Source organism: Pseudodesulfovibrio senegalensis, assembly GCF_008830225.1.
Lineage (GTDB): Bacteria > Desulfobacterota > Desulfovibrionia > Desulfovibrionales > Desulfovibrionaceae > Pseudodesulfovibrio > Pseudodesulfovibrio senegalensis.
On sequence record NZ_WAIE01000001.1, the window covers coordinates 1,252,440 to 1,310,110 of the forward strand.

The 57,671-nt window shown below is 54.1% G+C and carries 56 protein-coding genes (2 of these 56 cut by a window edge); 18 read left to right on the forward strand and 38 right to left on the reverse strand.

From position 1 onward, the window contains the following. The 9 genes from prfB to F8A88_RS05960 form a co-directional block, all read right to left on the reverse strand. Positions 1-486, reverse strand: a protein-coding gene (prfB, locus tag F8A88_RS05920; protein WP_194163271.1) for a peptide chain release factor 2 whose coding sequence is annotated in 2 segments (ribosomal slippage) — positions 1-410 and positions 412-486 — 1,116 coding nt in all (it extends 631 nt beyond the left edge of the window). Because the reading frame shifts where the segments join, the coding sequence is not laid out codon by codon here. An 18-nt stretch (positions 487-504) separates the two neighbouring features. Continuing rightward, the gene (lnt, locus tag F8A88_RS05925) at positions 505-2,031 is read right to left on the reverse strand and encodes an apolipoprotein N-acyltransferase (RefSeq protein WP_151150142.1); all 1,527 of its coding nucleotides are present in this window, start codon (positions 2,029-2,031) and stop codon (positions 505-507) included. Positions 2,032-2,033: 2 nt separating this feature from the next. After that, positions 2,034-2,873 carry a hemolysin family protein gene (locus tag F8A88_RS05930; RefSeq protein ID WP_151150143.1) on the reverse strand — a complete coding sequence of 280 codons (840 nt, stop codon included), beginning with the start codon at positions 2,871-2,873 and terminating at the stop codon, positions 2,034-2,036. A gap of 127 nt (positions 2,874-3,000) precedes the next feature. Beyond that, on the reverse strand, positions 3,001-4,884 hold the full coding sequence (gene mnmG / locus F8A88_RS05935; protein ID WP_151150144.1) for a tRNA uridine-5-carboxymethylaminomethyl(34) synthesis enzyme MnmG: 1,884 nt from the start codon (positions 4,882-4,884) through the stop codon (positions 3,001-3,003). Positions 4,885-4,886: 2 nt separating this feature from the next. Beyond that, the gene (locus F8A88_RS05940; RefSeq protein WP_151150145.1) at positions 4,887-6,116 is read right to left on the reverse strand and encodes a M20 family metallo-hydrolase; all 1,230 of its coding nucleotides are present in this window, start codon (positions 6,114-6,116) and stop codon (positions 4,887-4,889) included. Between the two features lie 104 nt (positions 6,117-6,220). Beyond that, complete coding sequence (locus F8A88_RS05945) at positions 6,221-6,505, reverse strand: PxxKW family cysteine-rich protein (RefSeq protein WP_151150146.1); 285 nt, start codon at positions 6,503-6,505, stop codon at positions 6,221-6,223. A gap of 130 nt (positions 6,506-6,635) precedes the next feature. After that, positions 6,636-7,964, reverse strand: a complete 1,329-nt coding sequence (locus F8A88_RS05950; RefSeq protein WP_151150147.1) for an amidohydrolase family protein — start codon at positions 7,962-7,964, stop codon at positions 6,636-6,638. Continuing rightward, on the reverse strand, positions 7,957-8,718 hold the full coding sequence (gene mtnP, locus F8A88_RS05955; protein WP_151150148.1) for an S-methyl-5'-thioadenosine phosphorylase: 762 nt from the start codon (positions 8,716-8,718) through the stop codon (positions 7,957-7,959). The genes F8A88_RS05950 and mtnP overlap by 8 nt, the downstream gene beginning before the upstream one ends. Positions 8,719-8,729: 11 nt before the next feature. Then, positions 8,730-9,242, reverse strand: a complete 513-nt coding sequence (locus F8A88_RS05960; protein ID WP_151150149.1) for an adenine phosphoribosyltransferase — start codon at positions 9,240-9,242, stop codon at positions 8,730-8,732. A 137-nt stretch (positions 9,243-9,379) separates the two neighbouring features. On the opposite strand from F8A88_RS05960, the gene rsmA reads away from it, so the two are divergent. The 8 genes from rsmA to cbiB all read left to right on the forward strand — a co-directional run bounded on the left by rsmA (position 9,380) and on the right by cbiB (position 18,529). Further along, the gene (gene rsmA / locus F8A88_RS05965; protein ID WP_151150150.1) at positions 9,380-10,162 is read left to right on the forward strand and encodes a 16S rRNA (adenine(1518)-N(6)/adenine(1519)-N(6))-dimethyltransferase RsmA; all 783 of its coding nucleotides are present in this window, start codon (positions 9,380-9,382) and stop codon (positions 10,160-10,162) included. 248 nt (positions 10,163-10,410) lie between these two features. Then, on the forward strand, positions 10,411-10,683 hold the full coding sequence (locus F8A88_RS05970; RefSeq protein ID WP_151150151.1) for an HU family DNA-binding protein: 273 nt from the start codon (positions 10,411-10,413) through the stop codon (positions 10,681-10,683). 365 nt (positions 10,684-11,048) lie between these two features. Beyond that, a complete protein-coding gene (rpsU, locus tag F8A88_RS05975) occupies positions 11,049-11,249 on the forward strand; it encodes a 30S ribosomal protein S21 (protein ID WP_151150282.1) in 201 nt (66 codons plus the stop codon). Position 11,250: 1 nt separating this feature from the next. Continuing rightward, positions 11,251-11,697 carry a GatB/YqeY domain-containing protein gene (locus F8A88_RS05980; RefSeq protein ID WP_151150152.1) on the forward strand — a complete coding sequence of 149 codons (447 nt, stop codon included), beginning with the start codon at positions 11,251-11,253 and terminating at the stop codon, positions 11,695-11,697. A gap of 28 nt (positions 11,698-11,725) precedes the next feature. Then, a complete protein-coding gene (locus tag F8A88_RS05985; RefSeq protein WP_151150153.1) occupies positions 11,726-14,017 on the forward strand; it encodes an endonuclease MutS2 in 2,292 nt (763 codons plus the stop codon). 25 nt (positions 14,018-14,042) lie between these two features. After that, on the forward strand, positions 14,043-15,791 hold the full coding sequence (gene dnaG, locus F8A88_RS05990; RefSeq protein WP_151150154.1) for a DNA primase: 1,749 nt from the start codon (positions 14,043-14,045) through the stop codon (positions 15,789-15,791). Further along, on the forward strand, positions 15,778-17,541 hold the full coding sequence (gene rpoD / locus F8A88_RS05995; protein ID WP_151150155.1) for an RNA polymerase sigma factor RpoD: 1,764 nt from the start codon (positions 15,778-15,780) through the stop codon (positions 17,539-17,541). The genes dnaG and rpoD overlap by 14 nt, the downstream gene beginning before the upstream one ends. Before the next feature lie 43 nt (positions 17,542-17,584). Continuing rightward, positions 17,585-18,529: an adenosylcobinamide-phosphate synthase CbiB gene (cbiB, locus tag F8A88_RS06000; RefSeq protein ID WP_151150156.1), complete on the forward strand. Its 945-nt coding sequence runs from the start codon at positions 17,585-17,587 to the stop codon at positions 18,527-18,529. 31 nt (positions 18,530-18,560) lie between these two features. Here cbiB and proC read toward each other — a convergent pair whose 3' ends face one another. From proC to F8A88_RS16065, 16 genes are all read right to left on the reverse strand, one after another. After that, positions 18,561-19,364 carry a pyrroline-5-carboxylate reductase gene (proC, locus tag F8A88_RS06005; protein ID WP_151150157.1) on the reverse strand — a complete coding sequence of 268 codons (804 nt, stop codon included), beginning with the start codon at positions 19,362-19,364 and terminating at the stop codon, positions 18,561-18,563. Next, on the reverse strand, positions 19,364-19,786 hold the full coding sequence (gene ndk, locus F8A88_RS06010) for a nucleoside-diphosphate kinase (RefSeq protein WP_151150158.1): 423 nt from the start codon (positions 19,784-19,786) through the stop codon (positions 19,364-19,366). Before ndk ends, proC begins: the two co-directional genes overlap by 1 nt. 63 nt (positions 19,787-19,849) lie before the next feature. After that, positions 19,850-20,653 (reverse strand): ABC transporter ATP-binding protein, encoded by an 804-nt coding sequence (locus tag F8A88_RS06015; RefSeq protein ID WP_151150159.1) that lies wholly within the window; start codon positions 20,651-20,653, stop codon positions 19,850-19,852. Beyond that, positions 20,650-21,552 (reverse strand): ABC transporter permease, encoded by a 903-nt coding sequence (locus tag F8A88_RS06020; RefSeq protein ID WP_151150160.1) that lies wholly within the window; start codon positions 21,550-21,552, stop codon positions 20,650-20,652. The genes F8A88_RS06015 and F8A88_RS06020 overlap by 4 nt, the downstream gene beginning before the upstream one ends. Before the next feature lie 93 nt (positions 21,553-21,645). Beyond that, on the reverse strand, positions 21,646-22,596 hold the full coding sequence (locus F8A88_RS06025) for an ABC transporter substrate-binding protein (protein WP_151150161.1): 951 nt from the start codon (positions 22,594-22,596) through the stop codon (positions 21,646-21,648). Between the two features lie 128 nt (positions 22,597-22,724). After that, complete coding sequence (gene fliM, locus F8A88_RS06030) at positions 22,725-23,702, reverse strand: flagellar motor switch protein FliM (RefSeq protein WP_151150162.1); 978 nt, start codon at positions 23,700-23,702, stop codon at positions 22,725-22,727. A gap of 312 nt (positions 23,703-24,014) precedes the next feature. Beyond that, positions 24,015-25,298 carry a divergent polysaccharide deacetylase family protein gene (locus tag F8A88_RS06035; protein ID WP_151150163.1) on the reverse strand — a complete coding sequence of 428 codons (1,284 nt, stop codon included), beginning with the start codon at positions 25,296-25,298 and terminating at the stop codon, positions 24,015-24,017. 3 nt (positions 25,299-25,301) lie between these two features. Next, entirely contained in the window at positions 25,302-26,588 is a 1,287-nt protein-coding gene (locus tag F8A88_RS06040) for a S41 family peptidase (RefSeq protein WP_151150164.1), read from the reverse strand. Between the two features lie 45 nt (positions 26,589-26,633). Continuing rightward, positions 26,634-27,794 (reverse strand): murein hydrolase activator EnvC family protein, encoded by a 1,161-nt coding sequence (locus tag F8A88_RS06045; protein WP_241667357.1) that lies wholly within the window; start codon positions 27,792-27,794, stop codon positions 26,634-26,636. Beyond that, positions 27,755-28,408: an endonuclease III domain-containing protein gene (locus F8A88_RS06050; protein ID WP_241667358.1), complete on the reverse strand. Its 654-nt coding sequence runs from the start codon at positions 28,406-28,408 to the stop codon at positions 27,755-27,757. Before F8A88_RS06050 ends, F8A88_RS06045 begins: the two co-directional genes overlap by 40 nt. A 4-nt stretch (positions 28,409-28,412) precedes the next feature. Continuing rightward, on the reverse strand, positions 28,413-29,279 hold the full coding sequence (gene prmA / locus F8A88_RS06055; RefSeq protein WP_151150165.1) for a 50S ribosomal protein L11 methyltransferase: 867 nt from the start codon (positions 29,277-29,279) through the stop codon (positions 28,413-28,415). A 73-nt stretch (positions 29,280-29,352) separates the two neighbouring features. Next, positions 29,353-29,574: a hypothetical protein gene (locus tag F8A88_RS06060; RefSeq protein WP_151150166.1), complete on the reverse strand. Its 222-nt coding sequence runs from the start codon at positions 29,572-29,574 to the stop codon at positions 29,353-29,355. Positions 29,575-29,684: 110 nt separating this feature from the next. Beyond that, the gene (locus F8A88_RS06065) at positions 29,685-30,884 is read right to left on the reverse strand and encodes an aspartate aminotransferase family protein (protein ID WP_151150167.1); all 1,200 of its coding nucleotides are present in this window, start codon (positions 30,882-30,884) and stop codon (positions 29,685-29,687) included. 13 nt (positions 30,885-30,897) lie between these two features. After that, entirely contained in the window at positions 30,898-31,362 is a 465-nt protein-coding gene (gene dut / locus F8A88_RS06070) for a dUTP diphosphatase (RefSeq protein ID WP_151150168.1), read from the reverse strand. 124 nt (positions 31,363-31,486) lie between these two features. Continuing rightward, positions 31,487-33,106 (reverse strand): sodium:solute symporter family protein, encoded by a 1,620-nt coding sequence (locus F8A88_RS06075; RefSeq protein WP_151150169.1) that lies wholly within the window; start codon positions 33,104-33,106, stop codon positions 31,487-31,489. Beyond that, positions 33,106-33,270 carry a symporter small accessory protein gene (locus tag F8A88_RS16065; RefSeq protein WP_338325281.1) on the reverse strand — a complete coding sequence of 55 codons (165 nt, stop codon included), beginning with the start codon at positions 33,268-33,270 and terminating at the stop codon, positions 33,106-33,108. The genes F8A88_RS06075 and F8A88_RS16065 overlap by 1 nt, the downstream gene beginning before the upstream one ends. A gap of 599 nt (positions 33,271-33,869) precedes the next feature. Here F8A88_RS16065 and F8A88_RS06080 point away from each other — a divergent pair. The 8 genes from F8A88_RS06080 (at position 33,870) to secF (ending at position 42,264) form a co-directional block, all read left to right on the forward strand. Beyond that, positions 33,870-35,396: a glutamate synthase-related protein gene (locus tag F8A88_RS06080; protein WP_151150170.1), complete on the forward strand. Its 1,527-nt coding sequence runs from the start codon at positions 33,870-33,872 to the stop codon at positions 35,394-35,396. Positions 35,397-35,406: 10 nt separating this feature from the next. Then, positions 35,407-35,853, forward strand: coding sequence for a 4Fe-4S dicluster domain-containing protein (locus tag F8A88_RS06085; protein ID WP_151150171.1), 447 nt, complete (start codon positions 35,407-35,409; stop codon positions 35,851-35,853). A 24-nt stretch (positions 35,854-35,877) separates the two neighbouring features. After that, positions 35,878-37,155, forward strand: a complete 1,278-nt coding sequence (locus tag F8A88_RS06090) for an NAD(P)/FAD-dependent oxidoreductase (RefSeq protein ID WP_151150172.1) — start codon at positions 35,878-35,880, stop codon at positions 37,153-37,155. A gap of 25 nt (positions 37,156-37,180) precedes the next feature. Beyond that, positions 37,181-38,275 carry a class II glutamine amidotransferase gene (locus tag F8A88_RS06095; protein ID WP_151150173.1) on the forward strand — a complete coding sequence of 365 codons (1,095 nt, stop codon included), beginning with the start codon at positions 37,181-37,183 and terminating at the stop codon, positions 38,273-38,275. 5 nt (positions 38,276-38,280) lie between these two features. After that, positions 38,281-39,045, forward strand: a complete 765-nt coding sequence (locus F8A88_RS06100; protein ID WP_151150174.1) for a GltB/FmdC/FwdC-like GXGXG domain-containing protein — start codon at positions 38,281-38,283, stop codon at positions 39,043-39,045. A 41-nt stretch (positions 39,046-39,086) separates the two neighbouring features. Further along, positions 39,087-39,446, forward strand: coding sequence for a preprotein translocase subunit YajC (gene yajC, locus F8A88_RS06105; RefSeq protein WP_151150175.1), 360 nt, complete (start codon positions 39,087-39,089; stop codon positions 39,444-39,446). A gap of 136 nt (positions 39,447-39,582) precedes the next feature. Further along, positions 39,583-41,178, forward strand: a complete 1,596-nt coding sequence (gene secD / locus F8A88_RS06110) for a protein translocase subunit SecD (RefSeq protein WP_151150176.1) — start codon at positions 39,583-39,585, stop codon at positions 41,176-41,178. A gap of 12 nt (positions 41,179-41,190) precedes the next feature. Next, positions 41,191-42,264, forward strand: coding sequence for a protein translocase subunit SecF (gene secF, locus F8A88_RS06115; RefSeq protein ID WP_151150177.1), 1,074 nt, complete (start codon positions 41,191-41,193; stop codon positions 42,262-42,264). A 188-nt stretch (positions 42,265-42,452) separates the two neighbouring features. Here secF and F8A88_RS06120 read toward each other — a convergent pair whose 3' ends face one another. The 6 genes from F8A88_RS06120 to F8A88_RS06145 form a co-directional block, all read right to left on the reverse strand. Beyond that, positions 42,453-43,124 carry an adenylate kinase gene (locus F8A88_RS06120; protein WP_151150178.1) on the reverse strand — a complete coding sequence of 224 codons (672 nt, stop codon included), beginning with the start codon at positions 43,122-43,124 and terminating at the stop codon, positions 42,453-42,455. Positions 43,125-43,187: 63 nt separating this feature from the next. Continuing rightward, positions 43,188-44,093, reverse strand: coding sequence for a tRNA lysidine(34) synthetase TilS (tilS, locus tag F8A88_RS06125; protein WP_241667359.1), 906 nt, complete (start codon positions 44,091-44,093; stop codon positions 43,188-43,190). 116 nt (positions 44,094-44,209) lie between these two features. Beyond that, a complete protein-coding gene (locus tag F8A88_RS06130; RefSeq protein ID WP_151150180.1) occupies positions 44,210-44,557 on the reverse strand; it encodes a hypothetical protein in 348 nt (115 codons plus the stop codon). Then, entirely contained in the window at positions 44,557-45,933 is a 1,377-nt protein-coding gene (gene hemA, locus F8A88_RS06135) for a glutamyl-tRNA reductase (protein ID WP_151150181.1), read from the reverse strand. The genes F8A88_RS06130 and hemA overlap by 1 nt, the downstream gene beginning before the upstream one ends. Next, the gene (locus F8A88_RS06140; RefSeq protein ID WP_151150182.1) at positions 45,930-46,745 is read right to left on the reverse strand and encodes a cytochrome C assembly family protein; all 816 of its coding nucleotides are present in this window, start codon (positions 46,743-46,745) and stop codon (positions 45,930-45,932) included. The genes hemA and F8A88_RS06140 overlap by 4 nt, the downstream gene beginning before the upstream one ends. Beyond that, on the reverse strand, positions 46,732-47,412 hold the full coding sequence (locus F8A88_RS06145) for a precorrin-2 dehydrogenase/sirohydrochlorin ferrochelatase family protein (protein WP_151150183.1): 681 nt from the start codon (positions 47,410-47,412) through the stop codon (positions 46,732-46,734). The genes F8A88_RS06140 and F8A88_RS06145 overlap by 14 nt, the downstream gene beginning before the upstream one ends. A gap of 110 nt (positions 47,413-47,522) precedes the next feature. On the opposite strand from F8A88_RS06145, the gene F8A88_RS06150 reads away from it, so the two are divergent. Both F8A88_RS06150 and F8A88_RS06155 read left to right on the forward strand, forming a co-directional pair. After that, the gene (locus tag F8A88_RS06150; protein WP_151150184.1) at positions 47,523-48,773 is read left to right on the forward strand and encodes a glycosyltransferase family 9 protein; all 1,251 of its coding nucleotides are present in this window, start codon (positions 47,523-47,525) and stop codon (positions 48,771-48,773) included. Positions 48,774-48,841: 68 nt separating this feature from the next. Beyond that, a complete protein-coding gene (locus F8A88_RS06155; protein WP_151150185.1) occupies positions 48,842-50,116 on the forward strand; it encodes a CgeB family protein in 1,275 nt (424 codons plus the stop codon). 21 nt (positions 50,117-50,137) lie between these two features. On the opposite strand, the gene F8A88_RS06160 is transcribed toward F8A88_RS06155, so the two are convergent. The 7 genes in view from F8A88_RS06160 to F8A88_RS06190 are tightly spaced (at most 53 nt apart) and all read right to left on the reverse strand, a layout consistent with a single transcriptional unit that may run on beyond the window. Then, a complete protein-coding gene (locus F8A88_RS06160; RefSeq protein ID WP_151150186.1) occupies positions 50,138-51,364 on the reverse strand; it encodes a replication-associated recombination protein A in 1,227 nt (408 codons plus the stop codon). Continuing rightward, complete coding sequence (locus F8A88_RS06165) at positions 51,361-52,110, reverse strand: RsmE family RNA methyltransferase (protein ID WP_151150187.1); 750 nt, start codon at positions 52,108-52,110, stop codon at positions 51,361-51,363. Before F8A88_RS06165 ends, F8A88_RS06160 begins: the two co-directional genes overlap by 4 nt. A gap of 53 nt (positions 52,111-52,163) precedes the next feature. Further along, positions 52,164-53,399, reverse strand: coding sequence for a diaminopimelate decarboxylase (gene lysA, locus F8A88_RS06170; RefSeq protein ID WP_151150188.1), 1,236 nt, complete (start codon positions 53,397-53,399; stop codon positions 52,164-52,166). A 29-nt stretch (positions 53,400-53,428) separates the two neighbouring features. Further along, entirely contained in the window at positions 53,429-53,866 is a 438-nt protein-coding gene (locus tag F8A88_RS06175; RefSeq protein ID WP_151150189.1) for a hypothetical protein, read from the reverse strand. Positions 53,867-53,874: 8 nt separating this feature from the next. Beyond that, complete coding sequence (mutS, locus tag F8A88_RS06180; protein ID WP_151150285.1) at positions 53,875-56,469, reverse strand: DNA mismatch repair protein MutS; 2,595 nt, start codon at positions 56,467-56,469, stop codon at positions 53,875-53,877. 45 nt (positions 56,470-56,514) lie between these two features. Continuing rightward, entirely contained in the window at positions 56,515-57,660 is a 1,146-nt protein-coding gene (locus tag F8A88_RS06185; protein WP_241667361.1) for a tetratricopeptide repeat protein, read from the reverse strand. A 10-nt stretch (positions 57,661-57,670) separates the two neighbouring features. Beyond that, position 57,671, reverse strand: a 1-nt sliver of a protein-coding gene (locus F8A88_RS06190) for a DUF1049 domain-containing protein (protein ID WP_151150191.1). Its footprint extends 368 nt past the window's final position; a 1-nt sliver of its 369-nt coding sequence is all that appears in the window; its start codon lies beyond the right edge, outside the window; the stop codon is cut by the window's right edge — 1 of its three bases falls inside, at position 57,671.

Sequence of the window (57,671 nt, forward strand, 5' to 3'; positions counted from 1 at the left end):
GTGAACCCCTTGCGTTCCGCCCAACGCGTATACATGCGCAACAACATCTCGGCCCAATCCTGCGAATCCACGCCACCGGCACCCGGATGAATTTCCAGGATGGCCGGATTCTTGTCCATCGGGTCCGCAAACAAGGTAGCCAATTCAGTCGCCTGAAGCTTTTCCTCAAAAAGAACAACCTGTTCACTCAAAGCTTCCAACGATTCACTTCCTTTATCCTCTTCGGAAAGCAGGAGCCAATCTTCAAGATCGCTTCGAGTGGAATCAAGGCCGTCATACATGGACAGCTTTGCTTCAAGTTGGCTTTTCTCGCGCAAAACAGGTGTTAAGGCATCCGGCTTGTCCCAGGCACCGGGTTGAGAAAGATCGTGTTCTATTTCCCTGAGGCGCTCCATACTGTCCTCATAGTCAAAGACGCCCCCAAAGCGTTTTGAACTGGTCAAGGAGGTCAACGGAACGAGTTTTCAATTCGGAATAATCAATCATGGTCCTCTCGGTAAACTGTCAGAGCGTATGCTCCATTGTAGCAGACTTGCTTCGTCTGAAAAAGACAATACAACCAAAAACAACAAGGGCGGCCATGGGACAACCGAAAAACAGCCATGGATACAGGGCATGAAACAGTGTCGTCTCATGCAGGGCGGTTACGGTGCCGTTGAGAAAAGTCGCTTCAAACTGCGGGGCCGTTGCCGCGATCCGCCCCCGGGGATCGATGAAGGCGCTGATGCCTGTATTGGTGCAGCGAGCAATCCAACGCCCTTGTTCAACAGCTCGCATGGTTGTAAGTGATAGGTGCTGCCGTGGCGCTGAGGTCTTTCCGAACCAAGCGTCATTGCTTATATTTACAAGGAATTGCGCACCACTGGCAACCTGCTTTTGTGCCAGCTCCGGAAAAATGGCTTCGTAACAAATCAAAACACCGAAGTGTTTCCCGTTCAAAAACAGGGGAGTGTTGTTTTCACCGGAAACAAAATTACCGGCGGCCTGGACCAATTTTTCAAAAGGCAAATATTTTTCCAACGGCATATATTCGCCAAAAGGAACCAGATGCTCCTTGTCGTAGCCACCGGCATGCCCTCCGTCCGGCCCTATGAGTTGGGCCCGGTTCAGCAGCACATAGTCATGGTGGGCGACATTGGTCATTCTGTATGCAGGAGATCCGGTCAGAATTGAGGTTCGTGCCTTTTTTGCAAAAGTACGCACACCGTCCCCCAAAGCGCCCTGATCCTGCAAATAGAACGGCATGGCCGTCTCCGGCCATACAACCAGTTCAGGCCGATCCTTGAGAACCGAGTCCCGACTCAACCTGAGATAACGGGTCAAGGTATCCATTTGGTATTTGGGGTCCCATTTGAGGCTTTGATCCACGTTGCCCTGCACAAGACCAATACCGACATTTTTGCCCGTTTGGAGGGGCGAGGAGAGACTCCACACCCCGAACAAAATGATTGCAGCGCACAACACGCTCCCCATCCACAAAGCGCGTTTGACCGTATTATACAACAGACCGCAGGTAGCCACGACTACAAGCAGCCCTGAAAGTCCGTAGGCGCCTACAACGGAGGCCGACTGAATGAACACGGGCCATGGAACAAAGGCTGAGGCCAGATTCATCCAGGGGAATCCCGTGAACACCAGGCCCATCAGCTGTTCCAGGCTTGTCCATAACAACCCGGCAAACAAACACAGCAAAAGTCCATTGTCATACTTGGCAAAAATGTGCAGCAAGGCGGGATAAGCAGCGTAAAAAAGCCCCAGGACCGCTCCGACAAGCACCGGGCAGGGGAGAGCCAGAAACCATGGCAAGTTACCATAGATGGCTATAGGGACAACCATCCAGTACATGCACCCTGCGCAGGCCAAGGTTCCCGCAAGCCATCCCCAGCCAAAGGCCCGCCTCAGAGAATGGGCGCGAAAGGCTATCCAGCCGAGTCCTACAGGAAGGCCAAGGGCCAGAAACGGAATCTGCACAAGCGGGTTGGCAAACCCAAGCCAGGCTCCTACGGCTGCGATCAGAACAAACAAGGACACGTCTACGATTCCCCGGAAATGTCAGCCACAGATGTCGGTGTGACAAGAATGGTCCGAATTTGCTTGTCGTCGGCCTCATGCACTGTGAAAGTTCGTCCCTCAAGGGTGAAGAACTCTCCGGAGTGGGGAATTCGACCGGCAAGGGCCGTTATGTAGCCGCCAATGGAGTCCACCTGCTCAGAATCGAGGTGGATGCCATATTTTTCATCAAGTTCGTCAAGGGTGACTCTGCCGGAAAGCATGAGGCCGCCGTTGTCCAACTCAAGAATTTCGTCAGGACGGTCAGCGTCATATTCATCCTGAATTTCGCCAACGATTTCCTCGAGGATATCGTCCAGCGTGACCATTCCCGACGTGCCTCCGTATTCGTCCTGCACAATGGCTATATGAACACTGTTGGCCTTGAACTGGCTCAAGGCTTCACTCAATGAGGCTGTTTCCACAATGAAAAAAGCCGGCCGAAGACAATCGCGGACGGGGCCGTCCAGATCACCGGACAGCAGCGGGGCCAGCAGGTCCTTGGCATGGACCACGCCGACCACTTCGTCCTTGTTTTCACCAATCACGGGAATACGGGAGTGGGCTTCTCCCTGCGTAATGATTTCGGCAACTTCACGAAACGTGCTGTCAATATCGGCACATTCCATATCTGTTCTGGGAACCATGATTTCTGTTACAAGCTTCTCGTCCAGATCCAGAACGTTGAGCAGCATGTTGACTTCGGCGGTTTCGATTTCGCCTTCGTCCTTGGCCTCCAGAATGTGTTCCTCGAGGTCCTGACCATTTTTGCCGAATATTTTCTTGAACACGTTACGAAATCGGCCGTCCGAGCCTTCGTCCAAGACGCTTCTCCTTGTTGTGATCATGCAGCTTGCCGCATGGGCAGAAAAAACCGGTATACCAACCGGTCAACACAAATATCTATGTAGTAGCGTATGATCTGTCAACACACAGTATGCGCAGACAACATTACAACATACCTGTTTTTTTCAAATATACCTCAATACAGGAGATGGCTGCAGGGGTAACACCGGAAATACGGGCAGCCTGCCCAAGGGTCATGGGCTGAATGGAACTCAGCTTTTCGACCACCTCGCGGGTTAATCCGGCAATAGCCGAGTAATCCAAATTCGAAGGCAGGGAAACATCTTCCATTTCACGGAATCGTTCCACAAGCTCCTGCTGCCGCACAAGGTAACCTTCATAGCGCACCTGGGTTTCGGCCTCGCAAAGCACATCATCGGGCATGGCGGCAATCGATTCGCTGAATATGGTCAGACTCGCAATATCCACCTGAGGCTGGCGCAAAATCGCTGCGAGGCTCACGGCTTTTCCGGGAGCCGAGGCGCCAATGGAGGCAAGCTTGTCTCTTGTGGACGCATCCGGGCGAATTTTCACGGACTGCAGCAATTCAAGAATGGATAAAAGTTGGTCACGTTTGGTCGAAAACATTTTCCACTGATCATCATCGACAAGACCGAGTTCCCGCCCGATTTCGGTCAGGCGCATATCGGCATTGCCTTCGCGCAACAGCAGGCGATGTTCTGCGCGAGAGGTAAACATACGGTAGGGTTCCTTTGTACCTTTGGTGACCAGATCGTCCACCAAAACGGCCATGTATGCCTGATCACGAGAAAGCAAAAACGGCTTTTCCCCCCTGACGGCACGGCAGGCATTGATGGCGGCCCAAAAGCCTTGTGCCGCGGCTTCCTCATAACCGGATGTTCCGTTGATCTGCCCCGCGCAATACAACCCCGAAACCCCCTTGGCCTCAAGAGTGGGCTTCAGTTGGGTCGGCGGCACGTAATCGTATTCAATGGCATAGCCCGGACGCACGATCTGGGCCTGTTCAAGCCCCACAACCGTACGAATCATTTTTTTCTGTACATCCAGCGGAAGGCTGGTTGGAATTCCGTTGGGATACACCTCGGGATGATTCAGCCCTTCAGGCTCAATGAAAATCTGATGTCGCTCTTTTTCCGGGAAACGGGCCACCTTGTCCTCGATGGACGGGCAATACCGGGCCCCGGTTCCTTCGATGACACCGGTAAACATGGGTGAGCGATCAAATCCGCTACGGATTATCTCGTGCATGGCCTCGTTGGTATACGTCAGATGGCAGGGAACCTGCGGCAGGGGAACCGATGTATTGCGAAAACTGAACGGAGTGGGCGGATCGTCGCCGGGCTGTACTTCGAGCTTGTCAAAATCGATACTGTCGCGCAGCAGGCGCGGGGTGGTTCCCGTCTTGAGCCGTCCCAGTTCGAAACCAAGCTTCCTGAGGCTGTCGCTCAAGCTGTTGGAGGCAGCTTCGCCCAAACGGCCCCCGGAAAAATTGTTCAGCCCCACATGGATAAGGCCCTGCAGAAAGGTGCCGGTGGTCAAAAGCACGGCCCGGGAAGCGAACTCCTCACCCAAGAGAGTGCGGATGCCGCAGGCCCTTCCGTTTTCGGTCAGAATTTCCCGAGCCGTATCCTGCCGAACCCATAACGACGGCTGGCGAAAAATATCATGCTGCACTATGCGCAGGTATTCGGACCTGTCAATCTGGGCACGGCTGGCCCGCACCGCAGGCCCCTTGCGCGTATTCAGTATCCTGAACTGGATACCCGCGGCATCGGCCCACAGGCCCATCATGCCACCCATGGCATCAATTTCGCGGACCATATGCCCCTTGGCAAGCCCGCCAATGGCCGGATTGCAGGACAACTGGCCGATGTGGTCCACATTGATGGTCAGCAACAGGGTATCCATCCCCATGCGTGCGGCAGCCATGGCGGCTTCACAGCCCGCATGGCCCGCGCCGACCACGATCAGGTCAAACATCTCTGGAAAAGGGGCTTTTTTCTGCATGATCACGATTTCCCGGCCATGAGCGCATGGGCCATGACCTTGGCGTCCCCGATGGTTGCAGCAATGGAAGCCCATTCATTGGGCTGGTGAGCCTGATGGCTCAGGGTTGCCCAGACAACAGCATGCAAACCCTTACGGCGCACCCCGGCAGCGACCGTGCCGCCGCCTACGCCTGCCACTCGGGCTTTTTTTCCGTATATAGCCAAAACGGCTTTGCTGATTCGCTCCACAATTTCGGCATCCGCAGGAGTCGGAGGAGCAGCCTGTTCTGCCATGACGGCATCACAGGAAACCGTAACCCCATATCGTTTTTCAATTTCGCGGCAGTGAATCCCGATTTCCTTTTGCACCGATTCAAGAGGATATTGGGGCAAAACACGGGCATCAAGATAAAAGACATCCCGCCCCGGCAACGTGTTGACGTTTTCCACGTTGGCTTCCTTTTTGGTGGGAGCAAACGTTGATACCGGCGGAGAAAACAGTTCGTCGCGATCGTCAAAAACATCATTCAAAGCCTGTAAACGCAGAATCAGGTCGGAACAGGCGACCAATGAGTTGTTTCCTTGATCAGGGGTAGAAGCGTGGCATTGTTCACCTTCAACCGCAAAACGGAACCAAAACGCGCTTTTTTCCGCCACCTCAATGACTTCGGACGAGGCATCACCAAAGTCGGGAACGAGAAAAAGGTCTTCTGCGCCAAACAGTTCAAAATGATTTTCCAACAGGTAATCAAGACCGAAGGCGTTGCCAGTCTCCTCGTCTGCGACAAACATCAGGCCAAGATTAATCGGAGGAGTTATGCCGTTATCCAGTAACCCTTTGGCAAGACAAAGCGAAGAAACCATGCCCTGATGGTTGTCTTCAACCCCGCGTCCGATAATACGGTCGCCATCGCGAACAAGCTCATACGGATCGGAATTCCATAACGACAGATCCCCTGGAGGGACCACATCAATGTGCGCAATGATCCACATGGTTCTGGAGGTGTCATGACCGGGAATACGGACCACAAGATTGGGGCGGACTCCGTCGGAAACGCTCGGATCAGGGGCATCGTATCGGGCAACGTCTTCGATTCCCAGTTCAGCGAGAATCCCCAAAAGACGCTTTGCCTTGGCCACTTCTCCGTCGCCGTCATTCATCGGCCCCACGGCCGGAATGGCCACAAGTTCACGCTGTGTATCAACGACAAATTCTTTCATGGAGTCGATGGAACTGAACAAATCCTGCATGAAATTCTCCGAAAAGCAAAAGGCGCACGGCCCGAGGGGACGTGCGCCGTTAGAGTCGCGCAAACCGGGCAGGGGTTCAACCCTGCACGCACGAATCGAGGAACCTAGCGACCGCGAGCGGCACGCTTGGATGCCTTGAGCGGGTTGACCTTGGTTTTGCCTTCACTGTCGACGCTGGCGCGGACATGGGTGGCAAAGTTGCAAACGCCGTGAGCCCACTTGCGTTCGGGCTGGGCGTAGGTCGGGCAGTATTTGCCTTCTTCAACGGCCACGATACGTTCGCAACCTTCACACTTCTCTACAATGGGTTCCATGATGACGCCCTTGTAGGAAAGTCCTGCGTCGGTCATGACAGCGCCGTCAAGTGCGGCAATTTTTCTTTTAGCCATGGTCAGATTCCTCCTTAAAAAAATAAAGCCTCGCGACAAAACGCGCGACGATTGATTATCTCATTTGCGTCAAAGCAGAACCGAATATGCTCAGAACCCGATGATTGTCAAGGGAGAGAAGGGCTTTTTTTTATGATATGCGCTCCCGAACCCACTTTACGACCTCGTTCATGCGCACTTGCAATGACGCCATGTCGATTCCGGAATACTCTCCATCACGATATACCACATGACCTGCAACCATGGTCATGGCCACCTCATGTCCGGAGGCCGCGTACACGGTTTGTGAAATCGGATTATGCATGGGCATCAGATTCGGACTCTCGGTGTCCAAGGCTATCATATCGGCAGAAGCCCCCGGCACCAGCATGCCCAAGCCCTCCCAATGAATGCATTGCGCGGACCCGCGTGTAGCCATATCAAGGGCATTCTGGGCTTTTACGGCCGCAGCGTCGTGAGCCTGGACCTTGCCGACCAGGGCCGCCATGCGCATGTCCGCAAACATATTCAACTGATTGTTGCTTGCCGCCCCATCTGTACCCAAACCGACATTGACTCCGGCATCGAGCATTGCCTGAACAGGTGCAATCCCGGAATCGAGTTTATGATTGGAGGCAGGGTTATGCACCACATTGACGCACCGCTCGGACAACAATTCGATCTCTTCGGGCAATACGTCCACGCAATGTGCCAACGTCACCCGATCATTCAGGAGGCCGAGAGATTCCAGAATGGCCAAGGGCCGCATGCCATACAATTCAATGCACTGAGCGGTTTCTGCCGGGGATTCCGCGCAATGAATCTGCCATGGGATATCAAGCTTGCAGGCCAACTCATAACTTTCGGAAAGCAATTCAGGTGAAACCGTATAAATAGCATGCGGTGTCACAACGTTACGAACAAATGGACTTTGGGAAAAACGGCGCTCGTGAGATTCGATGGTTTGCCAGCAATCTTCTGCTGTCGCAAAAAAAGGTGAGGGGAATGCAAAAAAGCCCTCACCCAACACGACCCGAAGACCTGCGCTTTCTGCCACTTCGCCCAGCACATCCTCATGAAAATACCCATCCATGAAAGCAGTTGTGCCTGTCCGCATCATTTCAGCACAAGCCAACTCCGCTCCGATTGCAACCATCTCACGAGTCAACCCGGATTCTATGGGCCAAATGTATTTTTCAAGCCACTGCATGAGCGGCAGGTCATCCGCCACCCCCCGCAACAGGCTCATGGGCGCATGGCAGTGCGCATTGACAAGCCCGGGCATGAGCATCTTTTTACCAAGGTCAATATCACTTCGGGGGATGAACTTTTCCTTCATTTCATGGGCTTTCCCCACGGAAATGATGATGCCCTGATCCACGGCCACCGCCCCATCGGCAATAACGGTCCTGGAATCGTCCTGCGTAATCACCAGTCCGGCCCGCACCATGCAATCACACGTCTGCATTCGATCAGTCATTGCAACCCTGCTCCAGACCCTTGATGGCTGTAATCAGGACTTTGGTAACCTTTTCCACGTTGCCACCAAACACCTCGAGAATTTCCTCCCACGTCACCGGGGGCTCATCAGTCTTCCAACAGTCATAATCCGTCGACATGGCAACCGCAGCGTAGGGCAGGCCGATTTCGTTGGCCAATATGCACTCCGGGGCCACACTCATATTGATGACGTCCGCTCCCCATTGCCGAAACATGTTCGACTCCGCACGCGTGGAAAACCGGGGGCCTTCGATGGTAATCACGGTACCTCTGGCGTGGTGCTCGACTCCGCATTCGGCGCAGGACCGGAGAAGAACCTCTCTGAGCGAATCGTCAAAAGGTTCGGCCATGGGTGTGTGTACGGCACCGTGCGGCTCGAACTCATCATGAAAGGTGATGCTTCTATGCCGGGTAAAATCTATAAACTGATCAAGAATGACGAGATGGCCGCGTGCTATTCTTCTGCGCAGTGAACCGCATGCCGTGGTTGCCAGAATACAGTCGCACCCGGCCTGCTTCAATGCCCAAATATTAGCCCGGTAGTTGACACGGGTCGGGGTGTGGGTGTGCTCAAGCCCGTGGCGGGCAATAAGCACCACGTCCCTGCCCGCAATGACTCCGTTGCGCAGGCAGGAAGAGGGCGCACCGTAGGGCGTTTCCATTTCCGAGTCTGACGGGTTCTCCAGAATGTCCGGGTTATCCAGACCACTGCCACCGATAATCCCTATTTTCATGACCATCCGCCTTACAGTTCAACAAGAAAACAATGTTCATGGTCTTTGATCTTTTCCGAACCGTTTAAAAAGCCCAGTTGAACCACAAATCCAATGCCGACGATATCGCCACCCGACTGTTTGACAAGCTTGAGCATTCCTTCGGCCGTGCCTCCCGTGGCAAGCAAATCGTCTATGACCAACACTTTTTCGCCTTGCTCAACGGCATCTTCGTGCATGCACAACGTGTCGGTGCCGTACTCAAGGTCATAGGTCACGCAGTTGGTCCTGTAGGGCAGTTTGCCGGGTTTGCGGACCGGAACGAACCCGATGCCGAGCTTGTACGCCAGCGGAGCACCGAATATGAATCCCCGTGCTTCTGCAGCAACCACCTTGGTGGCGCCGCTGTCCTTGAATTTTTCGGCAAGGCAATCGATGGTATGGCGAAAGGCGTCCGGGTCGGACAGCATGGGCGTTATGTCGAAAAAGACGATTCCCTCTTTCGGGTAGTCGGGAATGTCTCTGATGTGATCCCTCAAATCCATCTGAAAAAGCTCCTCTTTATTGTTGAACCGGAAGAACTCAAATACGGCCAGCGAGCAACTGCTGTCAATGCGGGTTGCCGGACGATTCCTCATCATATACACAGGGCAAACCCAACTATTCACGAAAAGGGATCACGATGCAGCAATCAAGACGGCACAGGGCAAAAAAGAGCTTGGGCCAGAACTTTCTCGTTGATCGCAATATTTGCGGCAAAATAGTTTCCAGACTCGACATCAAGCCAGGAGACACGGTCCTTGAAATCGGTCCGGGGCAGGGGGCCCTGACCTCGCTATTGCTTGAAAGCGAAGCGAAAAAGGTTATCGCACTCGAAAAGGACAATGAACTGGCTCAAGATTTGACCCATCGCTGGCCCGATCTGGAATTGCACGCCACGGATGCCCTGCAGTTCGACTGGGGAGCATTGGCCGATTCCGGCCCATGCAAGATCATAGGCAATCTTCCCTACAATATAGCGTCCAAATTGATCTGGGATATTGTCAGCACGCCGCAGAGCTACACCAAGGCAGTATTCATGGTGCAGCATGAGGTTGCCTTGCGTCTCACGGCAGATCCGTCGAACAAACAGTATGGCGGACTCACTGTCTGGGTGAAAAATCATGCACAAACACGCTATGCCTTCAAGGTTCCGGCCTCTGTTTTTCGCCCCCAGCCCAAAGTGGACTCCGCAATTGTGGAATTTTTTCCTTTTGAGATCGACATGTTGCCGAAAAGTCCGCAACGACTGGATGGCTTGATCAAAACCTGCTTTCAAAAACGACGCAAGCAACTCTACAACATACTGAAATCAAAGTGGAACAGCGACATAGAAGGGTGGTTCAACCAGTATGAAATTTCCCCGAAATCGAGGCCGGAAAATTTGACACCAGAGCAGTTTGAATCCCTCTCAAGGCTTATGTGATGCGGATTTTCTTCAAAAAGGATCGGCTCAGCTATTGACTTGTTCATGAAAATTTTGTTTTACATCGTGAAGAATCGAAACGGCGATACGTTTTGATTCGCGACGAAATAGGAGAGGTCGCAACAACTCTCCACCAGAATTCGTCGCTGTGATTGGCAAAAAAGGTATGTCGCTGGATTTGTTTTGAAGAGTAGCGGCAGACTCTTTTCATAGCGTAAGTGCAAACCATCTATGAGGAGGAAGGACTAATGACTAAGGCTGATCTGGTTGTTAAGATCGCAGAAAAGGCTAACCTGACCAAGGCGAATGCCGAACGTGCCCTCAACGCTTTTCTTGAAACCGTTGAATCCACTCTGGTAAGCGACGGCAAGCTGACCCTGACCGGTTTCGGAACCTTCGCAGTTGAAGAACGCAAAGCTCGTGTTGGCCGCAACCCCCGCACTGGCGCCGAACTGAAGATTCCTGCCACCAAGGTTGTCAAGTTCCGTCCCGGCAAAATTCTGAAAGAAGCTGTCAAGTAAAGCTCTGGAGGAATCGTTATGCTCCACGGAGAAACTGTCCACAGTCCGCTTCCAATGGACCTTCCCTGGTGGATGCCCGATCACTTTGTATTCTTCGGCGTTCTGTATGCCGTTCTCGGCATCATAGGAATCGGCCTTGCGTACACTGTGGTCAAATCCTGGTGTGATGCAAAATGCGATCAGCCGGGCCATTAGGCTTCATTAGCTTGTTTAAGCATTCAGGACCGTCACTCTGGTGGCGGTCCTTTTTTTTTGATTAACGCCGACCTTTAGGAATTAATCCTTGCCTTTTTGAAAATTCAGGTGTAGTTGTCGTTGGTTCATATAGCCTGAGAGAGTCTCAGGCGCAAAAGGAGGTGATTCCTTTGCCCGGTGTTTATCTTGATGATAGTGACAACTTCGACATCTCCCTGCGTCGTTTCAAGAAGCAGGTCGAGAAGGCCGGCATTTTGTCCGAGCTGAAGAAGCGTCAGCATTATGAAAAGCCCAGCGTGCAGCGCAAGAAAAAGAAAGCTGCTGCCAAAAAGCGCCTCGCCAAAAAGATGCGCAAAATGAATATGCGATAAGATGAATCTTACATCACGCATCGAAAAAGACTATATCGAGGCCTACAAGGCCAAGGATACGGTTAAAGTGGCCGTCTTGAGGCACCTCAAGACGGCCATCAAAAACCGCATGGTCGAAGTGCAGGCCGAACTGGGCGACGAAGACGTGGCTGACCTGATCGCCAAGCAGGTCAAGCAACGCCGCGACTCCTACGATCAGTATATCAAGGCCGGCCGCGAAGACCTTGCCGAGGTCGAATCCGCCGAAATGGTTGCGCTTGAGGAATATATGCCCAAGCAGCTAACCGACGAAGAGCTTGAACAGGCCGTGAAGGACATGGTGGAACAGACCGGTGCTTCTGGCATGAAAGACATGGGCAATGTCATGAAGGCTCTTACAGGCGCGTACAAGGGACGGTACGACGGAGGCAAGGCAAGCGCGTTGGTCAAGGCGCTCCTGCTCTCCTGAATCTTCTACCCAAGCTCTGCGGGTTTCCATGGAATCCAGATCATTCCAGCTTCTGGAATTTCATAAGATATTGGACGTACTGTCCGGTTTTGCCAAGTCGGAACCGGGAGCATTTTCCTGTACCCGACTTCCGGTTCTCTCCGATTCCGCCCAAATCCAAAAAAAGGCCGCACTGTTCAACCAGACACTTGAGTGGCTGGACCAGACGCAATTCAAACTTCCCTGGTTTCCCAGTCTGGAAGGGCTGTTTCAATATCTCGACTCGGGACGAGGCCAACTGGATCAGGATGCCCTTTTTGCTCTCAAGAACGTTCTGGATATCCTGAACACCCTCAAACAGTCCTTGTCTGATTTTGAGGAAAAAGGGTGGGATGCTCTCGGGCATGCGCTTTTTGACACTCCCTGGCCTCAAAAGGTCCTTTCCGCCATCGGACGTTGCCTGGACAACGAGGGACGGCTCAAGGACGACAGTTCACCGGACCTGCTTGCAATACGGCAGGAAATTCGAAGCATCCACACCCGGTGCAGCAAACGGGTCAAGGACTTCGTTCTCAAGGAAGGTATCAGCAACTACCTTCAGGACGATTTCATGACCATCTCTTCGGATCGTTATGTCCTGCCCCTGAAGGTGAATTTCAAAAAACGTCTCGACGGCATCATCCACGACTATTCGCAAACAGGCGAGACCTGTTATTTTGAACCAATGTTTCTCGTGGAAACCAACAATCGCCTGCAGGAACTGAAACGCGAAGAACGAGAAGAGGAAAACAAAGTCCTCAAATATCTCACCGACCTCGTGGTTCAGGAACGGGAGCAAATCGAATCCGGGTACCACAACCTTGTGGACATGGACGTACTCATGGCCAAAATCGCCCTGGCCGGAGAGTACAACGGACGGGTGGTCGACGTGATGCCCGGTCCGGCAACCCTCAGGGAGGCCCGCCACCCGCTGCTGGCCCTGCAGGAAGAACAGGTTCAGAGTCTGGACATCGAGTACCTTGAAGACATACGGGCCTTGATCGTCAGCGGCGGCAACGCGGGCGGCAAGACCGTCAGCCTCAAGACCTTGGGACTCATTGCCCTGATGGCCTATGCCGGATTGCCGGTGCCAGTTGCGGCCGGAAGCAGGATTCCTCTCTGGAAAGAGATTTTCGTGATCATGGGCGACGAGCAAAGCCTCGAGGAAAACGTCAGTACCTTTACAGCCCAAATTCATTACCTGAAACGCGCATGGGACCATGTGGACGCCGACTCTCTGTTCATACTGGACGAATTCGGGGCCGGGACAGACCCCACACAGGGGGCGGCTCTGGCGCAAGCCGTTGTGGACGGGCTGATGGAAAAACAGGCCACGGTCATTGCGGCCACCCATTTTCCGGCTCTCAAGGCATATGCCGTTGCCACCGCAGGTGTGCGCGCTGCCAGCGTTCTCTTCGATCCCGCCACAAAAAAACCGCTTTTCAAGCTGGCCTATGATCAGGTCGGTGCCTCCATTGCCCTTGACGTGGCGCGGGACAACGGTCTTCCGGAATCCGTTCTTGAAAAAGCTGAAAGCTACCTGCTTTTGGACGGTTCGGACACAAGTGCCGTTCTGGATCGGCTCAATGCCCTGGCTGTACAGCGGGAACAGGAGTTGGAGCAGCTCAAGGCCAAGGAAAAAAAGCTCAAGAAAAAATACGACAAACTTACCGTCGAGTTCGAGCGCAAGCGGAAAAAACTGCTATCCGACCTGCAGGCCCAATCCCAACGCATTGTCAGGCAGTGGAAAGAAGATAAAATCAGCCGCAAACAAGCCCAGAAAGAACTGGCTGGCATGCGCTCCAAGCTGTCGGAAGGTTCAACATCCACGTCCGACGGTCCGACGTTTTCCTTTGCGGACATCCGTCCCGGAATGCGGGTACAGTATGTTGCCTGGGGAAAAAGCGGTGTTGTTTCGGAAGTCAATACGCGCAAGAAACAGGCGAAAGTCGAAATCAACGGTGTGGCCATGTGGGTCAAGGCGGAACATCTCGGTCCCGCATCTGACCAAAAACAGCACAACACGGGACATTCGCTGCAAGCCACTCCCGGCGATGGCAAAACACTTGAACTCGATATCCGGGGACGCAGAGCAGACGAAGCCATTGCCGAACTGGAGCGTTTTCTGGATAATGCTTTGCTGCAGGGCGCTGGAAGTGTGGAGATAATCCACGGCAAGGGAACCGGCGCGCTCAGGCGCGAGGTACACAACTTTCTCAAAAGCTACCCGGCCATTGACGGTTTTACGCTTGCCAATGAAGATCGCGGCGGCGATGGTATGACGCAAGTAACCTTGAAGTAAACCTTTTTGGCATGGAGCGGGGCGCATGGACAGAAGCGCCGTAGAGGCTGTAAAGGCCCGAATCAACATAGCGGACATTGTCCGACGCTACGTTGACCTGAAACCCGTCTCAGGCCGCTGGATGGGTGCGTGCCCATTTCACCAGGAAACGAAGCCATCCATGAGCGTCAATGAGGAAGAAGGCTTTTTCTATTGTTTCGGGTGTCAGGCTTCGGGTGACGTCATTGATTTCTACCAGCGGATCAACGGGCTGGAATTCGTCGAAGCCCTGGAAGCGCTGGCGCTGGAAGCGGGTATCGATATCCAGCATACGGCCCCGGACCCGCAGGCAGCCCAAAAAAGGCAGCAAAAAAAACTGTTGCTGGACATGCATGATGAATCACGGGATTTCTTCTGCAACTGCCTTGGTCATGCCGTGGGCGAAACGGCCCGGCAGTATCTTGAACGCCGGGGTATGACACAAGAAATCATTCAGGCATTCCAATTGGGCTACAGCCCGGATGACTGGCACGGGTTGGACAACTTTTTACGTTCAAAAGGCAGAAACCCTGAAGATGGCGTTGAAGCCGGACTTTTGTCAAAAAACCAAAAAGGCAATATCTACGATAGGTTCAGGGGGAGATTGATCTTCCCCATAAAAAATTTATCGGGCCGGGTTATTGCTTTTGGCGGTAGAATAATTACAGATGGAGAACCAAAGTATTTAAACAGCAGTGATTCGCCGATCTATAAAAAGGGCGAGCACTTGTATGGGCTGGACATAGCCAGGCAATCCATGACCCGAACCCGACGGGCCTTGTTGACGGAAGGATACATGGATGTGTTGTCGCTTCACCAATTTGGATACACGGATGCATGCGGTGTTCTGGGAACGGCATTGACCAAGGATCAGGTCAAGCGCCTTGCCGGTTTTTGTTCTCGTGTGGACCTCGTATTCGATGGTGACAATGCCGGGCGAAAGGCCGCACTCAAGAGCAGCCGGATGATCCTGCTGCACGGAGTGGCCTGCCGGGTGGTCCTTTTGCCGGACGGCGAAGATGTGGACAGCCTTTTACAGGCCAAAGGGAGGGACGGTTTCGACCAATGCCTCGAACAGGCCAGCAACGGCTTGGATTTTTGCGCAAGCTATCTGCAATCCCAGTTCTCCCCAAGGGAAATTATGGACTGGGCCAGAAATTTTTTGTCTGAATTGTCGGACGATTCGTTGCGTGCCTATTATTTGCCCCGTCTGGCGCAAGGGCTGGGACTGGCGGAAACCGAAATGCGCATGACTGCAGGTGCGCCAAGCCGGACGCCGCAGACACACCAACCGAAGGTGGACGCTCGATCGATTCAGCCCGGCCAGATGCCACTGGGCAAGGAAGACAAGGATGACAGGTATTTTCTCAAATTCCCCATTCAGTACCCGGAATATATTCCGAGTCTGGCGCAACAGGGATTTGAACATGTCTTGAGCACGGATTGGGCTCGGGCACTCTGGAGCAAGCTCTATGAAGACCAGCCAAGGGTAAACATGACCCGGCTGAACGAAAATGAAAAAGGCTTCTTCATCCAGTGCCGGGAAGATTTATGCCACAAGACGCTGACGGGTGAAAAAATCAAGCAGGAATGGGAACATATCTGCACCAGAATTGAAAAAAACAAATGCAAATTGACCAAAACCCGGATCAAGCAGGCCCTGCACCAGGCACAGCAGACCGGAGACATGCAACGGGCCAACGAATGTCTGCAAGCACTGGAAGAATACATACGGAGGGAGAATGAGCAACATTAAGGATATCCAGCAGATCAAAACTCTGATCGCAAAAGGCAAGGAAAAGGGATTCCTGACCTTTGACGAGCTGAACAAGGCTCTGCCTTCCGATTTCAACACTCCCGAACAGATCGAAGAAATCATCAATATCTTCGATCAGATGGATATTTCCATCGTGGATTCGGAAAAAAATGGCCGGAAAATAGCCGCGGACGCCGAAGACTCCAACGAAGACGGCAAGCTTGAACTGACCGAAGACAGCGAGGACTCTGCCGATTACGCCACTCGCAGCACCGACCCGGTACGCATGTACCTGCGCGAGATGGGAGCCGTTCCGCTGCTGGACCGCGAAGGCGAGGTCGTCATTGCCAAAAAAATCGAGTCCGGTGAAATGGACGTGCTCTACGCGCTGATCGAGATTCCGGTGGCCGTTGAGGAACTCATCCGCGTGGGAGAGAATCTTGACGAGGGACGCATCAAGCTCAAGGACGTGGTCAAGACCATCGAGGAAGACGATCCCTCCGAAGACGAGATGAACCAGCGTCAGCGGGTCATCTTCCTGCTGAACGAAGTCAAGAAGCTGCATCAGAAAAAGGGCTCGGTCTTCGACAAGATGGATGAATGCGCCCAACTCGATAAACGCGTGTATGGCATCCAGAAAAAAATTCTTGATTACAAAGAAGAAATCGTCAGCCGTTTGCGCGACATCAAACTCGAAAAAACACTCATCGACAGCATCATCGAGACCGTGAACGACTATGTTCGACAGATGCACAACTGTCAGCGTGACCTTTCCGCCTATGTACTTTCCGTGGGCAAGACTCGTGATGAAATCCAGGAACTGTTCAAGCAGGTAGACGCGAGGGAAACCAACCCCGTGGTGGCCGCCGATTCCCTGAACATGACCGTGGAGGAATTCTTCTCCTTCAAGGAAATGCTGGCCGGGAAGTTTGAGATCCTCGTCCGACTCCAGGAGAAGTGCAAACACAATGTTGCGGACCTCGAGGAAGTGCTCTGGCGCATCAAACACGGCAATATCAGCGCCGCCCGAGCCAAGCAGGAACTTATTCGCGCCAACCTGCGGCTGGTTGTCTCCATCGCCAAAAAGTACACCAACCGCGGTCTCCAGTTCCTCGACCTGATTCAGGAAGGCAACATCGGCCTGATGAAGGCGGTGGACAAATTCGAATACCAGCGCGGCTACAAGTTCTCCACCTACGCCACCTGGTGGATTCGTCAGGCCATCACCCGCGCCATCGCAGATCAGGCGCGCACCATCCGCATCCCGGTCCACATGATCGAGACGATCAACAAGTTGATCCGCACCTCGCGGTATCTTGTTCAGGAGCTGGGCCGCGATCCCTCTCCGGAAGAAATCGCGGAGCGCATGGATTACCCGCTTGAAAAGGTGAAAAAGGTCCTGAAAATCGCCAAGGAGCCCATTTCTCTGGAAACCCCCATCGGCGACGAGGAAGATTCCAGTCTGGGCGATTTCATCGAAGACAAGAAGGCAACCGCGCCCGCCGAAGAAGTCGTCAGCACCAAACTGGGCGAGCAGATCGCGTCCGTGCTCTCGGATCTGACCCCGCGCGAGGAACAGGTGCTCCGCAAACGGTTCGGTATCGGAGAAAAATCCGACCACACCCTTGAGGAGGTGGGCAAGCTCTTCAACGTCACCCGCGAACGCATCCGGCAAATCGAAGCCAAGGCCCTGAGAAAGCTTCGCCACCCGGTACGAAGCGCATTGCTGCGGTCATACTTCGAAAACTAGCATCAACGAGGGGAGGGCACAGGCCTTCCCCTTTTTTCATTTCATGAGCGCTGAAACCCTGCTTTTCATCCCCATCCCCGTTGCCGCATTCGTGCTGGATATGCTCTTTGGCGATCCGCACGGCCTGCCGCATCCGGTCAGGTGGATCGGTACCGCCATAAACCACCTCGAAACGTCGTGCCGCCGCATGGACGCCTATATCCTTCCCGAAATATCGGGAGGTTTTGCTGTGCTGACACTGACTACCGTCGTGGCATGGATTGCAGATTTTCTGACATCATTGGAACCCGGTGGCATTATAATCGCCGTCTACTTGGCGTATGCCGGGCTGGCCCTGCAAGGCCTTGTGCGCGAAGCCCGAAACGTTCTGCAATTGCTGCAACAGGATGAAATTGACCAAGCCCGGACCGCACTTTCCATGCTGGTAAGCAGGGACACGTCGCAAATGGATGCCGAGGCCATCCGGCGTTCATTGGCCGAGACCGTCAGTGAAAATTTCAGCGACGGTTTCGTTGCCCCGTTTTTTTACCTCATGATGTTGGGAATACCCGGTATGTGGGCATACAAGACCGTGAACACCTTTGACTCCATGTGGGGTTACCGTACAGAGCGATTCGCACGTCTGGGCATGATCGCAGCCCGGACCGACGATATCCTGAACTGGATCCCTGCACGGCTTTCATGGCTCTTGCTCTGCGTGACCGGCTGGGCCATGCGGCTGAATGCGGGCACGGCAATGTCGAAAACGCCCGCACAGGCCCGGACCATGGAAAGCCCGAATGCGGGTTGGCCCATGGCTGCATGCGCATGGCTGCTGCAAGGCTCCATGGGAGGGGCGGTTACATATTTCGGAACAGTGAAACAGAAACCCCGGCTGGGGCCTGAAAACGGTCTGTGGAGCAACGGAAGACTGAATACGCTCCTGAGGCTGGCCATCCGAACGGGATGGCTTACAGCGGCATTGGGCGGCATTATCTGGTTGATATGAAAAGGGGGCTGAAAAGCCCCCTTTTTTATTACTACTGGTCGCCGAGTTCGCGGTTGCGCTCATACCCTTCGACCACGGCATCGAGGAGGGTACCCCGGACAGCCATGCGGTCAAAGTGGGCCAGGGCGCGAATGGTGCTTCCTCCCGGCGAAGTGACCATTTCCCGAAGAACACTCATGTGCTCTCCCGTGTCCATGGCCATTTTCACGGATCCTTCAAACAGGGCCTGAACCATCTCCGTGGCCTGCCCGCGGGCAAGCCCCAGATATACGGCGGACTCGACCAACGCCTCCATGAAATACATCACGTAGGCAGGGCCGGCCCCCACCACCGCGGTGAACGCGTCAAACATGGACTCGGCCAACACGTGGACCTGTCCGATGCTTGCAAACGCCTCGGGAATGAACGTTTTTTGCTCATCATTGAGTCTCTGGTCGTCCAGACACACGGCGTAGACACCTTTGCTCACCAAAGCGGGTGTGTTGGGCATGATGCGTATCACCGGGCAGACATCTCCCGACCATTCGCATAATGTCGTGCGGTTTACCCCTGCGGCAATGGAAACAAGACAGGTATCCCCGCTCAGGTGCGGAGCGATGTTCGCGACAACTCCCTGTGCATGCTGCGGCTTGATAGCCAGCACCACATAGTCACACGCCTGAACCAGATCGGCTGCATCCGGCTGAACGATCATGCCGCATTCGTCATGCAACGTCTGCAGGGCTTCCGTGTTCAGGTCCGTGCCATGCACTTCCACGCCTTCGAGCTTCACCAGTCCCCTGATGATGGCTCCACCCATGTTTCCAACGCCTATGAATCCGATTTTCTTGGTCATTATCCCACCATTTCAATGTTGCTGAAGAAGTATGCAACCTCAACAGCCGCGGTTTCGGGAGCATCCGAACCATGAACGGCATTGTTTTGAATGTTGGTCGCAAACTTCTTGCGGATGGTTCCTTCCTCAGCCTGTTCGGGGTTGGTTGCGCCCATGAGTTCGCGGTAGCGGGCAATGGCGTTCTCACCTTCGAGAACGGAAACCACGACCGGACCGGAAATCATGAAGTCGACCAGTTCTCCGAAAAAGGGGCGTTCCTTGTGAACGGCATAAAACCCTTCGGCCTGCTCCCTGGACATGTGAATCATTTTGGTGGCCTTGATCTTCAGGCCAGCGTCGCTGATCATTTGCAGAATGGATCCGATGTTGCCTGCGGCGACCGCATCGGGTTTGATGATGGAAAAAGTGAGTTCCTTACTCATTGTTTCCTTGCCTCCCTGGTTGTGTTTTTCATTCAATGGCCGGACATTGTCGGTATTGCAGCATCAGCACAAGAGCATACGGTCCGAAAGCTCTTCGTCACCTCTGAGCTCGGCAAAACGCTGCAGCAGATCCTCAACCCTAAGATTCTGCTTTTCTTCACCTGCAATATCCAAAACCACGCGTCCACGGTGGAACATGACCAGACGGTTGCCCAAATTGATGGCCTGACTCATGTTATGGGTGACCATGAGAGCCGTCAGGCTCTGCTGTTCAACCATTTCCTGCGTCAGCTCCAATATCATCTGAGCGGTTTTCGGATCAAGTGCCGCCGTGTGTTCATCCAACAACAATAATTCAGGACGAACCATTGTGGCCATAAGCATGGTCAGGGCCTGACGTTGTCCTCCGGACAGCAACCCTGTAGCTGTCCGAAGTCTGTCTTCCAGCCCCAGGCCCAGTTGGGCCAGATTCTCCTGAAAAAGGGCGCGATCCCTGGCTTTGACACCAAAGCCGAGCCCTCGAGATTTTCCCCGTTTCATGGCGAGGGCCATGTTCTGTTCTATGGTCGCCCCGGCACAGGTCCCCAGAAGCGGGTCCTGAAAAACCCGACCAATCTTGGCTGCACGCTTGTGTTCAGGCCAAGAAGTTACATCGTCGTCTCCCATTACAATCGACCCGGAATCCAAGAGAAAACTCCCTGAAAGAGCATTGAGAAAAGTTGATTTTCCGGCACCGTTGGAACCAATGATCGTAATGAAATCCCCCGCATCGATGGTCAGGTCAATACCGTTGATTGCCTTGACCTCATTCACGCTGCCCCTGTTGAAGGCCTTGAAGGCCCCGGTTATCGTGATACGGCCACTCATGACGCGGCCCCCCTGAAGAATAACTTTTTCTTTATACCCGGCGCAGTCAGGGCAACCACCACCAGAAGCGCGGTGATCAGGTTCAGGTCGCTCGGTGTGATGGAAAAGGCCCCAAGTTTGAGGCCGAGAGCCAGCGCTATGGCGACGCGGTACAGGACCGAACCGAGCAGGGCAGCAACGATGGCGCGAAAGATGGTCCGGTCGCCGAAGACAGTTTCACCGATAATGACGGATGCCAGGCCGGCAACAATGCTGCCCACGCCCATATTCACGTCCGCAGCCCCCTGATTCTGGGCCACCAGGGCACCGGAGCAGGCCACCATGGCGTTGGAAAGTCCAACACCGAAAATGATTACCGTATGCGTATTTACGCCCTGGCTGGTAATCATCTGGGGGTTGTCTCCGGTGGCAAGAAGCGCCAGCCCGATTTCCGTATGCAGAAACCAGACAAGGGTAACCGCCGCCAGCACACAAACCGCACAAAAAAGGATTGGGGTGGACAAATATTGGGGAAGGCCGGAAAGTTCCATGAACCAATCGACCACGGTATTCTGCCCAAGCAGGCTGACATTCGGTTTTCCCATGATCCGCAGATTTACGGAATACAGGGCGATCATGGTCAATATGGACGCCAGCAGATGCAAAATCTTGAGCTTTGTATTCAGAATTCCCGTCACCATACCAGCCAGAAAACCAGCCCCGCAAGCCATGAAAATGGCCACGAAAGGGGAATACCCGGATGATATTGCCACCGCGGAAACGGATGCCCCCAAGGGCAAACTTCCATCAACCGTGAGATCGGGAAAATCCAATATCCTGAACGTCAGATAGACACCCAAAACCATAAGGCCATAGGCGAACCCCTGTTCCAAAGCTCCATAAAACGCGTATAAAGTCATCGTTGTTCCGATTATTCTTGATATGCCAAAACAGGCGCGTTGATTTGCAACGCGCCTGTTACTCCTTACGGCAGTTCATGGCAACCGTCGAGGTTACTCGATAATCTTGTCCGCACGGGAAAGAACGGATTGGGGCAGCTTGACACCCATGGCCTCTGCGGACTTCTGGTTCGCATACAGACGCAGTTGCCTTATCGTTTCGACATGCATGTCGGCAGGCTTAGCACCATCCCGCAAAACACGGGCACCCATTTCACCAGTCTGGCGCCCCATAAGATAGTAATCGACGGCAAGGGCAGCAACCGCGCCGCGTTCTACCGAATCAACATCCGCGGCAATCAGCGGCAAATGGTTCTGTCGGCAGACCTTGACGGCCGACTCGATGGCGGAAACCACAGTGTTGTCGGTCGGAACATAAACAACGTCCGCACGCCCAACAAGACTTTTGGCAGCCTGATAAACACCAGACGAGTTGGCTATGGTTCCTTCAACCACGTCGATACTCATTTCGGACGCATACTTTTTGAGCAGGTTGACGAGCACGATGGAATTCGGTTCACCCGAATTGTAGATCACACCGATGGATTTGACGGACGGAACAATTTCTCGAATCAGCTCCACATGCTTCTTCATGGGGCTGAGATCAGTCATGCCACTGATGTTTGCCCCGGGTTTTTCCAAGCTTTTGACCAACCCTGCCGTTACCGGATCGGTTACACCAGTGAACAGAATGGGGCGATCTTTGATCTTCTGGGCAACAACCTGGGCGGAAGACGTGGAAATGGCCAGCACCAGATCGGGTTGCTCCCCGAGAATCTGACTGGCGATCTGTGTATTTGTGGCCGCATTGCCCTGTGCGATGTGCACGTTGTATTCGGCCTTGACCCCCTCATCCTTCAGGGAATCCATAAATCCCTGACGCAGGGCGTCCAAAGCGGGGTGTTCCACAATCTGATTAACAGAAATGGAGTATGTCTTCTCAGCACACATGGCGGATGTGGCAAGAAGAACAAAAATCAAAACGACAAGACAGATCCTTTTCATTGTTCTCCTCCGAAAATAATGATTTGACGCATGAGAATGCGGGACATTCAGGACGTTCGTCAAGCATTAGTCCATAAAAAAAGCCGCCCGAAGAAGGCGGCCCACAACAAATATCCGTATGGAAAAAATCAAAAACGAAGTTCCTGTTCCTTCTTGACCTTGAAGGCCTTGTTGCCCTTGACCCTTCCGGGCAATCCTTCGAACTTCTTGATCCCTTCGATCTCCGCCTCCAGCAGTTCATCCTCATCCGTATCCAACAATAAAATATCGCCGGTTTTGAGATTCATGAGTTGTCGGCCGGAAATTTTGCTTTGACCAAGCCGCACAACCATTTCGACGGGCGTTTCCATGAGACGTTCCTTGAACCGGTTGATCCACGCGTGGTCAACTTCAAGGCGTTCCGACTGGAACGAGGCATGCAACTTGGAACGAATGGGTTCCATGGTGGCATAGGGCAGGCAGATAATCAGCGAACCGATGGCATTTTCCAGCTCAACCTCGAACGTAACCACGATAACCACGTCCGAGGGGGGTACAATGGCAGCAAATTGCGGGTTGACCTCGGTGCGAACCATCTCGATGTGCACCTCGTGAACAGGCTGCCACGATTCTTCCATATTGGTCAGGGCAATCTTGACAACACGTTCGACAATGGCCTGCTCGATGGGTGTGAAATCGCGCCCCTCCACCTTGGGCTGGCTTCCGGCACCACCAAAGAAATTTTCAACCAGAGCAAAGACCAGCCTTGAATCGACAACGAGCAGGGCGTTGCCGCGCAAGGGGTCCATTTTGAATATGGAGATGGATGTGGGAACAGGCAGGGAGCGCATGAAGTCGCCAAACTTGGACATGTCGATGGAAATGGGGTTTATGTCCACGCGCTTGCGCATGGTGTTGGCAAGGGCGTTGGTGCACAACCGCGCAAAACGGTCATTGACGATTTCAAGGACCGGCATGCGTCCGCGGATGATTCTATCCTGGTTGGCGAGGTCAAAAGAGACCACGCCGGAATCATCTTCAGGAAGCTCCGCCTCGGTCTCTACGTCGCCCCCCGAAAGTCCGCGCAACAGGGCATCAACTTCATCTTGTTCGAGAATCTTGCTCATGAATCGTATCCAGCCTCTCTCTTTCCCGTTGTGTCAAATTTACATCACGCCGGAAGATAAAGCAAAAAACGGACCGAAAGCTGTATTCATATCGGTCAATACCAAGAGTTTCTTAATATTTCACCTAACACCACAGGTATGACCTAGGCAACCTTAACAGCGGATTGGAACACGATTTTTCTAGAAAAAAAATTGATAAAGACAAGAAAAGCAAATCGCCGGGGCAGGTATTATCCTAAAAAACACACTATTTCAGACAAATATGAGATACATTTCGTGAACATTTACTGTCGGCAAGGCTCAGGATCCCACTCACGAATCTGAAAAAGCCGGTTTGAGCCGTGATAAGGGGACAACGGTCACTTTCTTGTTGCGACGAGTTGCCCATTGCCTGATTGCGGCCAAAGTTGCCGGATGCGGATGGCCGATGGCAATGGCCTGGCCTCGACTCTGGGCAATCCTTTCGGCCTTGCGCAATTGGTACACAATGGAGGAAACATCCTTGACGTTATCCAGAAAGACGTTGCGTTTGTAAAAAGGTATGGCAATGGAACGAGCTACATCCCGGCCGACACTTTTCGGTGTGGTCATGCTGTCCAGAAAGAAAAGCCCACGTTTCTTAAATTCCTTGAGCGCTGCCCGCATCCCGGGCTTGTTTTCCGTGAAAAGCGACCCCATATGATTATTGGCACCGATGGCCTCGGGAATCATGGCGACGTATTTCCGGACCGTATTGCTGATTTCACGGGCATTCATGGTTACAAACAATGCCCCTTCGCCGGGGTTCACGCGGGGATAGCCTTTGGGCTGCATGGGAAAATGAACAAGAATATCCCGTCCGGCCTTACGAAGTAAACGTACAGATTCGTTCATATGACTGCTGGCAGGCCAGACCGCATAGACAAGGGGTAAATCGATGGACAACAACCCCTTGAGAATTTTCATATTTTCACCAACGTCATCAATGACGACAACCAGCTTGGGTCCATTGACGCGATTGGGGGCAGGGGCAGAGGGCGTTTGTCGGATGCCATCCAGCAGGATATCATGGGTGTTGACGTCTCCGACCATCAGGGAAACATGGTCACCGTCTCCTGTAAGATACGCATTGGTCACACGCTTGGACAAACTCTTCTGCAAAGCCAATAAAAAGGCATCACGCTTTTTGACATTCGGTATGCGCAAGCGCTGGAAATGATAATCCTGTCCGGCGTGGCTGCGGATCGTCACCTCATCCAACTCCAGCCGCTGCATATCGATTCCGCTCGTACGCAGGGCTTCCAACAAAGCGAAGTCAACCTGTTTGACGATCTCTTCCAAGCCGCCAAAGGCTTCCTCATAAATACGTTTGGATGATTCCGGAGATACAGCCTGAAGGACGACCGGCTCTTTGGATTCCATAACGACGGGAACGGGCGGAGCGGAATTCATGAGCAGATGAATAACCACTCCCATGCCGCACAACACGACAGCAAAGACAGCAATGAGAACACCGGGCCGGAACAGGCGATGTTTCAGCCTGTCCAGCCCGGTTTCTTTTTCAGTGCTATGCGTTTTTTCCGAGCCGCTTTCCAACGGCTCCCTGTCCTGAGTCATTCGCTATTTGATTTTGCTCAACCTCGGCAAACTGCGCACCAGTTCAAGCCCCATGCGCAACTGATTGTCCTTAGCAAGCATATCTTTGATTTCTTTATTTTTTTTCTTCTGTTCCGGCGTTTCGCCATTGGCGTTTTCCAAATGACCGCCAAGATCCTTTTCACGTACGGTGAAACGGCGACGCAGGTCGGACTTGTCATCTTCGGCAGGCTCCACAAAAGGAATGCTCAGATCAGGTTCGATTCCCGTGGCCTGAATTGAACGTCCGCTGGGCGTGTAGTAGAGCGCGGTGGTCAACTTGATACCGGCACCGTCGGAAAGGGGAATCACGGTTTGGACGGATCCCTTGCCGAAAGAACGTTCACCTACGAGAAGGGCGCGGTTGTGGTCCTGCAAGGCACCGGCAACGATCTCAGAAGCCGAAGCCGATCCCGAGTTGATAAGTACAACCATAGGAACAGAAACGTCCTCTTTGCTTTCGCCAGCCATGAAATCCTTGCGCTGGGCCTCGTTTTTGCCCTGAATGTAAACGATCAGACCGTCTTCAAGGAAGGTGTCTGCAACAGATACGGCCTGTCCCAGAAGTCCCCCGGGGTTATTGCGCAGGTCAAGAACAATGCCTTTCAATTCATTGTCATCACGGAATTCATCAATACCCTCAAGCAATTCCTTGGTGGTATTCTCATTGAATCGAGTCAGACGCACGTACAGGTAGCCCTTGTCCAAAACCTTGGTCTTGACGCTGACGATGGGAATCGTACCACGCACAATGGCCACGTCTTCGGGAACCTGCGAGTCCTCATGCATGATGGTCAGGGTGATAGTGCTCCCCTTGGGACCACGAATCTTGGAAACAGCATCCATGAGAGTAATGTCCTGGGTAGACTCTCCATCAATTTCAAGGATGAAATCCCCAGCCTTGAGCCCGGCCTTGTACGCCGGCGTGTCCTCGATGGGAGAAACTACAATGAGACGACCGTTCTCCATGCTGATTTCAATGCCGATGCCGCTGAATTTGCCGCTGGTGCTTTCCTGCATATCCTTGAAGTCTTCGGCGGTGAGATATGCGGAATGCGGGTCCAACTGTTCCAGCATGCCCTTGATGGAATCCTCGATCAGTTCCTTTTTGGTGATGGGATTGACATAATACCCTTCGACCATATCAAGCACTTGGCTGAACCGGCGCAAGGCATCGAAATGGGCGTCATCCTTGCTCGCTATACTGGAGCCAGGAGTAACGGTAAGCGTAAAAAGAAGAAGAAAAGTCGTCAGCCACAAGGTAATGCGCATTGTTCCCTCCCCGAGATCTATCCCTGTCTCAGGTCAACTTGCCAATCAATTTAAAGAGGTTAACCAAAGGTCCGGGTTAATGGGTTTTTGGTGAAAACGCAATTCAAAATACAGTCCCGGACCATTGACCTTGGGATAGAACCCGGCTCTGCCAATGGGTTCATCCTTTTCGACTTCCTGCCCCGTTTCAACGAATGTATCCTGCAAATATGCGTATAGACTATAATAATTATATCCATGGTACACGATCACGACCTTGCCGAAACCGCGCAGCGTATCATTATGAACAACCTTGCCCCAAAATATTGATCGAACTTCAGCCTCATCGATTACACTCAGTGACAGTCCCCGGGAGGGCGGTTTGGCCCGCAGATTGAAATGGGCCACTACGTCTCCGTCCACAGGCCAGGGCAAGGCTCGTTTGTAAAAATCGAATTTTTTGGTTTTTTGGGTGCTCAGTTGATAATTGAGTTGCTTGATGGTGGCAAGAATGTCCTGCAATTCACTTTCAAGCGTCCGTTTCTTGGTGGTGACCTTCTTGAGATTGGACCGCAATGTCCACTTATCGCGCAATAGCCTGTCTTTGTTTTTGTTGATCCGTGCAAGCTGCAGTTCAGCCTCTTTTTCCAAAAGACGTTGCCGTTCAAGGTTGCGTTTCAGCTGCTCGGCCGTATCCCGTGCGGCCACGAACTTTTCGCGGGTAGCGGTATACACCGAAGAAAGCCAATTGAAGCGCCGGTTGGCCATGTCCCACGAATCCACACCGGCGAATCGGCCCTGTGCGTTCTGAATATGTACAGGCCACAAGGTTTCGAGCAAGGCATTCAATTCCTTGAGTATCGATTTCTTGCGAGCTTCAAGTTCAAAATGTTCCTCGCGGGCAGCTTTTTCATGCTGGCGAATCTTATCCAACACCTTTTGCTGTTTTCTGACCTTGCCGCTCATGGTGCGCACACGCTTGGCGACCGCATCTAAACGACCGGACAACTCATCTGCCTTGCGCTTCAGATCCAAAACCTGATTCTGGCGGACATCTGCCTCGTAATTCTGTTGTTCGATGACCTCATGAATGGTCCCGGATTCCTCGGCGCACACAGGAGATGCCTGCGTAAAAGCAAGAAAAACAAGGCAATAAAAAATATATTTCCGCACGATATCCGTTCGCATCAGGATTCCAGCAAAGGTTGCAGGGGACAGGACTCGCACCAGCCAGCTTTTCGCCTACACCATGCATTGCCTACCCGAACAAGCAATGCATGGTATTCATTGAACAATGACACGTCCTGGGGCAATACGTCCATGATATACGATTGCAATGCGTGGTAATCCACATCCGGCTCGACAAGACCGTGTCGATTAAAAATCCGGGCCGTATAGGCGTCCACGACCAGAACAGGTTTTTCCAAGGCATAACACAGAATGGAATCCGCAGTCTCCGGGCCAATTCCGTTGACACTCAGAAGCGCCTTGCGGAGACTGTCCATGTCCTGCCCGGCAAGCCTGGTAATGGAACCATCTGCATACTCATGAAGAAAGGCCATGAAATTGAGCAGACGCCTGGCTTTTTGCCGATAGTATCCGCACGGACGAATCAGAACCTCAAGCTCTTCTTGAGAAAAGGAGTCCAGCCGTTGTTCATCAAGAGCTCCGGCAACCTTGAGGGCATCAATGGCCTTGGTCACGTTGCCCCAGTTGGTATTCTGGGTCAGGATCGCGCCAACCGCCACTTCGAAAGGTGAATCCGCAGGCCACCAGTTGCTCGGTCCCAAGGATTGGTGCATGAAATCAAACATGCGCATGAGCAACTGTGCGCGTCCCACAAAACTACCTCCGAACCGAATCCCAGACCAACACAGCCCATTCACCCTGACTGGTAATGACAGGCTGGCCAATGCCGCGCCGTTCATAAGCAGCAGCCACAGCCTGAGCCTGTTCATTCAGGATGCCAGAAAGCACGAGCACGCCTTCCGGACGCACATGGGGCACAATGTCAACGGCCATCTCTATCAGTGGGCCGGAAAGGATGTTGGCCACAACAACATCGAACTCATGCCCGGCATCAAGGCTTTCCACACTGCCCACGGCAAGACGCATGGATTCGGCAACATTGTTGGTTTCAAGATTTTCCTGCGCACAGGCAATGGCCTGCGGGTCAATGTCCAGCCCGATGCCCTTCAGGCCGAGCTTGCACAGACCGATGCCGAGAATTCCTGAGCCCGTGCCCAAATCCAGAAAACGCATGCCTTCGCGTACCAGACCTTTTTGGACGATTTCCCCAATAGCCTCAAGACACAGGGAAGTGGTGGGGTGATGCCCGGTTCCAAAAGCCATCTTGGGCTCGATGACAATATGTGTCTTGCCGTCATGTCCGTCTTCGGACAGCCACGGGGGCAGAATTTCAAACCGTTCGCCACACATGACCGGGTTGAAAAAATCCTTCCAGGCCATGGCCCAATCCTCGGATTCCTGCTCGGAATGGCTGAGCCTACACCCAGGAAACCGTGCTTCGATATCCCGTGTCAGCTCGGTTCCGAGAGGGTGGTCCTCAAGAAAAATCCTGAACAACATGCGATCACCTTCTGTTTCGGGAATCTCCTCCCAACCGTGCGAAACCTTGGGCGCAAGGAATGCGTTGCAATCGTCAGCTTTTTCCGCAGGAACAGAGAACTCTATCTTCATGAGTGTGGACATGATTCATTTCCTTGAATTGCAGTAAAAAAGGCCAAAGTGAACCTTCGGCCGGTCATGGTGTGGTACAAACGTATCAGACTACCGTGTCAAAAAAAGAGCCTTTGCCCGTATACACGGATTGCTGTACCGAGGCCGAAAAACTGTTCTTCAGTTCATCGGCTTCGACTTTCGAGGAATTCCGGTCGACGGTTTCGGCATCCGAGCCGGGCCGAACCTTTTCCTTTTCTTCCTCATGCCGACGGGCTGCATCAATGCCATACCCGTCCAAGCTTTCCATAGGTGAAATACTCTCCATGGCTTGCTCCTTACAAAACAATACGGATTGGACACAGGCCGGTCAAGGCAATGCATTGGGTTGTCCAAACAAAAAGGGGCGCCGTGCAGCGCCCCCACATATTGCATCCGCTATGCAGCAAGTATCAGGTCAAGCGCCTTGAAAAACTTGATTAAATCATCAGCTTCTATCACCAACGGCGGCGCAAGCCGTAATATGCGCCCCTGCGTCAGGTTGCAAACAAACCGTTCTTCCAACAGCCGCTGCCAAATTTCCTTTCCATCGCAGGCAAGCTCTATTCCGAGCAACAGCCCCATACCGCGCACCCCGCGCACATGTTCAGGGTACTTTTCAGCAAGCAGCAAGGCCTGTTCGCGGGCGAATTCCCCCATTTCCATGGCGCGGTCTGCCAATTTATCCTGCACCATGATGTCCACGACCTTGGCAGCCACAGCGGAGACCACAGCACCACCGCCAAAGGTGGTAGCGTGCGACCCCGGCTCAAAACCACGAGCGACTTCGTCCGAAGTAAGCACCGCACCCATGGGCAAACCGTTTGCCAAAGCCTTTGCAGAAGTGAATATGTCCGGCACAAGCCCGTAATGCTGATGCGCCCAGAAACGGCCGGTACGGCACATGCCGGTCTGAACTTCATCCACAATGACAAGCAATCCGTATTTTTCTCTGAGGCGTTCTACGGTCCGCACGTATTCTTCAGACAAGGGACGGATACCGCCTTCGCCCTGGATCATCTCGATCATGATGGCGCATGTCTGCGGACCGACCGCAGTCTCCAGCGCGGCAACATCGTCGAAAGGAACCGTGGAAAATCCCGAGGGCAGGGGAGCAAAGCCGTCCTTGATCAATCCTTTCTGCCCGGTGGCGGTCAGGGTGCACAGGGTTCGCCCATGAAAAGAACGTTCGAGGGTCACGATTTCACAAGCGTCACGCCCGGCGACTTTGCTGGAATAGCGGCGTGCCAGCTTGATGGCGCCTTCGTTGGCCTCGGCCCCGGAGTTGCAGAAAAAGACCTTGTCCGCAGCACAGGTGTCCAGCAGGCGTTCCGCCAGATCAAGCTGTTCGTTTTGATAGAAAAGATTGCTGACATGAACCAGCTTCCGGGCCTGTTCATTCATGACGTCTGCAAGTTCCGGGCGACTATGGCCCAGGCTGCACACGGCTATGCCGGAAAGCAAATCCAGGTATTCCTGTCCCTCGAGGTCATACAGGTGGCAACCTTGTGCCTTGGAAACCGCCAGAGGATACCTTCCATATGTGTTGCACAAAAGCTTGTTTTCCCGTTCGACAATGGCATCAAACGCCTTGGTCATGATACTGTTCTCCTCAATGTTTTCCGGTGTGACCGAATCCTCCGGCCCCGCGCTCGGTCCCGGTCAGTTCCTCGACCGCGCTGATGGAGGCCTGATAGCATGTCTTGAATACCAACTGGGCAATGCGCTGCCCGCGTCGGATTCGTCGTTTTTCACCGGAAGTATTGAGTAATGAAACCTTGATTTCCCCCCGGTAATCGGGATCGATGACACCAACGCCCTGACTGACGGTCAGGCCTTCCTTGGTCCCCAGTCCGCTTCGGGAATACAGAAAACCGGCTACACCGGGTTCGCGGACGTCGATGGCGATACCCGTACCGATTGTACGGCGTTCGCCCGGACCGATTTCAAGATATTCCTGATCAAAACAGGCGCGAAGGTCCAGCCCCACAGAATGGCTGGTGGCGTATTCAAGATCATGCTCATCCCAGACCGGATGCATGAACTTGACATTCACATTGATACTTTCAGGTTTCATCATTTTTCCTTGTAGCGTGTTGATCCGAAGGGCTTTTATGCTCCGGCGCGCCCGATGCTGTCAAAGAAAAAAACGGACGCCGCCAATACAGAAAAAGGCGACGTCCGCAGACTGCACAACGAACTCAACCAATTCTCGCCCAGCAGGCCTGAAGATGCCGAACCGTCATGGGCCGGGTCACCAAACTTACTCCAACGGCAAGGACAAGCGACACGGGCAAAGCTACCACATTGGGATCCAGCCATTGCAACAGCCACACCCACGACCCCTTGGCTCCGGCCATGGCAAGTGAATCAAGGCCGGTCAGGGCCTTGCACAGTCCAATGGCCGCAGATTCCTTAAGGTGCACGAACAGCAACCAGAACATGGATGCTGCAAAACCGCCCACCATGGAAACCTTGGCCCCGGTCTTGGTCATGCCTTTCCAATACAACCCCAAAGCATAGATGGGCAGGAAAGAAGCCGCACAGAGACCGAAGAAAAAGGCTGTTGCGCGGGCAATGATCGACCCAGGCAAAACCCATGCCCATATAAGAGTCATGCACACCGTCACGACTACGCCCAACCTATTCAGCTTCATGGTGTTTTCACCCTTGCCAAAACGGATGAACTGCTCAAAGAAATCGCGGGCAAGTGAAGTGCCGCCCACATGGTACTGCGAGGACATGGTGGACATTGCCGCAGCAAACATGGCCACAAGAAAAAATCCTGTAAACCACGGAGGCATTATCTTTTCAATGTAAAGCGGAATGATCTTGTCGAAATTCCCCTTGGCCATGACGATGGAAATCTTCCCGAATTCCTGCATGAAAACCGCGTTGGAAAGCGCGCCCACGGTAAAAGCCACACCAGTCATGAGCAAAATGAAAATGCCGCCGATGAGCACGGCCCTGTTCAATTCGCGGTCCGAAGGCACGGTCATGAAACGCACCGCCAGCTGCGGCTGGGCCAATACGCCGAAACCCACACCATACACGATGGTGGTGTAAATGGTCAGTCCGATAGGCGAAGCAAAATGTGCCCCCTGTGTCCAACCGATCATGCCCCCTTGCTGCAATTTTGCGGGCATAAGAGATGCCATGTCCGTAAGTGCCTGATGCGCTTCGGTAACGCCGCCCAGCAACGAATACGTGGTATAAATGAGTATACCCATCATCACGGCCATGAGCGTTCCCTGAAACGCATCCGTGTACATGACGGCCCTGAGCCCGCCCGTAACAACATACAGTGCGATCAATCCGGTCACCACGATCAGCCACGCCTCGTAGGGCAGGCCGATGGCGGTTCCGGCGAAAGATACTTCGAGCATGCGGCAGATGCCGATGAGTACGGCTGCAGCATAAACCGGGATAAACAGGAAAATGGTGCATCCTGAAAACTGCTGGATAAACCTTGACCCGTACCGCCTTCCCAAAAGTTCGGGAAAGGTGTGGCTGTCAAGCGCCAGGCCCATGCGCCGTGTCCGTTTGCCAAAGAAAACCATGGCCACGAACACACCCACGAAAATGGTCAAAAAAGTCAGCCAAAGCAAAGAAAAACCAAATAATCCAGCAGCACCGCCAAAACCGATGATGGCAGAAGTGGAGACAAATGTGGCGCCATAGGACATGGCCATGATGAATGGGTTCATCTGACGACCAGCAAGCATATAGTCAGTCGATTTTTTAGTTTTTTTCCAACCGACAAAACCAAGCCAGAAAACCACCCCGAGATAGACGACGATAGCAAGGGCTTTCAGCAGCATTATTCCTTCCCTCCGGACGTTTTCAGGACTTCATCCGTACTGGAAGAAACAGCATCGCTCCCCCTTTCATTCCAATTCACAATTCCGTAAACGACACACAACGCCGTAGCCGCAAGGCATAACCAATAAACAAGCGCAATTTCGACACTACCAAGCCCCAACATATGTCAACTCCTCCTCGTTGCGGGCCGTCCTGCTGGCTTGCGGCACAAAAAAAGGGCCGCAGGTTTTGCCTGCGGCCCTTTTTTAGGTGTTGGTTTCTCGTTTAAACGACGCCAACCCCCTCAAGCCACAGGCTTGCGTGGGTAAAAAAGAAAAAGCTGAAAAAACGATTAAAGTTGGCGTTCATGGATTTGCTTCTAATTGACGAAAACAAAAACTGTCAAGTAAAATCGAAACTCGTTCACTTGCAGCACAATCAGGCCACCCATTACACAAGCCTTTCCAACCTGCTTTCTCCCCCGTACGCTCCCGCCCATATCATTATAATTAAAATCTGGAGCCAAAGGTCGTCAAAGAGACATTTCTTGCCGAAAATGTACTGCCCGTTTTTTGTCGATGCTTGCAAAAAAGTGAAACAGAGAATTCTTTCTCGCTCAGGCCAACAGACAATGCTTGACACGACAGGAAGCCATATGCTTTTCTGATCTTCCTTCGACAACAACTGTTTTTGTTCATTTTTGTAAAAAGCAACAAATACAACCTCGCCAACAAGCCGGATGATGACCTTTTTTGGCAAACACTTTCAGAGAGGGTAACTGCCTTGCTGTTCCAGCCCATCAACAAGAATTACCACGAGTTTCACATCGACAGGGACAAGGACCTGTGCATCAATTGCCAAGTCTGCGTGCGTCAATGTTCCTACGAGGCCCATTACTGGGACAAGGCCAGAAACAAGGTCATGCACGACAGCTCCAAATGTATCGGCTGTCACCGCTGCGAAGCCCTTTGTCCCACAGCGGCACTGCATATCCGCAAAAAACCTTCTGATTTCCGCGGAAATGCCAGCTGGCGTCCTGTTTTCATCGAAAACATATACAAACAGGCCGACACAGGTGGCGTCCTCCTTGCGGGCATGGGATCTCCGGTCGATATTCCCATTTACTGGGACCGCATGCTGCTGGACGCAAGTCAGGTTACCAACCCGTCCATCGATCCGTTGCGCGAGCCCATGGAGCTGGACACCTATCTGGGGGCAAAGCCATCCAGGATAGAGGTGACCCAGGGCACTGACGGCAAGCCCAAGCTCAAGACCAGGACAACGCCGCAGCTCAAGCTCAAGTACCCGATCCTCTTTTCGGCCATGTCTTTCGGCTCCATCAACTTCAACCTGCACCGGGCCATGGCCCGCGCGGCCACAGAGTTGGGCACCTATTACAATACCGGGGAGGGTGGGCTGCACAAATCCCTCTACAAGTACGGAGCCAACACCATCGTGCAGGTGGCATCCGGCCGTTTTGGCGTGCACAAGGACTACCTGCAGGCCGGAGCAGGCATCGAAATCAAGGTGGGGCAGGGCGCAAAGCCGGGTATCGGCGGCCATCTGCCCGGGGAAAAAATCAATGACAAGGTTTCGGAAACCCGTATGGTCCCCATCGGCTCCGACGCCATTTCCCCGGCACCACACCATGACATCTATTCCATTGAGGACCTGTTGCAGCTGATTTTTGCACTCAAGGAGGCCTCGGAATACAAGGCCCCCGTTTCGGTCAAAATCGCAGCGGTTCACAACGTGGCGGCAATCGCCTCGGGCGTCGTGCGCGCAGGAGCGGACATCGTGGCCATCGACGGTATGCGTGGTGGCACGGGAGCGGCGCCGGCCATGACGCGAGACAACGTGGGCATCCCCATCGAGCTTGCACTGGCCAGCGTGGACCAGCGCCTTCGCGATGAAGGAATCAGAAACCAGGCTTCCATCATTGCCGGCGGCGGCATTCGCTGTTCCGCGGACGTGATCAAGGCCATCGCCCTTGGCGCTGACGCCGTGTACATGGGAACGGGCACACTCATCGCCGTAGGCTGCACCCTGTGCGGACGTTGTTACACCGGAAAATGTCCGTGGGGCATCGCCACCAACGATCCCAAGCTCTCCAGACGCCAGAATCCAGACATCGCGGCCAAGAAAATGGTTAATCTGGTTCGGGCATGGGGACACGAAATAGAGGAAATGCTGGGCGGAATGGGGCTGAACTCCATTGAAAGCCTGCGCGGCAACCGCGACAAGCTCCGCGCTGTCGGCCTTTCCGACACAGAAATGGACATTCTCGGCGTCAAGCACGCCGGAAGGTAGGGAGCAAGCCATGAAAAGAGTATACCCCGACAAAGAATACTGCATTGGTTGCCACCTCTGTGAGTTGGCATGCATAACGGCCCATTCCGAAAGCAAGGACCTCATCCTGGCCTACACCAAGGAAAGGAACGAAAAAGGCCTTTCTCCCTGCAAACGCGTCTTTGAAAAGGGCGATATCTGCGTAGCCATCAGCTGCCGCCACTGCGATGAACCATCCTGTGTTGCAGCTTGCATTTCCGGTGGATTGCGCAAGGATCCGGAAACCGGACAGACCGTTTACGACCGGGACAAATGTGTTGGTTGCTGGTCCTGCCTCATGGCCTGTCCGTATGGAGCAATCAGACGCCACCCCGTTGAAAACAAGATCGTCAAATGCGACCTGTGCCAAGACAGAGAAGACGGCCCGGCATGCGTGGCCGCCTGTCCCAATCAGGCCCTGAAGTACGAGGAACGCTAAACGCCACCGCTATCGGAGTCTCCCATGAAATACGTCATCATCGGAAACGGCATTGCATCCATCGGGGCCATTGAAGGCATCCGCAAGGTCGATACGGAAAACACCATCATGGTCATCGGCGCGGAGGACACTCCTGCCTATGGTCGTCCGCTCATTTCCTACCTGCTGGCAGGGAAGATAACGCCGGACAAACTGTCCCTGCGCCCCATGCAATTCTACAAACAAAACAATATCGAACTGAAACTCGGCACCACGGTCACGGCCGTGGACGTCGAGCAGAAGACCATAACCACGGCCGATGGCGAAACCATCGAGTACGAACACTTGCTGATAGGAACGGGCGGCACCCCGTTCACCCCGCCCATCCCCGGTTCCGACGGGGAGGGGGTATACAACTTCACCAACATCGAACACGCCCAACAGCTCATTACCTGCGCCAAGGACATGAAGCGGGCCGTGGTCATCGGCGGCGGTCTCATCGGCCTCAAAGCGGGGGAAGCCCTGTTCGACCGTGGCGTGGACGTCAGCATTGTCGAACTTTCCGACCGCGTGCTCAGCATGGCCTTTGATTCCCACGCAGCTGAACTGGCAGCAGAACGCCTTCACGAAGTCGGTCTCAACGTGCTTACCGGAGTCAGCGTCAAGGAAATCCAACGCGACGGCGACGGGAAAATGGTTGGCGTCCATCTTACGGACGGCAGCTTCCTGCAGACGGAAGTCGTGGTTATCGCCATCGGCGTTATCCCCAACTTCGACCTTGCGAGGGATGGAGGCATCAATGTGGACAAGGGCATCGTAGTCAACGACCACATGGCTACCAGCGTTCCGAACGTATATGCGGCCGGCGACGTGGCCCAGGCGCTTGACCTGCTTGCAGGGGAAAACCGGGTGCTGCCCATCTGGCCCAACGCCTACAATCAGGGATACTGCGCGGGCAAAAACATGGCCGGGGAGTCTGTCGAATATTCTGGCGGGCTGTCCATGAACTCCATCAGTTTCTATGGCCTGCCCACTATTTCGGTCGGCACGGTCAACCCTGCCCCAGACGAGCAGGGAGTGGAAATATCCACCATCCTCGACAAAAAGAAGAAAAGCTATCGCAAGCTGGTATTCAAAGACAACACCCTGATCGGATACGTGCTTGTGGGCGACATCGACAAAGCCGGACTTTTCACTGCCTTTGTCAAATTCAAGCTGCCCATAGATGACACCACCAAGGGACGGCTCATGTCCGGAGATCCAGACATGCTGCTCTGGCCGGACGCCTTCTTCGAGGAAACCTGGAACCCCGAAGCCGATTAGGGCTTGCGCCCATTACGGAGGAACAATGAAAGCTCCTGAAAGATATTACGATTTCGACAAAGACATCTCGGGGTGCGGCATTTTCGGTGTAGTAAGCACCGAACGCAACCTGATTTCCGGCGACATGCCCATTGCGGCCATGGCCTGCATGCATGACCGGGGCAACGGCCTTGGCGGCGGTTTTGCCGCATACGGCATATACCCGGATCAGGCGGACAAATACGCCTTTCATATCATGTGCGACGACAATGCCGGGGTCAGTGCGTCCGAGGAAATCCTCAAGCACTACTGCGAGGTTCATGAATACGAACCCATCCCCACCCGCAAAACGCTGGCCATCACCAACGCCCCCATCGTGAACCGCTACTTCGTCACCCCGGGCAAGGAAAAGAACGAGTTCAGCCACCTTGGCGAAGAAGACTATATCGTGGCCGTGGTCATGAAAATCAACACCTCGGTTCCCGGAGGGTTCGTCTTTTCCAGCGGCAAGGACATGGGCGCGTTCAAGGGCGTGGGCTTTCCCGAAGACATTGCCGATTTCTTCCGATTGGACGAATACAAGGCCTACATCTGGACCGGACACAACCGCTTTCCCACCAACACCCCCGGCTGGTGGGCCGGAGCGCACCCGTTCACGATCCTGAACTGGTCCATCGTCCACAACGGCGAAATCTCTTCGTACGGCATCAACCGCCGCTACCTGTGCGAGCACGACTACCTGTGCGCGCTCATGACCGATACCGAGGTGGTGGCCTATGAACTGGACCTGTTCATCCGCAAGCACGGCCTGAGCTGGGAAATGGCGGCCAAGATTTTTGCCCCGCCGTTCTGGGACGAAATCGAACGCATGGACGACGACGACCGCGAACTCTATACCGCGTTGCGCACAACCTATGGTTCGGCAATGCTCAACGGACCGTTCGCCATCCTCGTCGCCGATAACAACAGACTCATGGGCCTGAACGACCGCATCAAGCTTCGTCCCCTGCTGGTGGCGGAAAAGGATGACATGGTCTTCATGTCCAGCGAGGAATCCTCCATCCGCGAGGTGTGCCCGGAGCTGGACAAGGTCTGGATGCCCAAGGCCGGTGAACCCGTCATTGTGGACGTAAAGGGGTAGGGAACATGACTACGACAAAAACAAAGCAGATAACTCTGGACGCCCAAGGCATCTATTACAAGCAATTCAACGAAACGATCCGTGAAAAGGTGAGTGAAGGCTATACGGACTTCAAGCTGGTCAACGTCAACGGCCAGCGATACCTGGCCACGGCCCTAGACGGCGACTTTTCCTTTGAAATCAATGGGGTGCCGGGACAGGACATGGGCGCGTTCATGCGCGGCCCCAAAATCCACGTGCATGCCAACGCCCAGGACGGCATCGGCAACACCATGGATGACGGGAAAATCGTGGTGCACGGTCTGGCCGGAGACGTGGCGGGCTACGCCATGCGCGGCGGCAATATCTACATCCGGGAAGACGTGGGCTATCGCGTGGGAATCCACATGAAAGCCTACATGGATCACCAGCCGATTATCGTGGTCGGCGGCAAGGCCGGGGACTTCCTCGGTGAATATATGGCTGGTGGAATTATTTTGCTCTTGGGGATGTTTTCTGGTAAGCCTGATGCGCCTATTTCGGGAAGAAGCCTCGGAACAGGCATGCATGGCGGCGTGATTTATGTTCGCGGCAAGGCTCCCGTGGACCAGCTCGGACCGGGACTGCACGCTCAGCCGGTGGACAGCGAGGACATGGAAGTCATAGAACGGATCGTCAAGGATTACGCTAAAGAGCTTGACGTGGATGCCGACGAAATCTTAAGCGAAGGTTTCGAGAAAATCCGTCCGTTTTCGCACAGGCCTTACGGCAACATGTACGTGCCGACCTGATGCTTTTGATTACACGGCAATAAACATCCCCAGGAGGACATATGCTTTTCAACAACATCGCCTTTGCCATGGCACCGCCCGCGGGTGGAGCAGAGGGCGGAGCTGGAGGCCTGTTGGCCGGCCCCTTGCCCATGCTCGTTCTTATGTTTGCCATTTTCTACTTCCTGCTCATTCGGCCGCAGCAGAAAAAGGCCAAAGAGCACAAGAACATGCTGGAAAACTTGAAGGTCGGCGACAAGGTGTGGACCAATGGTGGCATCAAGGGCATCATTGCGGAAATCAAGGATGATGTCCTGAAGCTGGAAATCGCTGACGGCGTATCCATTGAAATGCGGAAAGGCTATGTGACCGACATTGACGGCCCCAAGGCCGCGCCTGCCAAGAAAGAAAAGAAAAAGTAACAAGTAGAAGGCAGACAGCCTTTGAAAGCGGCTTTTCACCGCGGACCGGGCCCGCCCTGCGGCTCTGGTCCGCGCTTGCGTTTGCCGCGTCATGACAGGCTGTCTTCATTTTCCACCGACAGGGGAGAATTCATTCATGCAGAGTTTGCGCTGGAGAATCATTGTCGCCCTGCTCGTACTGGTGCTCGGACTGGCCTATATGCTGCCGTCCCTGCCCGGAGTACAGGGCTCCTCACTGGCCGAAGCATTGCCCGGCGACAGCATCAACCTCGGACTGGACCTCAAGGGAGGCATTCACCTGACGCTGGGCGTCGATGTGAATGTCGCGCTCCAGAACAACCTTGCCCGCATTGGCGACGACCTCAAATCCGTGGCCAAGGAAAAGGAAATCTACCTTCTGCGTCCGACAGTGCTCCCGGGCGACAAGATACAGTTGGTCCTGCTCAAGGGTGAGCAAAAGGAAGCATTTGAAAAAGTGCTCGATGACTTTGATTCCGTGCGGGTCGATGGAACACAATCCATGGCGGACGGACGAATCAAGTACGTGCTGGGCATCACTTCCGACTACAAGAAGTATCTTACCAAGCTGACCATGGATCAGGCCATCAAGACCATCCGCAACCGCATTGACCAGTTCGGCGTTGCCGAGCCGGACATTCGCCGTCAGGAAGGTCATCGGGTTCAGGTCCAGCTTCCCGGCATTCAGGAACCGGAGCGCGCCATCAAAATCATCGGCCGCACCGCGCACCTTGAATTCAAGATGGTCGACGACACCGTTGATCCGGCCAAGGCCCAGCAGGGCATCCTGCCTCCGGGCGACGAACTGGCCGTACTCATGAACCGTCGGCCGGACGGCACTTATGCCGAACAGCCCATCGTACTCAAGAAAGACGCCGTGCTCACCGGGGAATACATCACCGACGCTTCGGTTCGCTACGGCAACTTCAATGACGCCTACGTGGGTATCAATTTCAACAACAAGGGCGGCCGGATTTTTGCCCGCCTGACCGAAGAAAACGTGGGCAACCGCATGGCCATCGTGCTGGACGGCAAGGTCTATTCCGCTCCGGTCATTCAGGAAAAAATCAGCGGCGGACGCGCCAGCATCACGGGCAGCTTCACCACCGACGAAGCCCGAGACCTGGCCATTGTTCTCCGCGCCGGTTCGCTGCCTGCCCCGGTGCACATCCTCGAACAGCGCACGGTGGGTCCGTCCCTCGGACAGGAATCCATCGACAAAGGCATCATGTCTGCAATGATCGGCATGGCCCTGATCCTGGTCTTCATGGTCGTCTACTACGGATTCGGCGGCTGTGTGGCCGACGTTGTCCTGACCCTCAACATCATGCTGATCATGGCAGGGCTGGCTGCATTTGGCGCAACCCTGACATTGCCGGGTATTGCGGGGATCATCCTGACCATTGGTATGGCTGTAGACGCCAACGTGATCATATTCGAGCGCATCCGCGAGGAACTGCGCAGGGGGATGACCGCACGCGCTGCCATTGACGAAGGATACGGCAGGGCGACCCTGACCATCCTCGACGCCAACGTGACCACGGTCATCGCAGCCGTCATCCTGTATCAATTCGGTACCGGACCGATCCGTGGATTCGCCGTGACACTGACCCTGGGTATCATCACCTCCATGTTCACGGCCATTTTCGTGTCGCGCATCCTGTTCGACCTGTACGTGAAAAACCGCTCCGAAAAAGCGAAGTTGAGCATTTAGGAGGATCGCCACATGGGACTGCAAATAATCAAACCGGATACCACAATCGATTTTATCGGTTTTAGAAAGGTAGCCTTCATTGTTTCCGCGTTGGTCATTCTCATCGGCCTTGGTTCGCTGATATACAACGGCGGCCCCAAGTACGGAATCGACTTTGCGGGCGGCATTATCGTCCAGGTCAAAATCGACCAGAAAACCGATGTTCAGGAAATCAAGGATTCGCTCAAGGGGCTGGAACTGCCCGGAATGGTGGTTCAAAGGCTCGGCCTTGAGGAAGACAACGAATACCTGATCCGAACCTCCAGTTCGGACATCGCCTCCAGCGTCATCCGCGATCAGGTTTCCCAGGCCCTGACCGACAACCTCGTCGGCAAGTCCTTTGAAATCCAGCGTCTGGAAATGGTCGGCCCCAAAGTGGGTGCTGACTTGCGCTCCAAGGCGCTAGAAGCCATGTTCTACGCCGTGCTGCTCATCGCCATCTATATCTCCGGGCGTTTTGAGCAGCGCTGGATGGCTGCGGCCATCATGGCGGGCGGACTCCTCGCCGGCCAGTATGGTCTGGCTCTGACCGGACTGGATATTGCCTGGACCATCATAGGCATGCTGGTTATCACGCTGGGCCTATGCTGGTATCTGAAACTCAATTACGCTCTCGGTGCCGTTGTGGCCCTTGTACACGACGTTCTCATTACCGTGGGCGTGTTCTCGATTCTGGGCAAGGAATTCGACCTGACCATCATTGCGGCGCTGCTGACCATCATCGGTTACTCGCTCAACGATACCATCATCGTCTTTGACCGCATCCGTGAAAACATCGCGGGCAGAGGCGAAGAGGAATTCCCCACCCTCATCAACACAAGCATCAACCAGACCCTTTCGCGCACCATACTCACTTCGGGAACGACCCTGCTGGTGGTGCTGAGCCTCTATCTGCTGGGCGGCGGCGTCATTCACGACTTCGCGCTTGCACTGCTCATCGGCGTGGGCGTGGGCACGTATTCGTCCATCTTTGTTGCCAGTCCGATCCTTCTCGGATTCGGTCCCACCGACATGGATGTGGAAGACAGCGAAGCGCAAAACGCTTAGCTCACACAAACAATACACACCACAGGGGGAAGGGCATGGCTCTTCCCCCTTTTTTCATGCCCGAAGCACAACGGCTAAGAATCAAGAACAACAACGTCCACGGCACTGTCGTCCCTGTTCTTCAGACGTAAAAAGGCCCTCCGGCACGATGCCGGAGGGCCTGACTTTGCGCTAAACCTTCGGTCTGACTATGCGAGCTGGGAAAGCAGGGTTTCCTTGATCTCGTCGATGGTGCCTTCACCATCCAGCTCAATGTACTTGAATCCGGCCTTGTCTGCCAAGTCCTTGTAGAAGTAGGCGGCAGCGATGGTTCCGGTCTTGTCGTCATAGTAGATGTCATGACGCTTGTTGATGGCGTCTTCGTCCTGGTCGTCAGCGCGGGCGCTCAGTTCGCCACCGCACACGCGACACTTGTCTCCGTCCGGAGCAATGGCGGGGATGCCGACGTTGTTCGGATGGTTGGGATCATTGGCGCACAGACGGCGACCCATGATGCGAGCCTTGGCCACTTCGCGGGGCAGCAAAATTTCAATGACGAAATCCAGCTTCACGCCGTCCTTCTGCAGGGCTTCCCACAATTTTTCAGCCTGAACGATGGAGCGGGGGAAACCGTCCAGCAGCCAGCCGTTGGAGCTGGAGCTCTGCAACACGTCAAGAACCATGGGAATGGTGATATCGTCAGGAACGAGTTCGCCCTTGTCGATGTATTCCTTGGCCTTGAGACCCAGTTCGGTGCCGCCGCCGATGTGTTTGCGGAAAATGGCGCCGGACTCAATGTGATCCAGGTCGTATTTCTGCTTGGCCAGGGAACCCTGGGTGCCTTTACCACTGCCGTTGGGTCCAAAAATCAGAATATTCATGAATAACTCCTCCTAACGATTGTGCAAAAGATCACATGCTCTTATCCCCTGAGGCCCCAACTGTCAATGCTTGACCCTGAAAACAACCCCTTCGGAAACGATTTTGGCGGTCTTATCGCCGGGGAACTGGATGACGGCACCGATGCGTTGCTCCCGCCAAGCCGCGTCCAGCCTGAACAAAGAGTCCGCAAGGGCTTGTCCCGGTCCCATTGCATCAAGTTTGTGCTTGTAAAAACGCATACGCTCGGCCTGATGCGCCCCCTCAAGGGCGTGTTGCGCTAACAACGGCCCGGGTTGAAGCATTTGACAGCGCCTGAACCAAAAGTCGTCATCCAGTCGCCCCATACGCCACATACGAGCTACGGACGATGTAAAAGACTGATTTTCTTCAACAAATAGAGGAAGAATGGAGTGGCGGACACGATTGCGTTTCCAGCGTTGGTCCGCATTGCTGGCATCCTGCGACCAAGGCACGCGCAAATCGTGAAGAAAATCACGGAGTGTGCTCTTGGGGGTCAGTAAAAAGGGTCGAACAAGGTTGCGGTCAGGATCGATACCCGGCATTCCGGAAATCCCCGGCCATCCCGCCCCGCGGAGCATACGCATGAGCACGTCCTCGCACAGGTCGTCCAGATGATGCCCCAAGGCGATGTGTTGCGCTCCCAGCTTTTCCCTTTCCCGCTCAAGCAGTGCATAGCGGACATGACGGCCGGCCTCTTCGATTCCCATGCCCATGGACAGGGCTTCTGCCTGCACGTCCCGGCGAATCGCCGTGCACGGAATGTCTGCGGCTTTGCAAAGCGCAACTGCGGCAGCAGCCTCGTCCGGGGATTCAGCCCGAAGGCCGTGGTCCAGATGCAAGGCAAAAACATGACCATGATTGCGCCTGGAAATATATTTGAGAACCAGCAGCAAGGCGGTCGAATCGATTCCGCCGGAAAAAGCCGTCAGAAAGGCTTTTCCCTCCATATCGACCCCGAGCTCATTCACAAGGAATGATTCGACTCCAAGACAGAAATGCGCCCATTTGGGAGGCAATTCCTGCAAGGTTGCCGGGATTGATTCAGGCAGTGGGGGAGGCATGGCTAGACCGGGATGTCTAATCCCTTGATCATGTCATCCACGAAATCGAGCATGTAGTTGCGCTGCTCCGGGGTACAATAGGCCACGCAGGAGCAACGGATGATGCCCTTCGCCCTTACCAGCAGCTCCATTTTCAGCTTGTTGCCCGCCAGATCGTGAATGACTTCAAGGCCAAGGAAGTATGGTCCGCATTTTTCCAGATGCTCTTTCTGTTCGTCGGTGAGCATGTCCTCGGGCATGGGAAGATAGTATATGTCCTCAATGGGACCGGCATACCCTGCGTCGGTCATATGCTTCTCGATGATGGCCAAATTGTCGTCTATGATATCTTCAATCAGATAATTTCTCATTATTGTTCCTTTTTTGCAGCATCAATGAAGGTTTCCACTTCGTCGTGACTACATTCGCGAGATACCTGCTTACGCTCCAGATGTGCGGTGGAAGGGACCGACTCGTCGTCGAGATTGAACATGCGGCGGGCAATATCAATGTACCGTTCGGCCGCATCCTCTTCCTGGCTGCGTCGCTTGAGAAAACAAATGGGTTCATGGAGCACTTTCCGGCTTACGGAAAGGACCAGTGTTTCCAACGCAGCGCGTGTTGACGCATCAACGCCGCCCAAACGCTTGAGCGTCTTTTCCAGCTCCTTGCGGGCAATGTCCTCATTGGAAGAAACCATGTCTGCAATGGTGGGCTGCAAGGTTAAAGACTTGAGCCATATGCCGAACTTTTCAGTTTCCGCGGCAACCACGGCATGCGCCTTGACCGCCTCGTCCTGCCGCTGCGACATGTTCTCTTCCACGACTTCCTTCAAATCATCAATGTCATACAGATAAATGTTGTCCAGATTGTTGACGTCCGGATCAATATCGCGGGGGACCGCGATGTCGATGAAAAACATGGGACGATTCTTGCGCTGCTTGAGCACACCGCGAACATCCTTGGCCTTGAGCACGGCCGTGGGCGATCCTGTTGAACTGATGACGATATCCGCTTCATGCAAACGGGAAGGCATCTCGTCAAAACTGATGGGATGTCCGTTCATGCTGGCGGCAAGCGATTTGGCCCGGGCAAGGGTGCGGTTGGCAATGAGCAATGACCGAACGCCGTTGTTCATGAGGTGGGTTGCGGCAAGTTCGGCCATTTCTCCGGCCCCGATCAGCATGGCGTTCATGCCTTCCAGATCGCCGAAAATTTTTCTGGCCAACTCAACGGCTGCAAAACTGATGGAAACCGCGCTGGAAGCAATGGCCGTCTCGGTACGGACCCTCTTGGCAACGGAAAACGCCTTGTGCAGCAATCGGTTGACGATGGTTCGGGCGGTCCCGTTATCCACGGCATTACGGTAGGCGTCCTTGAGCTGACCCAGAATCTGCGGTTCGCCCATGACAAGGGAATCAAGGCTGCAGGCCACGGTAAAAAGGTGCTGAACCGCGTCAAGTGCCATATACTGATAGGTGTGGTCGCCCAACAACTCGACAGGGGCATCGCAGGCTCCGGCCCAATGCGAGTAGACCTCGTCAAAAACATCGGCGTCACGCTCTCCCTGCGCCACAACCACGATTTCAACGCGGTTGCACGTAGAGAGCACGATACATTCACGAATGGCGTCACAACTGTGCAGCCGTTGCTCGAAATTCTCGACATCGGTCAGCGCAAACCGCTCCCGCACGTCAACGCCGGCGGTTTTGTGATTCAGGCCTACGAGATATATCTTCCTGTTCATGGCATCTGCCTAAACGTTATGGTGTGATGCAGCAGGGAAACAACCATGGCTGCAAACACGATGATCATCAGAATTGCAGGCTTTCTGCCTTTCCACCCGAGCAACATACGCTGGTGAAACAGAAAGGCAAAGGCTCCCCATACGGCCAGAGACGATATTTTCATGACGTCCCAGACAAACATCTTGCCCGGAGCGATCCAGTACCAGACAAAGGAGGAAAAAAGACCAAGCGTATACAGCGGAAACCCGATGGCAACCACCATGTGATTGACCCGGTCGAAAATGGAGAGAGAGGGGGTATCCTTGCCCAGCGACCGAAGCCCGGCCTTGGTCTTGATTTTCTTGTTGTAATGAAGGAACGCCAGCGCGGCACCAAACCCCATGACCAACACACCGAGCGCAAGAACCAGTGTGCCGATATGCAGGCCGAAAAACAGCATGGTCAATTGCTTGGGCATGACCACACGGATACCGCTGAACGTCATAGACGTCAGAAAGAAGAGCAGAGCTAGCGGCAGGACGGTCAGGGCCATGAACTCAAGACGAAAACGCCACCAGAAAAAGAAATAGATGACCAAAATACTCCAGGCCAGAATACTCAGGTACGTTCCGCTCGCGTTCAGGGCGACACCTCGTTCCTGAACAAAAACAAGCGCTATGTCTACGGTGTGCAGGGCAAAACCGGCCACGGCCAGAATTCCGGCCAACCGCCGGAGTCGGGGATTGGCTGCGGCTGTGCCCACGAGAAAAAGAACCGTACCGACCAGATACAGCCCAATGATGAGAAGCTGAAGCAGTTCAAACAAGCCCATCAAGCAACTCCGGGATGTTGTTGTGCAGGGTGTCGGGCAGAATATCCATCAAGATGCCCCGGGCTGCGGTTTTGTCGCGCACTTTCAGGGCATCGGCAAGTTCGGAAAATACAAGTGAACGAAATACATCCGTGTTTTGCCGGGTCTCAAGCCCGAGGTCAAGCATGCGCGGCCGCAATCGTCCCATGAGGGCAAGGACAAGACCGTACTCATCGCCGATAAGCCCATCGATTTCAGCACGCACGCGCCGGGCCATGGCAGGGCTCTTCCCCGCGGTTGAAACGGCAATGCACAGGTCTCCCCGCCGTACTGATCCGGGCACGATAAAGTGTCCCCTGTCCGGTTGGTCCGCGATATTGCACAAAATGCCGCGGCGTTCGCATTGCTGAGCGATTTTCCCATTCACGACACTGTCGCTGGTACAGGCAAAGGCCAGATTGATACCGTCCAGGTCCTCTACAACAAACTCTCTGCGTGCAAAACAGACATTGCCGCACGAAGTACACACGGTTTCCATGTCTTCGGAAGCTTTGGCCGTATCCACGACCAGAACGGAACATGCCCCGGCCTCGGCCAGAGAGCGGGCCTTGCGACAGCCCACACCGCCACCGCCCACCACAAGACAATGCATCCGTTCAAGATTGATGAACAAGGGATAATAACGCATCAATGGTTCATACACCATGGCAGGGCGGGCTGTAAAACCCCATTTCAGCCCTGTTTTCTTGCCATGTTCGCTGGTTATGCGCTAAACGAATCGTAAATCGACCACAAGCAATGAAACACTACCTCGTCATACAACTCGCTCGCTTCGGCGACCTGCTGCAAACCAAGCGCCTGCTTGCCACCTTGCTGGCACGGGGCGACGGACAGGTGCACCTGTGTCTGGATAATTCCCTGCAATCGCTGGCAACCATGGTCTTCCCGCAGGTACAGCTGCACCCGATCACCGCACACGGAACCGGCCTGAGCCGCGAACAGGCGTACACGGTCATGTTTCAGGACAACCGTTCGGCTTTTGCCGAACTCAAGGCAAGACAGTTTGACGAGGTCTACAACCTGAATTTCTCGCCGCTCAACTTCCGGCTCGCGGCACTGTTCGATCCGGACACGGTTCGGGGCCATGCATGGCACAACGGACAGGAAATAAGCTCGCAATGGGCACGCATGGCCATGCAGTGGTCCAGATTGCGCAGGCAATCCATCAATCTCGTGGATTTCTGGGCCTATTATTGCCGGGACGCCGTTGCCCCGGCAACAGTCAACCCGAAAGCCACCCCGCAAGGCGACAATATCGGCATAGTACTCTCTGGCCGGGAGTCACGACGTTCCATTCCACTCGAATTACTTAGCAAATACGCCACAGCCCTTGCGAGGCTGAACAAATCAGGACGAATACTGCTGCTGGGCAGCCTCTCGGAAAAACACGCGGGCAAGACATTGCTCAAATCACTGACCAAGGATGTTGCAGAAAAAACCGACAACCTTGCCGGAAAAACCGATTGGAAAGATCTGGTGGACGCGCTGGGTTCAATGAAACAAATCCTGACACCGGATACCGGCACCATGCATCTTGCCGCGCACCTCGGTATTCCGGTCACGGCCTTTTTTCTTTCCTCGGCATGGTGCTTCGAGACCGGCCCCTACGGCGAGGGACATACGGTCTTTCAGGCAATCCGGGACTGTCTGCCGTGTCTGGAAAGCGATCCATGTCCACACAAAATCGCATGTCTGAACGGCTTTGCCGATCCGAATTTCATTCGCTTCATGATCACGGAAAAAACAGAACTGGTCCCGCCGGGCATCAACGCCTACACCACGCAAACCGATGATTTTGGCGTCGACAACATACTTCTGGCGGGAAACGACCCGGACAAGGCTGCCCGCGACGAGTTCAAGAAATTCCTCGGACGCCATGTGGGACAGGGTTGTCCGTTGGGCGACAACGCCCACCAACTGGCAATGAAAATGTATCGAGACAAGGACTGGGCAACGCGCCCCAGCCCGGAATCTCGACGCATTTCATAGAAAATCAACGCCTGACAAGGCTGAGACGAACCAAAAGACCAACACGGATGAAGACCGGAGCCAGCGTCATGCCCGAAAACCACTTGCGAATCCTCGTTGTCCTGCCCATGTATGGAGGCTCGTTGCCCGTGGGGCGCTTTTGCGCTGATGCACTTGCCGAACTCGGACATATCGTGGAAACCTTCGAAGCCCCTGAATTCCATACTGCTTACGAAGCGCTCAAGAACCTCAAGGTGACGGGTGACCGGCTGGAATATCTCCAGAACAGCTTTCTGCAAACCGTCAGTCAGGCCATTCTGGCCAAGGTGGAAACATTCGAGCCGGACATGGTGCTTTCCATGGCCCAGGCGCCGCTTTCACATCAGGCGCTCAGACGGCTGCGCAAGGACAATGTGGTCACGGCCATGTGGTTTGTGGAGGATTATCGACTGTTTACCTACTGGAAATCCTACGCACCGTTCTACGATATTTTTGCGGTCATCCAGAAAACACCATTTTTCGAGGAACTTGAAAGCATCGGCGTGCACAACGCCCTGTATCTGCCTCTGGCCGCACATCCTCCGTTTCACAAGCCAATCGAGCTAAACTCCATTGACCGTCAGAAATTCGGTTCGGATATTTCGTTCATGGGCGCGGGCTATGCCAACAGACGCGTGGCCTTTCGCAAGCTTGTGGGGCGCGATTTCAAGATATGGGGCTCGGAATGGAACGGCGACCACGTGCTTGAACCGTTGGTGCAAATGAAGGGCAGACGCGTCAGTTCCGAAGAATGCGTCAAGATTTTCAACGCCACCACCATCAACCTGAACCTGCATTCCAGCGTGCAAAAGGAACAGCTGGTCACAGGCGGAGACTTCATCAACCCGCGAACCTTCGAACTCTGCTCCTGCGGCGCATTTCAGTTGGTGGACAAACGCACGCTCATGGACGAAGCCTTTGCCCAAGGCGAACTGGCCACGTTCACGAGCATGGACGAGATGCTGTCCATGATCGACTTGTATCTCAACAATCCCGAAAAACGGCAAATGATTGCGGAACGGGGGCAAAAACGGGTGCTCAAGGACCATACCTATACCGTACGCATGCAGACGCTCATCGATTTCACGGCCGAACGCATCCCCGGCTGGCCCGCTCAAAAGGAAAAACGGGATCTTTTCCCGACAGACTTCCCGGAAGAACTGAAACGGGACATCAACGCCCTGATCCATACCCTGAACCTGCCGGAAGACGTGGGTTTTGAAGATTTGGTCTGGGCGATCCGCCAACAACAGGGCACGCTCTCCGATCTGGAAACGGCCGTGCTCTTCCTTGATGAATGGCAGAAGCTCTACAAAAAGAAGTAAGGCGCAAAACCCGCTTGCAGCCTATCGATTCTGCTTCCTGAACTGACGAAGCCACGCGTTGAGTTTTGGCTCTTCACCCTGATCCTTGGCGTGGTAAAATGAACGCGTGGACAGAGAAGAGGGCAGGTATTCCTGATCCGCCCACGCCTTGGGGAAATTATGTGGATACAGATAGCCCCGGCCATAGCCCCACTCCCTGTGCAAGGCCGTTGAGGCGTTGCGCAGGTGCAGCGGCACGGGCTGGGCACCATTTTCCCGTATTTCCTTCTGGGTATTGCGGTAGGCGGAATACGTGGAATTGCTTTTAGGGGAAAGGGCAAGATACACGGCGGTTTCCGCCATGATGATGCCGCCTTCGGGCATGCCCACCGTTTCCACGGCCTGATGACAGGCAACGGCCATGGAAAGGGCCTGCGGATTGCCAAGCCCGATATCCTCGGACGCGGAAATGATCAGCCGACGCGAAACGAAACGGGGGTCTTCGCCGCTCTCCAGCAGGGAGGTCATGTAATACACGGCCGCATCGGGATCGCTACCGCGAATGGATTTGATCATGGCCGAGGCCAGCTCATAGTGAGAGTCTCCATCCCGGTCGCCACGAATGACCACATCAGGCAGGGTCTGGCGCAAACTCTCCACATCCAGCTTGTCCGCCGGAAGTTCCGAAGCATATTCAAGAAGATTCAACAGCGTGCGGGCATCGCCTCCAGCCATGGTGGCCAGAAAACGTTGGCTCTCCTCCGGAATATCCAGACCGAGTTCCTGCGCTCCGCGTGCGGCCACCTTTGCCAGTTCATCACGGCTCAAGGGACGCAAGCGCAAAACATGCAGACGAGAAAGCAGTTGCCGGGTCACGCTGTAGGAGGGATTCTCCGTGGTGCTGGCAATCATGGTGATTTCACCGGACTCGAGAATCGGCAGAAAAAAGTCCTGTTGCGACTTTGAGAAGCGGTGCAGTTCATCGAGAACCAGAATATTATTTCCTGGCAATTTCTTGCGCAGGGCGGTCAAGCCGGCCTCGGGCGCACTCAGACGAATAAACGGTTTCCCGGAATTCTTGGCCAGCAAGAGAGCGAGCGTGGATTTGCCGCAGCCCGGTGGGCCGAACAACAGCAAGCTCGGCATCCTGTGGGATTGGCGAATGGCATCGATCCGATTCATTATGTGGCTCTGACCGATGAATTCGACAAGGTCCGAAGGACGAATCCTGTCCGCAAGAGGCTGATTTTCCGTTATTTCGAGCTTCACTTGGCACCTCCCCGCAAGGATCGTGTGTAAAAGGAAAGACTCAGGCAATGCAAGGCTGCGGTTTCCCAACGCAAGACGCTTTGCCCCAAAGAAACTGGCTGCATATCAGCACCGATCAGGCGTTCGGCCTCGATATCGGAAAAGCCCCCCTCGGGGCCGATAACGACCAGCGATTTACCCAAGGTAAAATCGTCCGGGCCCAGCAGATTGCCGGAATCCTCTTTTTCCCAAGCGAGAAAAGCATGATCAAAGCGTGATCTTTGCTGCATCAACGCATCGATACCACCATTAACAATCTGAATTTCAGGCAAAAAAACGGAGCCACACTGTTTAGCCGCCTGAATGCAGCGATCCCGCCACGTGGCCTTTGCCTCCTCCGGCAAACGTCCCTGGCTAAAATCCGCCTGCCAGAACCAGATACCGCAAGCGCCCAGTTCCACGGCTTTTTCCAACAGAAAACCACGCCGCGAAGATTTACCCCAACCCAAGGCCAGCCACAGGCCGTCGGTCGGCGTTTCACAGACATGCAGGGATTCGGCAATCAGCTCTGCCTTGTTGCGACCGGCATGATCCAGGCGAAACATTCCATGCCTGCCGTCCCCGTCAAACAGGCGCACCTGTGCCCCGGCAGGAGTGCGCAGTACCTTAAGCATGTGCCGCGCTTCAGCCTTGTCCAACGTCACGGATTGGCCCACGGATTGCGGCCACAGCTTTGGGTCGAGATGGAATGTGTTGAGTCTGCCCATAGAAAAGAAAAGGAGAGCCGGGATTTCCCGGCTCTCCGACGGTATCAGGTTTATTATTCGCCCCGAACGAGATCCTCGTAGGATTCGCGTGCACGGGCAACAGTCACGGTGTCGCCATCAACCAACAGTTCGCAGGCGCGCCTGCGGGAATTGTAATTGGACGACATGGTAAAACCGTAGGCACCGGCCGAAAATACGGCCAACAGTTCACCCTCGTGCACTGCAGGCATTTCACGGTCCCGGGCAAGAAAATCCCCGGACTCGCAAATGGGGCCGACAACATCCACGGTCAGTTCATCCCGACCATTTTGTTGTACTTCGGCAATACGATGGTAGGAGTCATAAAGCGAAGGACGGATAAGGTCGTTCATGGCCGCATCCACGATCACGAAATCGCGGCTGGGGGTCTTTTTCGTGTAGACGACCTCGGTAACCATGATCCCGGCGTTGCCGGAAATCACACGACCGGGTTCAAAAATCACGGTCAGCGGCAATTCCTGCAACTTTTCGCTCAACGCCTTGCCGAATTCAGCCGGGTGGGGCGGTTCCTCTTCATTGTACGTGATGCCCAGCCCTCCGCCAAGATCGAGATAGGAAATGGAAATCCCCATGTCCTTGAGCCTGTTGTAAAAAGCAATCAGCTTGTCCAGCGCCTCGAGAAACGGCTCAATGGTGGTCAACTGCGAACCAATATGGCAATCCATGCCCACAGGCTCCACAGCATCCATCTCCTTGGCCCGTTGGTAAGCCTTCAGGGAATGTTCGATGTCCAGACCGAACTTGTTTTTCTTCATTCCCGTGGAAATGTAGGGATGGGTCTTGGGATCAACATCGGGATTGATGCGAAATCCTACACGCGCAACCTTTCCCATGGATTTGGCTACCTTGTTGATACGCTCGAGCTCGGCCATGGATTCCACGTTGAACATGAGAATATCGGCCTCGAGAGCCTCCCGGATTTCCTGGGCTTTTTTGCCCACGCCCGAATAGACGATCTTGCTTGCGGGAACTCCGGCCTTGAGCGCGCGGTACAACTCGCCGCCGGAAACAATGTCCATTCCAGCCCCCATCTCGGCCAGAAGACGCAACACCGAAAGATTGGAATTTGCCTTCACCGAATAGCAGGTCATGTGTTTCAGGCCGTTGAATGCGGAATCAAAAGCCTGAAAATGACGCCGCAGGGTGGCGGCGGAATACACGTAGAGCGGCGTTCCATACTTTTCGGCCAACTCGGGAACGCCGATCTCCTCGGCGTGGAGCGTGCCGTTGCGGTATTGGAAGTGATGCATGGCGCTCATCTCCTTGAAGCGTTGATATATTAAGGTGATGCGACAAAAATATCTGTGTAAGTATACGCTGTGGTGTTGAGGTCGTTGACCCCGATGATACGAAATCTGTATTCCATGGCCGGCTTCAGACCGCAATAGGAAATGCGCAGCCTGTTGCCTTCGAGATCAAAACCCGGATCACCACGGGAAAAACGCATGGTCCGGCGTGGCATGAACGGGCAGTCCGGGCAGCCCTGACCCGGTTCATTCCCCACCGGCTCGAACTGGACGTTGACGTAAGCCAATCTGTCGACTGCGCCCTTGACCTGAACATTGACCACCAAACATCCTTCACTGCGCTGTCCGTTAATCACAGAAAGGGTGAATGTATCCTCGCCCTTGTCCGCACTCGGCCATTCCTTCTTGCCGAGCGCACAGCCGGAAACAAGGAACAGACAGCATATGAAGGCGATACAACGAAGATACATGATTTTCCTCAAAGCAACTTCTTGAGTTTTCCGAGCATGGTCAGGGCCTGCAGGGGAGTCATGGCGTCCACATCGAGATCCGCGATCACGCCGAGCACGGGATGTTCCTGCACGGAATCCGCGGGTGCGGATTCCGGGGCCATTCCCGGCAAAAGGGTCTGGCAGACCTGGTGAGCGCCAACGCCAGAGCCATCCTGCGATTTTTCCTCAAGTTGTGCAAGCAATTCACGGGCCCGTTCCACAACGGGCCTTGGCACGCCTGCCAGACGGGCCACCTCAATGCCGTAGCTCCTGTCTGCGGCACCGGGAACGAGCTTGCGCAGAAAAACAATGTCTCCCTTCCACTCCTTGACGGCAATGTTCAGATTGCGCAGGCCCTCAATGTGGCCCTCCAGCGAAGTCAATTCATGGTAGTGTGTGGCGAAAAGGGTACGGATGCCGCCACGCGCACGCCGCGCCAGTTCCTCGACAACCGCCCAAGCCAGGGCAAGGCCGTCAAAGGTGCTGGTTCCACGGCCTATTTCATCCAGAATCACGAGGCTGCGGCTGGTGGCCTGACGCAGGATGCGGGCCGTTTCCATCATTTCGACCATGAAGGTACTTTGCCCCTGCGCAAGGTTGTCTGAAGCCCCGACCCGGGAAAAAACGCGGTCCACCATGCCGATTCTGGCATTTCTGGCCGGAACGAACGCACCGATCTGCGCCATGATCACCATGATCGCAACCTGACGCAACACCGTGGATTTACCGGCCATATTCGGACCGGTTATCAACAATATCCGACGGTTGGCATCAATCTGCACGTTGTTGGGAATATAGTTGGCCGCTCCGGTGGCATCTTCCACCACAGGATGCCGGCCGGACTCGATGTCGATTTCCATGCCGTCATGCAATTCCGGGCGCGACCAATCGTTGATCCGTGCGGCTTCGGCCAGGGATTGCCAATAATCCAGAGCGGCAACAACGCCTGCCATGAACAAAAAACGGCTACGGGCATCGGCCAGAACTTCGCGCAATTTCTGGAACAGGGCATATTCAAGGGATTTGCGTTTTTCCGATGCGCTGAGCAACTTTTCCTCAAGTTCCTTGAGTTCAGGTGTGATGTAGCGCTCGCTGTTGACCAATGTTTGGCGACGAATGAAATGCTCGGGAATATCGCCTTGATATGACTTTGAGATCTCGAGATAGTATCCGAAGACCTTGTTGAATCCCAACTTGATCTTGGGAATGCCGCAGGCTTTTTTCTCCTGCTCCAGAAGGTCCTGAAGCCGGGCTTCTCCATGCTCAGTCAATTCGATCAGCTCATCCAACTCGCCATCGTAGCCGGTGCGAAAAAGGCCACCATCCGTGATCACGGGCGGCGGGCTGTCCACAAGAGCCTTGTGCAGCAGGGAGCTCAGGTCTTCCATGTCATCCCACTGCCGCAAGACCTTGCCCAATGCCGCCACATCCGCGGCGTCACTGTCCGCCAGCAAGACACGCAAACGGGGCAGAGAAGTCAGGCTGGTGCGTAATGCAATAAAATCCTTGGGGACAGCACGTCCGAGAAAGACCCTCGTACTCAGGCGCTCCATGTCGTACACCGTGTCCAACTCGCGCCGCACGTCCGCACGCAAGGCATCCCGTTCGAACAAAGCCGAGACAACGTCCTGCGTCTCGATCACGGGCCGGCTGTCCCGCCACGGCTGACGCAAGCGGGTCTCCAGCAAACGTCCGCCCATGGGCGTCATGGTCCTGTCCAGAACACGCCACAGCGTTCCCTTGCCGCTGCGGCCATCCAAACGCCGGAAAATTTCGAGATTCTTTTCAGTGACCTCGTCCAGAAGCAGGTGCTTGCCGGGGTTGAGTGGCTTGAATTCACCAAGATGGTTGAAGTCTCCTTTTTGCGTCTGCTCCAGATACAAAAGCAAAGCGCCACAGCATCGCACCAATTCGGGCTTGTTTTCCAAATCAACGGTATCGAGTGAGGAAACCCCCTGAGACTGGCAGACCCTCTCAGAGCCCCGATTGAAATCAAAATACGCCCCGGGAGCAACGGAAGTCACCTGTGCCGAAAGGTCGCCATATTGTGACGGCACGGTTCGTCCCTGCGCCAGCAACAACTCGCTTGGAGCAATCTTGGCGGCCCACTGCCAGAGATCGGGTTCCTTTTTGGAATGCAGGCCGGACCACTCTCCGGTGGAAAAATCAACCCATGCCACGCCGCCGCAACCCTTGGAAGAATCCCAATACAATGCGGCAAGATAATTATGTTGCTTGGCCTTGAGCGAACTGTCTTCCACCACGGTTCCAGGAGTAAGCACACGGGTTACTGCCCGCTGCACCAATCCCTTGGCCTGTTTCGGATCCTCAATCTGATCGCAAATGGCGATCTTGAAACCCTGCTCAAGCAACTTGGCCAGATACGGTTCCACCGAATGATGCGGAACGCCGCACATGGGAATAGGGTTGTCGTCCTTGGGGTTGCGACTGGTCAACGCAATCTGGACGCTCCGCGCAACGATTTCCGCATCTTCAAAGAAAAGCTCATAAAAATCGCCCATGCGAAAGAAAAGCAGGGCATCCGGGTTTTCTTCCTTGAACCGCAGGTACTGCTCCAGCATGGGAGTCATCTTAATTTTGGACTGTATTGCAGTGCTCACGTGATTCTACTGGGAAAAATTCGTCCTGAATTTGATGGAATGCCAACTTTTGCAGCGAGGGCAGACAAAAAACAGCGTGTCGCGTTTCAATCCACATTTTCCGCAATAAAAACGGCTGACTTCTCGAGCCCTATCCATGAAAAAGGTCAGTTGTTCGCGAAAAAAAGGCGTCAACTTCTGTTCTGATCTGGAAAGCTCGAATAATTCCAAACGGGCAAGCCAAAAGTCTGGTTGCAAAAGCAGGGCCCGCTCAAACCAATCCTTGGCTTCATCAATGTCCCGATTTTTGAGAAGCATCTGGCCAAAGTAATAATGATTCAACATATCCGGTTCAAGCGCTTCCAGCTTGGGTCTGAGCACTTTCACCAAATCAGCAACCGAACAAGCTTCGGCCCATTCATGCTGCTGGTCTCCGGAATCATCGGCGCGTTCAGCACGGGCAACTTCCTGCAGCAACCCTTCAAAAAGAACAAACCGGATTCCCGGCTCAACCAGAGCCTGAGCTTCCACAATAGCCGATGCCATTTTAGCGGCAGAACCATTGCGATATGCCTGCACAATCCTTTCCAGCCAAGCCTCCACGGATCCAGGAAAAGCCCTGAGCGCATACTTAAGAAGCTTTGCCCCGTGTGACTCCTGCCCCGAAGCATACTCGTCATGCGCGGCCCGAACAAGATAATGGGCACGAAGCAGCGGCTGTCCCAGACGACCGAAGGAATCCGCGGCATCACGGTAGTGACCCCGTTCCGCCTGCAACCGTGCCACCTCAAAATGAATTTCTTCATTATCCCCGATTATGCTGCGGGCTTCATTGAAAGCCTGTTCGGCCCTGTCCAAAAAACCGCCACGCCGAAAATCACGACCCAACTCGAAAAAAGCCCGGGCCTTGAGTTTGGGATCAAGGCCCGAGCGAACAATCAAACTGTTCCGAATCTGTATTGCCCGTTCAATTTCACCCTGAGAGCGATAAAGGCTTCCGAGCGCCAAATAAATCTCAACGGCTTCCGGGTCGTCCCTGACAACCTGTGAAAGTTCGTTGATTGCGGCGCGGGTGTCCTGAGTAGGGGGACTGACAGCCCCTATGACATTGGCGGTTCTGACATCCTGCTCAGAAGCCCCCCGACGATTACGATGAAAGAGCTTGCGAAACAATACAGCCTCCC

What these genes read in the sequence shown, in the direction of transcription:
- mnmG (WP_151150144.1), bottom strand. Translation starts at nt 4,884, where the DNA reads ATGCAGAAAAAAGCCCCTTTTCCAGAGATGTTTGACCTGATCGTGGTC.
- F8A88_RS05940 (WP_151150145.1), bottom strand. Translation starts at nt 6,116, where the DNA reads ATGCAGGATTTGTTCAGTTCCATCGACTCCATGAAAGAATTTGTCGTT.
- F8A88_RS05945 (WP_151150146.1), bottom strand. Translation starts at nt 6,505, where the DNA reads ATGGCTAAAAGAAAAATTGCCGCACTTGACGGCGCTGTCATGACCGAC.
- F8A88_RS05950 (WP_151150147.1), bottom strand. Translation starts at nt 7,964, where the DNA reads ATGACTGATCGAATGCAGACGTGTGATTGCATGGTGCGGGCCGGACTG.
- mtnP (WP_151150148.1), bottom strand. Translation starts at nt 8,718, where the DNA reads ATGAAAATAGGGATTATCGGTGGCAGTGGTCTGGATAACCCGGACATT.
- F8A88_RS05960 (WP_151150149.1), bottom strand. Translation starts at nt 9,242, where the DNA reads ATGGATTTGAGGGATCACATCAGAGACATTCCCGACTACCCGAAAGAG.
- rsmA (WP_151150150.1), top strand. Translation starts at nt 9,380, where the DNA reads ATGCAGCAATCAAGACGGCACAGGGCAAAAAAGAGCTTGGGCCAGAAC.
- F8A88_RS05970 (WP_151150151.1), top strand. Translation starts at nt 10,411, where the DNA reads ATGACTAAGGCTGATCTGGTTGTTAAGATCGCAGAAAAGGCTAACCTG.
- F8A88_RS05980 (WP_151150152.1), top strand. Translation starts at nt 11,251, where the DNA reads ATGAATCTTACATCACGCATCGAAAAAGACTATATCGAGGCCTACAAG.
- F8A88_RS05985 (WP_151150153.1), top strand. Translation starts at nt 11,726, where the DNA reads ATGGAATCCAGATCATTCCAGCTTCTGGAATTTCATAAGATATTGGAC.
- dnaG (WP_151150154.1), top strand. Translation starts at nt 14,043, where the DNA reads ATGGACAGAAGCGCCGTAGAGGCTGTAAAGGCCCGAATCAACATAGCG.
- rpoD (WP_151150155.1), top strand. Translation starts at nt 15,778, where the DNA reads ATGAGCAACATTAAGGATATCCAGCAGATCAAAACTCTGATCGCAAAA.
- cbiB (WP_151150156.1), top strand. Translation starts at nt 17,585, where the DNA reads ATGAGCGCTGAAACCCTGCTTTTCATCCCCATCCCCGTTGCCGCATTC.
- proC (WP_151150157.1), bottom strand. Translation starts at nt 19,364, where the DNA reads ATGACCAAGAAAATCGGATTCATAGGCGTTGGAAACATGGGTGGAGCC.
- ndk (WP_151150158.1), bottom strand. Translation starts at nt 19,786, where the DNA reads ATGAGTAAGGAACTCACTTTTTCCATCATCAAACCCGATGCGGTCGCC.
- F8A88_RS06015 (WP_151150159.1), bottom strand. Translation starts at nt 20,653, where the DNA reads ATGAGTGGCCGTATCACGATAACCGGGGCCTTCAAGGCCTTCAACAGG.
- F8A88_RS06020 (WP_151150160.1), bottom strand. Translation starts at nt 21,552, where the DNA reads ATGACTTTATACGCGTTTTATGGAGCTTTGGAACAGGGGTTCGCCTAT.
- F8A88_RS06025 (WP_151150161.1), bottom strand. Translation starts at nt 22,596, where the DNA reads ATGAAAAGGATCTGTCTTGTCGTTTTGATTTTTGTTCTTCTTGCCACA.
- fliM (WP_151150162.1), bottom strand. Translation starts at nt 23,702, where the DNA reads ATGAGCAAGATTCTCGAACAAGATGAAGTTGATGCCCTGTTGCGCGGA.
- F8A88_RS06035 (WP_151150163.1), bottom strand. Translation starts at nt 25,298, where the DNA reads ATGACTCAGGACAGGGAGCCGTTGGAAAGCGGCTCGGAAAAAACGCAT.
- F8A88_RS06040 (WP_151150164.1), bottom strand. Translation starts at nt 26,588, where the DNA reads ATGCGCATTACCTTGTGGCTGACGACTTTTCTTCTTCTTTTTACGCTT.
- prmA (WP_151150165.1), bottom strand. Translation starts at nt 29,279, where the DNA reads ATGTCCACACTCATGAAGATAGAGTTCTCTGTTCCTGCGGAAAAAGCT.
- F8A88_RS06060 (WP_151150166.1), bottom strand. Translation starts at nt 29,574, where the DNA reads ATGGAGAGTATTTCACCTATGGAAAGCTTGGACGGGTATGGCATTGAT.
- F8A88_RS06065 (WP_151150167.1), bottom strand. Translation starts at nt 30,884, where the DNA reads ATGACCAAGGCGTTTGATGCCATTGTCGAACGGGAAAACAAGCTTTTG.
- dut (WP_151150168.1), bottom strand. Translation starts at nt 31,362, where the DNA reads ATGAAACCTGAAAGTATCAATGTGAATGTCAAGTTCATGCATCCGGTC.
- F8A88_RS06075 (WP_151150169.1), bottom strand. Translation starts at nt 33,106, where the DNA reads ATGCTGCTGAAAGCCCTTGCTATCGTCGTCTATCTCGGGGTGGTTTTC.
- F8A88_RS16065 (WP_338325281.1), bottom strand. Translation starts at nt 33,270, where the DNA reads ATGTTGGGGCTTGGTAGTGTCGAAATTGCGCTTGTTTATTGGTTATGC.
- F8A88_RS06085 (WP_151150171.1), top strand. Translation starts at nt 35,407, where the DNA reads ATGAAAAGAGTATACCCCGACAAAGAATACTGCATTGGTTGCCACCTC.
- F8A88_RS06090 (WP_151150172.1), top strand. Translation starts at nt 35,878, where the DNA reads ATGAAATACGTCATCATCGGAAACGGCATTGCATCCATCGGGGCCATT.
- F8A88_RS06095 (WP_151150173.1), top strand. Translation starts at nt 37,181, where the DNA reads ATGAAAGCTCCTGAAAGATATTACGATTTCGACAAAGACATCTCGGGG.
- F8A88_RS06100 (WP_151150174.1), top strand. Translation starts at nt 38,281, where the DNA reads ATGACTACGACAAAAACAAAGCAGATAACTCTGGACGCCCAAGGCATC.
- yajC (WP_151150175.1), top strand. Translation starts at nt 39,087, where the DNA reads ATGCTTTTCAACAACATCGCCTTTGCCATGGCACCGCCCGCGGGTGGA.
- secD (WP_151150176.1), top strand. Translation starts at nt 39,583, where the DNA reads ATGCAGAGTTTGCGCTGGAGAATCATTGTCGCCCTGCTCGTACTGGTG.
- secF (WP_151150177.1), top strand. Translation starts at nt 41,191, where the DNA reads ATGGGACTGCAAATAATCAAACCGGATACCACAATCGATTTTATCGGT.
- F8A88_RS06120 (WP_151150178.1), bottom strand. Translation starts at nt 43,124, where the DNA reads ATGAATATTCTGATTTTTGGACCCAACGGCAGTGGTAAAGGCACCCAG.
- tilS (WP_241667359.1), bottom strand. Translation starts at nt 44,093, where the DNA reads ATGGAGGGAAAAGCCTTTCTGACGGCTTTTTCCGGCGGAATCGATTCG.
- F8A88_RS06130 (WP_151150180.1), bottom strand. Translation starts at nt 44,557, where the DNA reads ATGAGAAATTATCTGATTGAAGATATCATAGACGACAATTTGGCCATC.
- hemA (WP_151150181.1), bottom strand. Translation starts at nt 45,933, where the DNA reads ATGAACAGGAAGATATATCTCGTAGGCCTGAATCACAAAACCGCCGGC.
- F8A88_RS06140 (WP_151150182.1), bottom strand. Translation starts at nt 46,745, where the DNA reads ATGGGCTTGTTTGAACTGCTTCAGCTTCTCATCATTGGGCTGTATCTG.
- F8A88_RS06145 (WP_151150183.1), bottom strand. Translation starts at nt 47,412, where the DNA reads ATGCGTTATTATCCCTTGTTCATCAATCTTGAACGGATGCATTGTCTT.
- F8A88_RS06150 (WP_151150184.1), top strand. Translation starts at nt 47,523, where the DNA reads ATGAAACACTACCTCGTCATACAACTCGCTCGCTTCGGCGACCTGCTG.
- F8A88_RS06155 (WP_151150185.1), top strand. Translation starts at nt 48,842, where the DNA reads ATGCCCGAAAACCACTTGCGAATCCTCGTTGTCCTGCCCATGTATGGA.
- F8A88_RS06165 (WP_151150187.1), bottom strand. Translation starts at nt 52,110, where the DNA reads ATGGGCAGACTCAACACATTCCATCTCGACCCAAAGCTGTGGCCGCAA.
- lysA (WP_151150188.1), bottom strand. Translation starts at nt 53,399, where the DNA reads ATGCATCACTTCCAATACCGCAACGGCACGCTCCACGCCGAGGAGATC.
- F8A88_RS06175 (WP_151150189.1), bottom strand. Translation starts at nt 53,866, where the DNA reads ATGTATCTTCGTTGTATCGCCTTCATATGCTGTCTGTTCCTTGTTTCC.
- mutS (WP_151150285.1), bottom strand. Translation starts at nt 56,469, where the DNA reads ATGCTGGAGCAGTACCTGCGGTTCAAGGAAGAAAACCCGGATGCCCTG.